This window comes from Vibrio atlanticus, assembly GCF_024347315.1.
In the GTDB taxonomy this organism is placed as follows: domain Bacteria; phylum Pseudomonadota; class Gammaproteobacteria; order Enterobacterales; family Vibrionaceae; genus Vibrio; species Vibrio atlanticus.
The window spans coordinates 1,672,476-1,730,146 of sequence record NZ_AP025460.1 but is presented as its reverse complement, the minus strand read 5'-3'; the positions used below and the strand labels follow the sequence as shown (position 1 = coordinate 1,730,146).

51 protein-coding genes (2 of these 51 cut by a window edge) are annotated in these 57,671 nt (G+C 43.5%); 22 read left to right on the top strand and 29 right to left on the bottom strand.

From position 1 onward, the window contains the following. The 9 genes from OCV30_RS07620 to OCV30_RS07580 all read right to left on the bottom strand — a co-directional run. Nucleotides 1-476, bottom strand: the 5' end (the start) of a protein-coding gene (locus OCV30_RS07620) for a sigma-54-dependent transcriptional regulator (protein ID WP_065680402.1). 1,036 nt of this gene lie to the left of the window's left edge; only the first 476 of its 1,512 coding nucleotides appear in the window; it begins with the start codon at nt 474-476; its stop codon lies off the left edge, out of view. Between the two features lie 222 nt (nt 477-698). Further along, nucleotides 699-1,103 carry an Hpt domain-containing protein gene (locus OCV30_RS07615; protein ID WP_009846763.1) on the bottom strand — a complete coding sequence of 135 codons (405 nt, stop codon included), beginning with the start codon at nt 1,101-1,103 and terminating at the stop codon, nt 699-701. Nucleotides 1,104-1,775: 672 nt separating this feature from the next. Beyond that, the gene (locus OCV30_RS07610) at nt 1,776-3,008 is read right to left on the bottom strand and encodes a quaternary amine ABC transporter ATP-binding protein (RefSeq protein ID WP_065680401.1); all 1,233 of its coding nucleotides are present in this window, start codon (nt 3,006-3,008) and stop codon (nt 1,776-1,778) included. After that, on the bottom strand, nt 3,001-3,900 hold the full coding sequence (locus OCV30_RS07605) for an ABC transporter permease (RefSeq protein ID WP_065680400.1): 900 nt from the start codon (nt 3,898-3,900) through the stop codon (nt 3,001-3,003). Before OCV30_RS07605 ends, OCV30_RS07610 begins: the two co-directional genes overlap by 8 nt. A gap of 147 nt (nt 3,901-4,047) precedes the next feature. Beyond that, nucleotides 4,048-5,040 (bottom strand): ABC transporter substrate-binding protein, encoded by a 993-nt coding sequence (locus OCV30_RS07600; protein WP_065680399.1) that lies wholly within the window; start codon nt 5,038-5,040, stop codon nt 4,048-4,050. Nucleotides 5,041-5,638: 598 nt separating this feature from the next. Beyond that, nucleotides 5,639-6,328, bottom strand: coding sequence for a P-loop NTPase family protein (locus OCV30_RS07595; protein WP_065680398.1), 690 nt, complete (start codon nt 6,326-6,328; stop codon nt 5,639-5,641). Next, on the bottom strand, nt 6,328-8,427 hold the full coding sequence (locus OCV30_RS07590; RefSeq protein ID WP_065680397.1) for an SLBB domain-containing protein: 2,100 nt from the start codon (nt 8,425-8,427) through the stop codon (nt 6,328-6,330). The genes OCV30_RS07595 and OCV30_RS07590 overlap by 1 nt, the downstream gene beginning before the upstream one ends. Continuing rightward, the gene (locus tag OCV30_RS07585) at nt 8,424-9,260 is read right to left on the bottom strand and encodes an OmpA family protein (RefSeq protein ID WP_017100333.1); all 837 of its coding nucleotides are present in this window, start codon (nt 9,258-9,260) and stop codon (nt 8,424-8,426) included. Before OCV30_RS07585 ends, OCV30_RS07590 begins: the two co-directional genes overlap by 4 nt. Before the next feature lie 62 nt (nt 9,261-9,322). Continuing rightward, nucleotides 9,323-9,652: an STAS domain-containing protein gene (locus tag OCV30_RS07580; RefSeq protein ID WP_004733793.1), complete on the bottom strand. Its 330-nt coding sequence runs from the start codon at nt 9,650-9,652 to the stop codon at nt 9,323-9,325. A 311-nt stretch (nt 9,653-9,963) separates the two neighbouring features. Here OCV30_RS07580 and OCV30_RS07575 point away from each other — a divergent pair, with 311 nt between their 5' ends. Then, nucleotides 9,964-10,806 (top strand): DNA ligase, encoded by an 843-nt coding sequence (locus OCV30_RS07575; RefSeq protein WP_065680396.1) that lies wholly within the window; start codon nt 9,964-9,966, stop codon nt 10,804-10,806. A 119-nt stretch (nt 10,807-10,925) separates the two neighbouring features. On the opposite strand, the gene OCV30_RS07570 is transcribed toward OCV30_RS07575, so the two are convergent. Then, complete coding sequence (locus OCV30_RS07570; protein ID WP_065680395.1) at nt 10,926-12,296, bottom strand: MATE family efflux transporter; 1,371 nt, start codon at nt 12,294-12,296, stop codon at nt 10,926-10,928. Nucleotides 12,297-12,447: 151 nt separating this feature from the next. On the opposite strand from OCV30_RS07570, the gene OCV30_RS07565 reads away from it, so the two are divergent. Next, the gene (locus OCV30_RS07565; protein WP_065680394.1) at nt 12,448-13,059 is read left to right on the top strand and encodes a riboflavin synthase; all 612 of its coding nucleotides are present in this window, start codon (nt 12,448-12,450) and stop codon (nt 13,057-13,059) included. Nucleotides 13,060-13,225: 166 nt separating this feature from the next. Here the strand turns inward: OCV30_RS07565 and OCV30_RS07560 are convergent, their stop codons facing one another. Continuing rightward, entirely contained in the window at nt 13,226-13,429 is a 204-nt protein-coding gene (locus OCV30_RS07560) for a CPXCG motif-containing cysteine-rich protein (RefSeq protein ID WP_012603956.1), read from the bottom strand. A gap of 115 nt (nt 13,430-13,544) precedes the next feature. Beyond that, nucleotides 13,545-14,411, bottom strand: a complete 867-nt coding sequence (locus OCV30_RS07555; protein WP_017103149.1) for a fructosamine kinase family protein — start codon at nt 14,409-14,411, stop codon at nt 13,545-13,547. A gap of 454 nt (nt 14,412-14,865) precedes the next feature. Here OCV30_RS07555 and OCV30_RS07550 point away from each other — a divergent pair, with 454 nt between their 5' ends. Further along, nucleotides 14,866-15,210: a DUF3802 family protein gene (locus OCV30_RS07550; protein ID WP_009846752.1), complete on the top strand. Its 345-nt coding sequence runs from the start codon at nt 14,866-14,868 to the stop codon at nt 15,208-15,210. A gap of 91 nt (nt 15,211-15,301) precedes the next feature. Here the strand turns inward: OCV30_RS07550 and OCV30_RS07545 are convergent, their stop codons facing one another. Further along, nucleotides 15,302-15,787 (bottom strand): C40 family peptidase, encoded by a 486-nt coding sequence (locus OCV30_RS07545; protein WP_017097841.1) that lies wholly within the window; start codon nt 15,785-15,787, stop codon nt 15,302-15,304. A gap of 104 nt (nt 15,788-15,891) precedes the next feature. Here OCV30_RS07545 and OCV30_RS07540 point away from each other — a divergent pair, with 104 nt between their 5' ends. Next, on the top strand, nt 15,892-17,937 hold the full coding sequence (locus OCV30_RS07540; RefSeq protein ID WP_065680393.1) for a methyl-accepting chemotaxis protein: 2,046 nt from the start codon (nt 15,892-15,894) through the stop codon (nt 17,935-17,937). Nucleotides 17,938-18,142: 205 nt separating this feature from the next. Here the strand turns inward: OCV30_RS07540 and OCV30_RS07535 are convergent, their stop codons facing one another. Next, the gene (locus OCV30_RS07535; protein WP_065680392.1) at nt 18,143-18,946 is read right to left on the bottom strand and encodes a sterol desaturase family protein; all 804 of its coding nucleotides are present in this window, start codon (nt 18,944-18,946) and stop codon (nt 18,143-18,145) included. A 68-nt stretch (nt 18,947-19,014) separates the two neighbouring features. On the opposite strand from OCV30_RS07535, the gene OCV30_RS07530 reads away from it, so the two are divergent. Together OCV30_RS07530 and nagK are read left to right on the top strand one after the other, a co-directional pair. Then, entirely contained in the window at nt 19,015-19,761 is a 747-nt protein-coding gene (locus tag OCV30_RS07530; protein ID WP_083994647.1) for a tRNA-uridine aminocarboxypropyltransferase, read from the top strand. Between the two features lie 163 nt (nt 19,762-19,924). Continuing rightward, nucleotides 19,925-20,833, top strand: a complete 909-nt coding sequence (nagK, locus tag OCV30_RS07525) for an N-acetylglucosamine kinase (protein ID WP_012603950.1) — start codon at nt 19,925-19,927, stop codon at nt 20,831-20,833. A gap of 186 nt (nt 20,834-21,019) precedes the next feature. Here nagK and OCV30_RS07520 read toward each other — a convergent pair whose 3' ends face one another. After that, nucleotides 21,020-21,286: a DUF2960 family protein gene (locus OCV30_RS07520; protein ID WP_004733780.1), complete on the bottom strand. Its 267-nt coding sequence runs from the start codon at nt 21,284-21,286 to the stop codon at nt 21,020-21,022. A gap of 171 nt (nt 21,287-21,457) precedes the next feature. Here OCV30_RS07520 and OCV30_RS07515 point away from each other — a divergent pair, with 171 nt between their 5' ends. Then, complete coding sequence (locus tag OCV30_RS07515) at nt 21,458-23,605, top strand: GGDEF domain-containing protein (RefSeq protein WP_065680390.1); 2,148 nt, start codon at nt 21,458-21,460, stop codon at nt 23,603-23,605. 122 nt (nt 23,606-23,727) lie between these two features. On the opposite strand, the gene OCV30_RS07510 is transcribed toward OCV30_RS07515, so the two are convergent. From OCV30_RS07510 to OCV30_RS07490, 5 genes are all read right to left on the bottom strand, one after another. After that, the gene (locus OCV30_RS07510; RefSeq protein ID WP_065680389.1) at nt 23,728-25,545 is read right to left on the bottom strand and encodes a bifunctional molybdopterin-guanine dinucleotide biosynthesis adaptor protein MobB/molybdopterin molybdotransferase MoeA; all 1,818 of its coding nucleotides are present in this window, start codon (nt 25,543-25,545) and stop codon (nt 23,728-23,730) included. Then, nucleotides 25,545-26,129 (bottom strand): molybdenum cofactor guanylyltransferase MobA, encoded by a 585-nt coding sequence (gene mobA / locus OCV30_RS07505; RefSeq protein ID WP_004733776.1) that lies wholly within the window; start codon nt 26,127-26,129, stop codon nt 25,545-25,547. Before mobA ends, OCV30_RS07510 begins: the two co-directional genes overlap by 1 nt. Then, complete coding sequence (locus OCV30_RS07500; RefSeq protein ID WP_065680388.1) at nt 26,107-26,826, bottom strand: energy-coupling factor ABC transporter ATP-binding protein; 720 nt, start codon at nt 26,824-26,826, stop codon at nt 26,107-26,109. The genes mobA and OCV30_RS07500 overlap by 23 nt, the downstream gene beginning before the upstream one ends. Nucleotides 26,827-26,836: 10 nt before the next feature. Then, the gene (locus tag OCV30_RS07495) at nt 26,837-27,535 is read right to left on the bottom strand and encodes an ABC transporter permease (protein WP_009846742.1); all 699 of its coding nucleotides are present in this window, start codon (nt 27,533-27,535) and stop codon (nt 26,837-26,839) included. A 277-nt stretch (nt 27,536-27,812) separates the two neighbouring features. Further along, nucleotides 27,813-28,619 carry an ABC transporter substrate-binding protein gene (locus tag OCV30_RS07490; RefSeq protein ID WP_009846741.1) on the bottom strand — a complete coding sequence of 269 codons (807 nt, stop codon included), beginning with the start codon at nt 28,617-28,619 and terminating at the stop codon, nt 27,813-27,815. Between the two features lie 303 nt (nt 28,620-28,922). Between OCV30_RS07490 and OCV30_RS07485 the strand changes: the two genes are divergently transcribed. Both OCV30_RS07485 and OCV30_RS07480 read left to right on the top strand, forming a co-directional pair. After that, the gene (locus OCV30_RS07485; RefSeq protein WP_065680387.1) at nt 28,923-30,386 is read left to right on the top strand and encodes a sigma-54-dependent transcriptional regulator; all 1,464 of its coding nucleotides are present in this window, start codon (nt 28,923-28,925) and stop codon (nt 30,384-30,386) included. Next, nucleotides 30,376-32,403, top strand: a complete 2,028-nt coding sequence (locus OCV30_RS07480; protein ID WP_065680386.1) for a sensor histidine kinase — start codon at nt 30,376-30,378, stop codon at nt 32,401-32,403. The genes OCV30_RS07485 and OCV30_RS07480 overlap by 11 nt, the downstream gene beginning before the upstream one ends. 131 nt (nt 32,404-32,534) lie before the next feature. Here OCV30_RS07480 and OCV30_RS07475 read toward each other — a convergent pair whose 3' ends face one another. Together OCV30_RS07475 and OCV30_RS07470 are read right to left on the bottom strand one after the other, a co-directional pair. Continuing rightward, nucleotides 32,535-33,422: a mechanosensitive ion channel family protein gene (locus OCV30_RS07475; RefSeq protein WP_065680385.1), complete on the bottom strand. Its 888-nt coding sequence runs from the start codon at nt 33,420-33,422 to the stop codon at nt 32,535-32,537. Nucleotide 33,423: 1 nt separating this feature from the next. After that, nucleotides 33,424-35,769 (bottom strand): ATP-binding protein, encoded by a 2,346-nt coding sequence (locus tag OCV30_RS07470; protein WP_065680384.1) that lies wholly within the window; start codon nt 35,767-35,769, stop codon nt 33,424-33,426. A 451-nt stretch (nt 35,770-36,220) separates the two neighbouring features. Between OCV30_RS07470 and OCV30_RS07465 the strand changes: the two genes are divergently transcribed. Then, nucleotides 36,221-37,804 carry an ABC-F family ATPase gene (locus OCV30_RS07465; RefSeq protein ID WP_009846736.1) on the top strand — a complete coding sequence of 528 codons (1,584 nt, stop codon included), beginning with the start codon at nt 36,221-36,223 and terminating at the stop codon, nt 37,802-37,804. Between the two features lie 247 nt (nt 37,805-38,051). Here OCV30_RS07465 and fdhD read toward each other — a convergent pair whose 3' ends face one another. After that, nucleotides 38,052-38,873 carry a formate dehydrogenase accessory sulfurtransferase FdhD gene (gene fdhD / locus OCV30_RS07460; protein WP_009846735.1) on the bottom strand — a complete coding sequence of 274 codons (822 nt, stop codon included), beginning with the start codon at nt 38,871-38,873 and terminating at the stop codon, nt 38,052-38,054. 372 nt (nt 38,874-39,245) lie between these two features. Between fdhD and OCV30_RS07455 the strand changes: the two genes are divergently transcribed. The 11 genes from OCV30_RS07455 to cobB all read left to right on the top strand — a co-directional run bounded on the left by OCV30_RS07455 (nt 39,246) and on the right by cobB (nt 50,903). Next, nucleotides 39,246-39,710, top strand: a complete 465-nt coding sequence (locus tag OCV30_RS07455; protein ID WP_065680383.1) for a DUF3305 domain-containing protein — start codon at nt 39,246-39,248, stop codon at nt 39,708-39,710. Further along, a complete protein-coding gene (locus OCV30_RS07450) occupies nt 39,700-40,386 on the top strand; it encodes a DUF3306 domain-containing protein (protein WP_065680382.1) in 687 nt (228 codons plus the stop codon). The genes OCV30_RS07455 and OCV30_RS07450 overlap by 11 nt, the downstream gene beginning before the upstream one ends. 303 nt (nt 40,387-40,689) lie before the next feature. Next, nucleotides 40,690-42,351 (top strand): 4Fe-4S dicluster domain-containing protein, encoded by a 1,662-nt coding sequence (locus OCV30_RS07445; RefSeq protein ID WP_065680381.1) that lies wholly within the window; start codon nt 40,690-40,692, stop codon nt 42,349-42,351. Between the two features lie 9 nt (nt 42,352-42,360). After that, nucleotides 42,361-43,029, top strand: coding sequence for a TorD/DmsD family molecular chaperone (locus OCV30_RS07440; RefSeq protein ID WP_065680380.1), 669 nt, complete (start codon nt 42,361-42,363; stop codon nt 43,027-43,029). 76 nt (nt 43,030-43,105) lie between these two features. After that, nucleotides 43,106-43,306, top strand: coding sequence for a twin-arginine translocation signal domain-containing protein (locus OCV30_RS07435; RefSeq protein ID WP_029222953.1), 201 nt, complete (start codon nt 43,106-43,108; stop codon nt 43,304-43,306). A 10-nt stretch (nt 43,307-43,316) separates the two neighbouring features. Next, complete coding sequence (locus tag OCV30_RS07430; protein ID WP_065680379.1) at nt 43,317-46,172, top strand: formate dehydrogenase subunit alpha; 2,856 nt, start codon at nt 43,317-43,319, stop codon at nt 46,170-46,172. Nucleotides 46,173-46,183: 11 nt separating this feature from the next. After that, nucleotides 46,184-46,792, top strand: a complete 609-nt coding sequence (gene fdh3B / locus OCV30_RS07425) for a formate dehydrogenase FDH3 subunit beta (RefSeq protein ID WP_065680378.1) — start codon at nt 46,184-46,186, stop codon at nt 46,790-46,792. 13 nt (nt 46,793-46,805) lie between these two features. Next, a complete protein-coding gene (locus tag OCV30_RS07420; protein WP_065680377.1) occupies nt 46,806-47,879 on the top strand; it encodes a formate dehydrogenase subunit gamma in 1,074 nt (357 codons plus the stop codon). Further along, entirely contained in the window at nt 47,863-48,279 is a 417-nt protein-coding gene (locus tag OCV30_RS07415; protein WP_010440849.1) for a hypothetical protein, read from the top strand. The genes OCV30_RS07420 and OCV30_RS07415 overlap by 17 nt, the downstream gene beginning before the upstream one ends. Nucleotides 48,280-48,690: 411 nt before the next feature. Further along, nucleotides 48,691-49,911 carry an ammonium transporter gene (locus tag OCV30_RS07410; RefSeq protein WP_065680376.1) on the top strand — a complete coding sequence of 407 codons (1,221 nt, stop codon included), beginning with the start codon at nt 48,691-48,693 and terminating at the stop codon, nt 49,909-49,911. Between the two features lie 257 nt (nt 49,912-50,168). After that, on the top strand, nt 50,169-50,903 hold the full coding sequence (cobB, locus tag OCV30_RS07405) for a Sir2 family NAD+-dependent deacetylase (protein WP_065680375.1): 735 nt from the start codon (nt 50,169-50,171) through the stop codon (nt 50,901-50,903). A gap of 131 nt (nt 50,904-51,034) precedes the next feature. Here the strand turns inward: cobB and OCV30_RS07400 are convergent, their stop codons facing one another. From OCV30_RS07400 to potA, 6 genes are all read right to left on the bottom strand, one after another. Then, the gene (locus OCV30_RS07400) at nt 51,035-51,901 is read right to left on the bottom strand and encodes a GGDEF domain-containing protein (protein ID WP_065680374.1); all 867 of its coding nucleotides are present in this window, start codon (nt 51,899-51,901) and stop codon (nt 51,035-51,037) included. A gap of 102 nt (nt 51,902-52,003) precedes the next feature. Further along, entirely contained in the window at nt 52,004-53,041 is a 1,038-nt protein-coding gene (locus tag OCV30_RS07395) for an extracellular solute-binding protein (protein ID WP_029222954.1), read from the bottom strand. Between the two features lie 227 nt (nt 53,042-53,268). Then, nucleotides 53,269-54,303, bottom strand: coding sequence for an extracellular solute-binding protein (locus OCV30_RS07390; RefSeq protein ID WP_065680373.1), 1,035 nt, complete (start codon nt 54,301-54,303; stop codon nt 53,269-53,271). A gap of 137 nt (nt 54,304-54,440) precedes the next feature. After that, nucleotides 54,441-55,211 (bottom strand): spermidine/putrescine ABC transporter permease PotC, encoded by a 771-nt coding sequence (potC, locus tag OCV30_RS07385; protein ID WP_004733706.1) that lies wholly within the window; start codon nt 55,209-55,211, stop codon nt 54,441-54,443. Further along, on the bottom strand, nt 55,211-56,068 hold the full coding sequence (potB, locus tag OCV30_RS07380) for a spermidine/putrescine ABC transporter permease PotB (protein ID WP_012603924.1): 858 nt from the start codon (nt 56,066-56,068) through the stop codon (nt 55,211-55,213). The genes potC and potB overlap by 1 nt, the downstream gene beginning before the upstream one ends. Continuing rightward, nucleotides 56,052-57,167 (bottom strand): spermidine/putrescine ABC transporter ATP-binding protein PotA, encoded by a 1,116-nt coding sequence (gene potA, locus OCV30_RS07375; protein WP_009846720.1) that lies wholly within the window; start codon nt 57,165-57,167, stop codon nt 56,052-56,054. The genes potB and potA overlap by 17 nt, the downstream gene beginning before the upstream one ends. A 329-nt stretch (nt 57,168-57,496) precedes the next feature. Between potA and OCV30_RS07370 the strand changes: the two genes are divergently transcribed. Beyond that, nucleotides 57,497-57,671: the 5' end (the start) of a DUF2189 domain-containing protein gene (locus OCV30_RS07370; protein ID WP_009846719.1), read on the top strand. The gene runs 674 nt beyond the window's last position; the window shows 175 of its 849 coding nt (coding positions 1-175); it begins with the start codon at nt 57,497-57,499; its stop codon lies off the right edge, out of view.

The following is a 57,671-nucleotide window of genomic DNA, read 5'->3' as shown; positions in this document are numbered from 1 at the left end:
ACGGAATCAATGATCTTGTAAACCGCCTGCATTGGCAGACAAGAACCGATGAAATTATGAAAGCGATCACGATCGAACTTGCTTTGCATGTTATCGACAAGGTTTTCGAGTTTCGCTCGGCGCAGGTGTAAGCGAACTGACGTTTTAAGGCGATCGGCTTGAATGGGTTTTTCTAAGAAGTCTTCCGCACCGCGTTGGATGAGATCTACCGCGATGTTTACTGAACCGTGCGCAGTTGCGATAACAACAGCTGTCGGGATTTCATTCTCACTGATCCAATCCAACACTTCTTCACCCGGCATATCCGGTAACTTTAAATCGAGAATCACGAGTTGTGGTATATGCCTTTCAATGAAGGTTTTTGCTTCAGCGCCGGTTTCGACGTGAAAAATATCGTAGGGCTCGTCTTTTACGTACTGCTTGTAGAGCACAGCAAGTGAGGTGGAGTCTTCAACTAACAATACCTTAGGGCGCATTGTATATTCCTTTTGAAACTTTATCCTAACCAATCAATAACATAGTGATATGGAACCATCAATACGAGTCTTGTGTATTTGTTATCTACCGCATGCAATCTTTTAAGGCGCGGTGTGTATAATTTCCCGCATTGCTACTCATACTGGTTCGCATCTTTATGGCGACTATATTAATAACGACTATGTTGAGTTTTTATCTGATACTTATATGAACATCCAAAGTTAACTGAAGCCTGCCTGTTTCCTGTCAAGCAAGGCTTTGATTGAACGCTCTGCGAGTTCTAGTAATTCGTCAACTTGCAGAAATGCCGCATCGTGACTCTGTTCTAAACATTGCTTCTCTAAAGCGCGAGCCAACTCACCCAAAGGGCGATTACCTAATGATAGCGCCGTGCTGCCAAGAGTGTGGACCTCGAACTCAAGTGTTTGAGCGTCGTGCTGAGCGACAGCCTCTTTTATGGCGACCAAGCGTGTTTGTGATTCTTCGACATAATGGTCGATCAAGATCGGGATAATATCCGCACTTGTATCTCGAATCATTTGCTCTAGAACGCTTTCATCAACAAGCTCGCTAACTTCTTGTGAGTTTAGATGTGCAGCTGTGTCTGACGCTAAAGTGGAATTCATCAAACTAAGTCCTTTTGTTGAGCGTAATATCCGTGAGTAAAAGGGGCTGTTGACCTTTCGTGGTTAAGTTTTGTTCTAGATAAAATCGTTTTAGGTGCGGCGAAGAGTATGTAGCCTAGTCATTCTAAGCAAATATTCTTCAACAAAGCATAAAACGATTTTAGCCGAACCCTTCGGGCAGCCCTTGTGGTTCATTTCTACTGCGTTAGAGACTTTTCATGTAGGCCAGCTACACGTCAAAGCCTCTTCCTTGTATTAATTTTCCACAAGATGCTGAAAAACACAGCTCGAAAGGTCAACAGCCCCTATTAAGTTCTAGTCATTTTCTAGAATAATTTCAACTGCTTGCCTTATAAACAAAGCAATTAATTGCCTTCTCGCCCGAATTGCCACTATGTTTGTGACAAACCTAACGAACTGATTTAAATTTGTTTTCTCTTATGAAATATAAACTTAGGCACCCATTAGCCTAGGTACTTATAAGCTTAAAGGGGAGAGTGCAGGACAAAGCGAGGCCGATACACATAAAAAAGACCACTGCAGTTACTAACAACAGTGGTCTTAGAGCAGGTTAAGTCGTTTAGGCTAATCTAAATAGCTATATAACCAAAATAGCTATAACCCAAATAGCGATAATTTAAACAGCCGCACTTTAAATAACGAAAAGTAGAACTATGAAGCTTTATCAATCTTTGGCTTTGGGTCGGCTTCTACTTCTTCCTCGCTACTTTCGGAGAAGATATCAGCAACAGCGCTTCTCTCTAGTTCACCTTTTAGGTTACCGTCCTCATCAACAACCGGAAGAGAATAGTCACAAGACATTGTGTCTGGTAGCACTTCTTCAATCACCGCATCAGGCAAAACTGCAGGGACTTCTTCGTATATCTCTTCACTGAAGTCATGCACCGATGAATCTTCAACTGCATCCTGTAGGCTCTCTTGTGTGACTAGACCTTGATAGCCTTCATCCGTTACGTGATAAGCGTAGTCATTTTTCAGCATCTTCATTTGTGCCAAAGCACCTTCAATCGTTTCAGATGTGATTCGATAGAGAGGGGGCTGCATAACGGTTTCAACGGTCAATGCACGAGCACGGTTTACGTCTTTAACGAATGCCTCTACATAGTCATCGGCTGGATTCAGCAGAATCTCATGTGGCGTACCTTGTTGTACCAACTCGCCATCTTTCAAAATCGCGATTCGGTCGCCGAGACGAAGTGCTTCATCCAAATCGTGGGTGATGAAAACAATCGTCTTATGAAGCTTCTCTTGCAGTTCAATGAGTTGATCTTGCATTTCACTTCGAATCAAAGGATCGAGCGCAGAAAACGCTTCATCCATTAATAAGATTTCAGCATTAGTACACAGAGCTCTAGAAAGGCCAACACGTTGTTGTTGACCGCCAGAAAGCTGGGCAGGGTACTGCTTGCCGTAACCTTTCAACCCCACCGTTTCTAACCACTCATTGGCTTTCGCTAAACGGTCTTCTTTTTTGATACCTTGTACTTCCAACCCGTACGCAACGTTTTCTACCACGGTGCGATGAGGCATTAAACCAAAACGCTGAAATACCATCGACATTTTATGACGACGGAACTCTTCTAATTGCTTGGTATTCAGGCTCATTACATCAATGCCTTCGACCATAATTTTACCCTGCGTTGGGTCAATTAAACGGTTGAAATGGCGAATCAGCGTCGATTTACCCGAGCCAGAAAGCCCCATGATAACGAAGATTTCGCCACGGTTAATCTCAAGGTTAATCTCTTTCAAACCAACGGTATGACCCGTGTCAGCAAGAATCTGGTCTTTGTGTTCGCCGCTCTGAACTCGGTTCATCACAGACATCGGTTTTGGTCCAAACACTTTGTATAGGCCACTAATCTCAATCAATGGTTTAGTCATGCTTGATTCCTCCTAGGTGCGCATTGGTTCTTCTTGCGTACGCCTGCGAAGCGCGGTCAAAAAGGATTGCTAGGGCAACAATGGCGAAACCATTCATCAAGCCTAATGTGAAGTATTGGTTGGTGATGGATTTAAGAACTGGTTGTCCTAGGCCTTTCACGCCAATCATGGATGCGATAACAACCATAGACAGTGCCATCATGATGGTTTGGTTGATACCCGCCATGATCGTTGGCATCGCTAACGGTAGTTGAACACCCCATAAGCGTTGCTTTTTGCTCGCACCAAAAGCGGTAGCCGCTTCCAATACTTCTTTGTCGACTAAGCGTATGCCTAGGTTGGTTAAACGAATCACAGGTGGAATCGCGTAGATAACCACGGCGATCAGCCCTGGAATCTTACCTATGCCGAGTAGCATTACCACTGGGATCAAGTAAACGAATGCCGGCATGGTTTGCATGATATCAAGCATCGGCGTAACGATAGATTGCGCTCGATTTGAGCGAGCCATCGCAATGCCAATCGGAATGCCTAAGAATATCGAAACCAAGGTACACACAGTGATGATACTGAGCGTACGCATGGTGTCTTCCCACATACCAAAATAACCAATTAGGAGCAGGGAAACGACACAACCTAAAGCCAGTTTCCAAGAACGACTCGCTGCGTAGACAAGGCTTGTACAAACAGCGAGGACTATAATCCAAGGGGTTGAGATAAGAAGTTTTTCAAACCAAACCAGGAATGAAAGAAGAGGGTCAAATAGAGATTCAATCATTTCACCGTATTCACGAGAGAATTCACGGTATGCGCCATCTAGCGTCTTTTTTATGGTTCTTAAATCAGCGCGTTCCATCTCTGGAAAGGTTGATAACCAATTGGTGTCAGCCATTTTATATCCTTATAGTTCGGAGCCACTTGTTCATACGATGAGGTAATCGCCTATGAAAAGGGCTCCGAATCATGAATAACATCAAGTATAGCGACGTTATTTCTGTTCTATTGTTGAAGCGTAATTACTTGTTGTTAAACCAAGCTTTTAGAGTTCGGCTTCAACTTTCTTAGCCACTTCTTCAGAAACCCATGGGTGCCATACTTCTGGGAATTCACTCAAGAAATGCAAACTTGCTTCTTCACCATCGGCTTGGTTGTCTTCCATCCAAGCAAGCAGCGAGTTCATTTTGTCGTTTGTGAAACCACGTTTAGTGAAGTAGTCATAAGCTTCAGGAGCACGTGACGCAAAACTCTCAGTGGTGATAGTATGAACGGGTGAAGGCGGGTACATGGTCGCTTTTGGCGATTCACAGTCTTCTTTGGTGGTACAGTTAAGGAACTCTTCCTCATTAACGCCACTGCCAAAGTCGACTTTAACCATGTCGTATTTACCTAGAACAGCGGTTGGTGCCCAGTAGTAACCAAACCAAGCTTCTTCGCGCTCATAAGCTTTTGCGATAGAGCCAGATAAGCCGGCACTCGAGCCTGGATCAACAATCGTGAAACCACTGTTTTCCAGCTCAAGAGCGTTAAACAAGTTTCCGGCGCTGATCTGACAGTTCCAGCCTGCTGGGCAACTGTAGAATGCTGATGTATCTGGGTCTTCAGGGTGCTTAAATAAGCTAGCGTTTTTACGCACGCCTTCGATGGTTGCCATCTCTGGGTATTGTTTAACGAGGTAAGCTGGAACCCAAAAACCTTCTTCGCCGCCGTTCACAAGTGATTTACCTGCATAGCGAAGACGTTTTTCTTCGACACCTTTATCTAATGCGTCTTTTAAGCTGTTGCTCCAAAGTTCAGGTGCAACATCAGGCTGGCCTTTTTCAATCATGGATGTGCCTGTTGGCATAGTGTCGCCAGGGATAAGTTCGGCATCACACCCATAACCATGTTCTAGGATGAATTGGTCGATATTGGCGATCAGTGTTGCAGAGTTCCAGTTCATATCTGCGATTGTTACGCTGCCACATTCTCCAGCGTTAGCATTACCGCTGGCTGCTGCTACTAACAAAAATACGGAGCTTAACTTGTATTTCATATTGAGTTTCCTTTCTCTTTAATAATACAACTAAGGTAACCAAGGTAAATTGATTATCTAAATTGCTCGATGGTGATCCTTTCCGTGTATTTGAACCATTTGAGCAGAAGGAGGGATGGGTGAAGTTTGAATAGATAAACGTGCAAAGTCAGTGAAGTGTGATTTGCCAATTCATCCACTGTGTTTCAACAGCCGTCGGATAACTTTGTCAAACTATTACAAATTCGTCAAAAACCACCTCTATTTATAATCTTAGGGAATAATCGTACGAATTCCATCTTTGATGCGATTTACATGGCACTTTAACCGTTTGTGTCACATTACCGATAAAGTTAGGCATGGGCGGTTGATTTTTGAAGGGTTTTAAAGGTGGTAAGACCACATTCGAAGTGTGCGAAGTGCGTTGAATGGTTTTTAAAATCGTATTTTTAACAATAATTTCGTCAAAAATGCCCAACTTGGTTTTGCAGTGTTTTGGCGTGAGTCCAATAGGCACGGTGGCTGTCAGGGATTAATGACAGCCATACAGCTGCACAAGAATACTAAGTTGCACACAAAAGCTATAGTTGTACAAAAAAGCTATCGTGGCGCAGAAAAGTTACATCGGTAGATTTAAAAACTCATTTTGGTAAAGCTTATTGGCCAAGCTATCGCGAAGTTTAGTTGGAAGAAATTTCATGCGATTGATTTGTCTTACCAACTCTTGTGCAAAGCTAGGTGTTTGTTTCATGTTCATCACACAACCCATAAGATTGATACTCTGCGCATCAAGCAGCTTTTTCGCTTGTTCTAGGTGGTGACTAGAGGTTTCACCATAGGCGACAACCATCAATGTGCTGTCACAGGCACTCGCAACAGACTGTGCGGGGATATTCCCTTTGTTAATATTGAGAAGCGGTGAGGTATCAATGATGACTCGATCGTATTTCTCTAACCATTTGTTCACCACTTTTTGTAACGTTGTCGGATCTTTATAAGCCAATTGCGTTGATGCAATTTGTGGAGCAGGGACACCGATAAACGTACGATGAGACTCGACATGTTCAATTAACTGTCCCTGTTGATTGTCTTCCAACATGTTCAAATCTTTAAAAGCAGGATTGTATAAGTTGAGGTCAACATAAAGCGTAGAATGACCAGCAAGGAGAAAACGTTCTGCTAATGCAGTTGCAATAGAGGTTACGCCGTCACCTGAATGACAGGCAGTCACGCAAATCGATTTCTGTCCGTTAAGTTCAGAAGCTAGATACAGTTGTTCTACTTCTGCTTGGATTGCTGAAATAGTCATTATAAAGCTCCTATTAAGACGATCATTGTTGTTAGACGTAATATGTCTTCTAGACCTACACGAGCTTTTTCCATAAAGCTCTCTCGGCGATCTGGGATGTAGATAGTGTCACCAGCGCGCAGTACTGGTAGGTTATAAATGTTGGCTGTTTTGCTGAATTCAACAAGGTCGAAGGTACGAGCTTGACCTTGGCAACAAGACATATTCACAATGGTAATTTTCTCTACGTAAGCGTTATCAGTAGGGCCCGCCGCCTCTGCCAATATATCTAAAATGGTCATGTTGTCGTTAAACACATAACGTCCTGGGTTGTTAATCGCGCCAAGTACACGAACGGTTTCTTCTTTCGGTGTATCTAACCAGTTTTTACCTTTCTCTGGGATATAAATAGTGTCACCTGTAGTTACATTTGGCAGTAACGATTCGTCACCGGTTTCGAAGTACAGCGATAAATTGAGTTTGCTTACTTTAGAGTAGGTTTTATCGCGGTGCGTTACACGCACGTTGTGTATATCGGCATCCTTAGTAGGCCCGTCAGCTGCAGACAAAATGTCAAGAAAGTGCATGTCTTTGGTGAAGCGGTAGCGACCCGGTGCATTCACTTGTCCAAAAATGTAGATCGAAGCATCAGAGCTTTGACGTACCCATTGAGATTTATTGTCTGACGGATCTTGTGGCAAGTCGTGGACACGGACGATAGAGCCTGCACGAATTTGTGGCATCAGATCTCGTGGCGCACCATTTCTGATGAAATCATCAAGATTAAACACAACCAACTTTCTACCCGTTACGACTTCAATTTTCGATGTGTCAGCGCGTAGCGTGGGGCCGCCGACGTGTGCCAATAATCCCATAAAGTTCATTTCATCTGACCATTCTATACGACCAGGTCGATTCACCTCACCGATCACGTTAACTGCTCTGTCTGGTGCAATCTTTAACCAAGATTTCTCGTTCATGTCGGTTTTCTCAGGAACAAAGATCGCGTCACCGGCTTTAATATTCGGTGGGTTAGAGTTAGGCAAGCCTTCAGTGTAAGCCGCTAAATCGAATTTAAGTACTCGACCATCCGCTTTGATTACGCGTATTTGACGCGACTCTGCAAATCGAGTTGGGCCGCCAGCATTGGCAAGGATATCCATGAAGGTAGCGTCTCTCTTTCCTTCAAAAGCGCCAGGGGCAGCGACTTCACCCATAACGTAAACCATGTTTGCGCCGGATTTGATCTCTTCCTCTTGCTTCGGCACAAAAATCGTTGCACCTGGGCGTAAGATTGGAAGTAGGCTTTCGTCACCAGAATCCAAATAACTCTTAAGGTTGAACAGCGTAGGCGTATTATTTGAAATTACTCGGATTTGTTCAACACTGGCATAGCGAGTTACCCCGCCTGAACGCATTAATACGTCGACAAGGTCGGTGTTCTCTTTGTAAGTGAACGAACCTGGCGCGTTTACCTCACCAAACACTTTAATCGAATTGCGAGAGTCGGCACTGTCACCTGAGTTTGCAAGCTTGGCAGCATCGAATTCTTGTTCAATATTACCTACTAATGGCGATGCCGGAACAAAAAGCGAATCCAGTGATTGCAGAGTAGGTAGTGTTGATTCATCACCAGAATCAAGGAATCGTTTGTAGTTAAACTCATTCTTGTCCGCACCTCGCTTAAGTATCAATTTGTCCAGTTGTGCGCCGGGACGTAATCCACCTGCTGCGTAAAGTGCCATTTGGATACTTGAGCCTAACGCCAGTGTGTATTCACCGGGTTGTTCTACATAACCTTGCACGTAGATGATAATTTGCTGCTCTTTTACATATACCGAAGCGTTTGAAAGATCTTTATAAGCGGTAGCCAGTGACTCTAAAACGACTTTGTTAAGTTGTTCACTGTTATAACCCGCAACAAATACGGCGCCCACTTCAGGAAGGGTAATGCGGCCACGTTTATCCACTTGGAACCCTTTGTTCAACGTACTTTCACCGGGTACGTTAACTTGGATAAGGTCACCGACTTGAACCGCGTCTGAAAACTCTTCGTTAGCATTCGCAACATACGTAAAGCTTAACGATAGGGTGATGATAAAAGCGATCAATAATTTCATAATCCACCTCCCATTTTCTCAGCGTTCTTAGGGGAGATAACTTCGATACTCACTCTGCGGTTGGTTAAACGCGTACCGTCAGATTCGCCTTCAAAAAGAGGAACCGTTTCACCAACAGACACTGCTTTGATTCGCTGAGCACCTAAGCCAAAAATAGTTAGGTAGCGTTCGACTTGTTTAGCTCGTCCAAGTGCCAAGTCATCGTTATATTCTTCGGTACCCGTGGCATCGGCATGACCCGTAACAACAAGGTCTAGAGATTTATGTTCTTTCAGAAGCGTTGTTGCCTCGGCAAGTCGTCCCATGTATTTGGGATTGACTTCAGTAGAGTTTTCCGCGAATTGGTTGTCAACATTAAGCAGGTCGTACAACTGCTCGATAACCGACAATTGCATTCTAAATTGGTTTTCATTTTTTGGTGGTTCACACCGTGCTTGTGACGTCACATAGTCCAGTTGGACTTCAAGTTCGTTTAAACGTTTTCTTTGAATGACTAAGTCGTTTGCCGCATCTAGAAGCAGGCCACCTTGTAGTTCGCGAGCGATACGATTTTGCTTCTCTATCGCTTGCACAACAGCAGCGGGGAAGCACCAACGGGCGCCTTCTTGAATCAAGGCATCAAGATGTAATTTAGCCAGTTGCCAATCAAAACGTAATCCGTGTTCAGGACCAAGAGGCTCGTCTGGCATGACAGGAGAAAAGTCGGAATTTTGGTAATTAATAGAGTCATAACTTTCAGCCAAGCCGCCAGTGCCTTGTTCAGGGTAGCTAGTACAGCCACCTAGAACTAAAGCAGACAGAGAAAGGGCTATGTAGCTTTTCAGTATTTTCATGCCAACGTCCTATGTTTTTACTTTTTATTATTATGTTTTGTTACTTCTAGCTTAGTGGATCTTCATGAATTTGTAGGATTTTTTGAATTTACTGGGATAGCGTGGCCAATACGTAACAAGTTCATAATTTCAAGAGGCTGACCAGTCACATTTTCAAGTCGCATGTTGCGTTCGCGTTCAGTTAGGCGTTTGAACATGTAAACAATTGCGCCAACACCAGATGAATCTAAAAACTCAACTTGGCTAAAATCGACTTCGATTTCAGGGTGGCCGTCATTTGAGATTACATCGTCAATATCAGTCTGAGCATCACGGCTACCTGCTGCATCTAAATCACCGAAGATAGAAAGAGTCAGTGTCGTTGTATTTAAATCAATCTTACGTAGTTCCATAGCGATATCTCCTTTTAAGTATGTATGAACAACTGCACTGAATGTGCCAACTTTTATATTTATATTTTTCAACAACTTAAATCGACTGCTAATCTCTATCTCATATTGAGAAAGTTGGTTTCTCAATATGAGAGCTAAAAACGGCGGAACATTTGAGACCCATAAGTCATTAATTATATGAATGAAATTAAAAGTTAAATAAGGTTGATGTGTGGGTCGCATCTTCTAGCAAAGGTTGTCTAGCTACGTGTCAGAACGCTTAGGATTAAAGGCGTTTGTTGACCACTACAGATATCAATACGGAGCAGATGATGAGATTAACTAAATTGGCGATAGCAACTCTATGGGCGTGTTCGCTTTCTTCTCATTCATCCTATTTACCGCCTGATCATCTGGTGCTCGCAAACACATACCAACAAGGCATTGATGTTTCTGAATACTGGAAGAGTGAAAAGCTTGATGGGATTCGTGCTCTTTGGGACGGACAACACCTTTATACTCGAAATGGGAATCGCATTTACTCACCGAAGTGGTTTACAAAAAACTTACCTAAGGTACACCTCGAAGGGGAGCTCTGGGCAGGAAGAGGCAAGTTCCACTTAGTCCAATCTACCGTCCTCGATCACACACCTAGTGATGCTGCGTGGCGCCAAATAGACTTGATGCTGTTTGATATGCCAGGGGCTACTGGCGATTATCAAAAGCGCTATTACAACATATTGCATTGGGTAAGTATGATTGGAGAACCTCATGTCAGCTACATCGAACATCTACCTATTCAAAATGAAGAAGCTCTGTTTTATCAATTGGACAATGTCGATGAACGTAATGGCGAAGGTTTGATGCTCAGAAAGATCACCAGTCGTTATCAAGCAGGTCGAAGCAATGACCTGTTAAAACTAAAAAGGCATCACGATGCCGAAGCCACAGTTATTGGCTACAAAGGCGGGACAGGGAAGTATAAAGGGATGATGGGTTCGATTTTGGTTCACACGGAAGAAGGGGTTGAGTTTTATATCGGAAGCGGGTTCAGTGATCAAATGAGACTTGCGCCGCCTGAGATCGGCAGCCGTATTACCTTTCGCTACAATGGCTTTACTCAAAATGGAAAACCCAAGTTTGCGCGCTTCGTTAGAGAAAAGAGTGAGTATTAATACCAATCAGATTGTTCAGTACAATATAGTCATAAACACACAGTAAACGAAAAAGAGCTCTGAAAATCAGAGCTCTTTTTGTATGTAATAACGGAGATACCGGTTTAGCGAGTACGAATCTAACGAGAGCTAAATTCTAACTGCACATCGTCGTCTTGTTTGTGCATCCAGTGCAGACGCATACCTAGCATAATAGCTGCTGACGTTAGACCGACAATGAACCCAACCCAGAAACCGTGCGCGCCCATAGGCTCAACAAGCCAATCTTTCATTCCTAAAATGTAGCCAATAGGAAGACCAAGCAACCAGTAAGCAACGAAAGTAATGTTGAAGATCGAACGCATGTCTTTGTATCCACGCAAAGCCCCTGCAGCGATAACTTGGATTGCGTCAGTACATTGATAAACTGCAGCGAACAATAGTAATTGCATTGCAACAGTAATTACCGCCGTATTCTCTGTGTACAGTACCGAAACTTGCTCTCTGAATAGTACCGTCAATGTAGCTGTCATTAAGGCTGTGACTAAACCAACAATGATTCCCACGTGTGTCGCGATTTTCGCACCTTCCGTGTTGTTTTCACCCAACTTATGACCAACACGAATACTCACGGCGGCACCGATACTCATTGGTATCATAAATATCAGTGACGAGAAGTTAATTGCAACCTGGTGTGCGGCGACAACCAAAGACCCAAGAGGGGCAACCAACAGAGAAACAACAGCGAATAGCGTCACCTCAAAGAAGATAGCAGCGGCAACTGGAAAACCTAGTTTAAACAAACGAATTTGTGCTTTGAGCTGAGGCTTGTGGAACGTACCGAAGATATTGATTTTAGCCAAACGCTTTGATGTTAAAACGTAAGCGAACAGCAGAGCAAACATCACCCAATATACGATAGCCGTTGCAACGCCACAGCCAACACCACCCAGAGCGGGAGCGCCAAGCTTTCCGTATACGAACATCCAGTTAAGCGGGATGTTTAATAGCAAGCCAATAAAACCAATCACCATTGCAGGCTTAGTTAAAGACATACCATCTGTAAAGCTTCTCAAAGTTTGGAACAACAAAAATGCAGGAACCGCAAACATCACCGCATTCATATAACCGATGGTTTTTTCTGCCATGAGTTGTTCTATGTCCATCCACTCCAATATCAGTTGTGTCTGAAAAAGTACGCCAATGATTGGAAGGGAGATGACAAGCGCTAAAAACGCACCTTGTTGAATCTCAAATGGAATTTTTACTTGTCTACCAGAACCATGAAGTTGTGCAACGACAGGAACCAACGCCATCAATAGACCCACACCAAATAAGATTGATGGTAGCCAGATACTTGCTGCAATCGAAACCGCCGCCATATCGATAGCACTTACACCACCGGCCATTACGGTATCAACAAAACCCATTCCAGTTTGTGCAACAGATGCGATCAATACTGGGGTCGCAAGTTTGATTAGATTCGAGGATTCTTCTTTGTAACGATGCACAAACAACTCCAAATAAGAGGGAAAATTAGAATAATAGTGTAGGAAAGGACATTCTGAAGGAATCAGAGGCAATGATCTTAAGCTTCCACTGGACGAATCATAAAGAAATGTCACAATAACTGCTATGAAAAACTGTTACTAAAGGAATCTTATGTTTACAGGTATCGTTCAAGGCATGGCAACACTGGTTGTTATAAATAAAAAAGAGTTGTTTCAGACTCATACCATTGAGCTAAGCGACGAAATGGTTGAGGGATTAGCGATTGGTGCCTCAGTAGCTCATAACGGTTGTTGCTTAACGGTAACGGAAATTTCGGGCAATCAGATTGCTTTTGATTTAATGCAAGCCACATTGCGATTGACGAACTTGGGCCAACTGAATGTTGGTGATAAAGTGAATGTTGAGCGAGCAGCAAAATTTGGTGATGAAATTGGCGGGCATAGTATGTCTGGCCACATTACGTTGATGGCGAACTTAGTGGATGTGATCAAGACTGAAAACAACCGCACGCTTTGGTTTGAGTTGCCACAAGAATCAATGAAGTATGTATTGAGCAAGGGTTATATTGGCGTTGATGGTTGTTCATTAACGATAGGTGAAGTGGAAGAGAACCGTTTCTCTGTACACTTAATTCCTGAAACGCTAAATCGCACTTTGTTTGGCAGCCGCGAAATAGGCGACCAAGTAAATATTGAGTTTGATCCTCAAACACAAGCGATTGTTGATACTGTTGAGCGCGTGCTAGCAAACCAGAAGTCGTAGTAGCGGTTCATCAATAACACGCGCCCCAAAAGCGTTGACTAAGTAAAAATCGAAGATGTTAAAAAAGAGCACATTAAGTGCTCTTTTTCTATTTTCTATTTTTCTATTTTTCTAGGCGAGCCTAAAAATCGAGGTGTAGCTCTAGCTCGACAAGAGAGTAATTGTGTTAGAAGACTTGTTCGTCGTCTGCATCAATTGAAAGATGGATTCTGTCTCTCAATTCATCAACCTGCATGTCCAGATGAATAGCATTGCAACATGCAGGGCAATCGTCATAAAAATCTTGGCTCCCATTAGAAGCATCCAGCGTTATGCTAATTGCATGACCACAATGGGGGCAAGAAACATGTTTCTCTGTGTATTTATGCATCGCTAATTCTCCTCACTGTAACTGCACCAATCGTAGTAGCTTGTATAGATCGTAATAAATAGTGATATCGAATGTTGCAACTTAGATCGTTCGCAGTAGCTAGCTGTGATTGGTGTTAAACGGCCTGTATCTTCTGAATACACGCCTCAGTTTGTGCTAAATACTCGCCGCCAAATTGATTGCAGTGGTTGAGAAGATGGTACAAATTATAAATGTCTTTCCGTTCAGTATAGCCAACGTCGAGTGGATTGACGCTCTGGTAACCTTCATAAAACTCTTTTGAAAACCCTTCAAACAGTTCAGTTAGCGCTAAATCACATTCATGATCGCCCCAATAACAAGCGGGATCGTAACAGATTGGCCCAAAGGCTGAGTTAGCAACATTACCGTTCCAAAGGTCGCCATGAAGCAAAGAAGGGCGAGGGTTGTGGCCTGCAAGACGCATATTCACGACATCAACAATGTCATCGATATCGCCGAATTCGATGCCTTTTTCTTTTAACAATTGCAGTTGGAAGCCTATGCGTTGCTCAGAGAAAAAACGCCCCCATTTCTTATGCCAAGGGTTGGGTTGAAGGGTGCTACCAATATAATTGTCTTGGTCACAACCAAACTCTTTCTGTTCACCCCATTGATGCAATTGAGCAAGTTGAACGCCAAAGTCATAGCTATTATTGCTTGTTTCAAGCGGCTTGGTCGGCAAGTAATTAAGGATAATGAACGAGCATTCTTTGGTTTTACCAATCAGTACCAACTCAGGAACATAAACGGTAGAAGTCTCTCTTAACAAGCGTAAATTCTCAGCTTCAATTTCAAACTTAGGTAAAAATTCTCGCTGGTTCACTTTTACAAAGTAACGTTCGTTACCATCGCTAATCATATAGCAATCGTTAATGTCGCCACCAGAAACCTTGGTACGTTCAGTTATCTGGAAGTTAAATAGAAGAGTATCTGAAAGTTGTTGAGAAATGGCCTGCCACATAGGAAATCCTCAAAGACTGAAGGTTAGAAATACTGTTTGTTTAATAGCAATAGTTTAGGATAAATCTGAGCAATTTATAGACGCACTCGTCAATGTTCTTGGCTCTTCTTCAACTAATGTAGAATCAATTGGCTGATTTGTGAACTCGAACTGATTCAAGCCCTTTGAAATCAAAACAGAAATTGAGAACGATGTAAGGAAATAGTTTGGAACTAATCTCACGGCATGATGATTTTCATACAATAGAATCGCAGAAATAGGTTGAGATTATTTTTCACTATATTTTAGGTGTGTTTGGTGAAGTTAGGGTGTTTTGATTGAAATTTAAGCTTAAATGCTAACTCGGATCACTTTAATACAGTTTTTAGTAATAAAGAGATGACAAACAGACTCATATACATAGTATTAGGTAGGTACATATTAATCTGCTCTTGAGCTTAAACGGAGATTTATTGTGGTTGTAGAAACCGATGGCTATTTGGCTTTGATCGAACACTTATCATTTAACCTAGATGTCTTTACTAATAGTAATGGTGATACAGGAAATGAAAGTGTCGAAGACATCATCACTGACATGATATCAACAAACATCATGGCTATTTTCGAGCAAAACCCTGAGTTACATTCAAGCGTTCGTTTTCAACTATTGAAAGAAGCGGATTCAGTGGTGGCTGATTTAGGTGAAGTGTTAGCTGGTGTATGGTCAAAAAAAGCGACTAACGAACAAATTGTATTCTTAGATGAATACATCGCATTAGTGAAGAATCTGTTTGATACTGCGGTCGCTCAATACGACTAATTAGCTTCTAGTACATTTACTAGGCTAAACAGCGATAGGCGTTTAAATAGTACCTTCAAAGCAACTGTGTTATCAGTTAATCTTTTAATCACTATAAACGCCTAAAATGCCAAAACTTAGAGGCCCAATAAGGGTTATCCAATCTCGATATAATGACACCTTTCGATGTCGAAGCATGTAGGAATTGATTGTTTCCTAAATATACACCGACGTGTCGTACCGTCATCGATGTTTTGAAAAACACCAAGTCACCACTTATTGCCTGTCCATATGCTATTTCCTTTCCCTTTTTAACTTGATCTTTTGTGGTTCTCGGTAAGGCTTGCTGGGTCGCAGTTTGCACTGCGATTTGAACGAAAGCAGAGCAATCTACGCCTCTAAATGAAGTCCCTCCGAAATGATATGGCACACCTTTCCACTGTTCATACACACTCATATACGCATTGGTCGTTGATTGCTCTAACTTTGACAGAGGCTTGTGTGCGGTTTGACTAAGCTGAGAAGGGGATGGCGTCGAGCTACAAGCAGCCAATGTTGCTAAAGTTATTGTAACTACAGCCATTTTTCTGAATTTCATATGTAACTCTTCTGACAAAAAACTGAAATATAAACGTCATCAAGGACTTCTAGTATACGAACTAACTTAAGGATATCTTTTTTCGTAGTCAAACTGGATTTCACATGCCCGACACAAATTTATCAATAAAACCTTCACGTTATACATTCTCGCTCATTCAAACCGTCACCGCTGTATTTATTTCCATTCTTTTGCTCGTCATCTTTTTATCTTTGGTCAGTCTCCGAGGCGTCGATCGGGTCGGGGGCCATTTTGAAGCACTTTCGGAACAAGCATTACCTCTTGCATTAAACAACGCCGAATTAACACAAAGCGTGTTAGAGCAGGTAAAACTTCTTACTTATAGCACCCAATCAACCGACCTCAATACGCTTAACACAACAGGCAACTCGATCGACGTGTTAGTTGCCGAAAGTAACCAAACGCTAGAAGAACTCCTCTTCATATCCCAATCTTTTCCTGACGCGATTTCCGTTGAACAAAAACAAAACTTAACCGAGAACATGGCGACCTTACAATTGATGACTAGCCAAGTCTTGTCGTCTCAAATTGAAATTCAGAATAAGCAAAACCTCATCGATGGCCAAGTCACTGAGTTTCGCTATGGTGTGAGTTCCATCGGACCTGAAATGAACCGTATCAGTTCTTTCCTTGTTCAGAACAACCCAGAGGCTTCCGATGCGGCTAACCGATTCACAGCGAGTGCTTCTGCAATGGCGAACACCTTCCTAATGTTGATGATGCAATCAGACTTAGAAAAAGCGCAAGACGAATACAGAGAGCTTCGAAATCGAATTGCAGGCATTAACCTAGCGTATGATGACTTTTCTGAATGGCATCCAGACATCGTAGAGTTCGCAAGCTTAACAGCGCCTTATGAGATGGTTAAATCTGGCTTTGCAGATAACGGTGTATTAAGACAAATCCTGCAAAAGCTAGAACTTGTTGAGCAACAAGAAGCCGACTTAGCAAAAGTCATCCATCTGGCCAACACTGTCATAGGGACCTTAAATCAACTATCGAACACCGCTTCTATTTTAATTGATGAAAGCGAGTTTGTGGTCAATCAGACAATTGCGACGATAGACAAAGTACTATTTATTAGTGGATTAGTGATAACGGCCATCATTTCTATTTCATGGTTGGTGTTACGTCGCTGGGTGAACAAAGGACTCAGAAACATTACTCAACAAATGAGCTTACTCGCGGAACACGATTTTTCAAAACAGAGTCAATTAGTTGGCCCATTGGAATTGCAAGTTATCGCATCAAAACTTAATTCTGTTGTCGACTCAACCGCTGATTCGGTGCGTTTGGTAACACGAAACTGTGAAACGCTTTATCAAACAGCGGAAGTCAGTCACGATGCCGCAGAGCAAACTAACTCAAGCTTACACGACCAAAATGAATCACTTCAAAACATGATTACCACCATTACAGAACTTGAAGCATCTATTGGTGAAATTGCACGTATTTCTAACGCCTCGAATGATGATGCCCAGCTTGCTGAAAATGAGTCAGTGACAGGGAGTCAAGTTGTTGGACTTAACCAGCAGCGACTGCATGCACTAGAACACTCTCTAAGCCTGAATCAAGAATCGATGGCCGACTTAGACGGGCGTGTTAAACAGATTCGCGAAATGGTCGACATGATCAGTGGCATTGCTGACAACACTAACTTACTCGCATTGAATGCAGCAATAGAAGCAGCGCGAGCAGGAGATCAAGGCCGAGGCTTTGCAGTGGTTGCCGATGAAGTCAGAAAACTTGCCAGCGATACTTCTCAGCAAACCACTAATATACGAAATATGATGAATGAATTGGTGGCAGCCGCTGATCGCTCACGGGCGTCTGTAACAGAGTCGAGAAACGAAATGGCGAATGCACTGGAAACCAGTGACGATGTGAAACAAGCGTTTGAAAAAATCGAGGTAGCGGTTAGCCAGATTAAAGGACGTGTTGAACAAATCATGGTGGCGACTGAGCAACAGGCACGTGCAACGGTGGATGTGACACATTCGATCACTCGTGTTTCTGAACAAGGCGAGAATACTAAGTTACAGCTTGAATCCATGATCGAGAGTTCAGAGCAAGTCGGAGAGATAGCAGGGCACCAACAAGCTATGCTTCATAAATACGTACTGAAATAAACGAGCGTGCTGAGTTAAGCCTGACAGCATAATAGTTGAAGCACTAACTACGCTTAAATTCCTATTGATACAGAAACGCCCTAAAGTTTTCACAGAATCTAAGGGCGTTTTGCTTTGGTATTAAGCTTGGTTTGTTATGGAGACGGGTTTGTTATTAAGATAGGTTTGATCTCAATTTAAACTTGAGACTCAACTGAATTCGAACCTAGTCTTTCGTTGTCGGGAATCGTGCAAATGGCTGACGTAGCATTAAGTCTAACCGTTGCTCTTTACCATCTTGAATCTCTGGAACGCCAATCTGAACGTTATCATGGCCAAGCTTAGGTTGAGCGCGATAGGTTTTGAACCAAATGTCCCACACCGATAAGAAAAAACCAAAGTTTGAGTGCGTTTCCTTAGCAATGACCGAGTGATGAACGCGGTGCATGTCTGGTGTCACAATCACTTTTCTCAATCGCTTATCAATCCACAGTGGCAGACGCGCATTGCTGTGGTTAAACATCGCACTGGCGTTAAGAACAATTTCAAAGATGACAACAGCGATGACAGGTACACCAAGCGCGATCACTAAACTCACTTTAATCAGCATTGAAATAATCATCTCAATTGGATGAAAACGAGTTCCGGTTGTGACATCAATATCTAGATCCGCATGATGAACTCGGTGTAACTTCCATAGCCATGAAACACGGTGAAACACCAAGTGCTGCAGGTAAATAGCACAATCTAACAGTAAAACACAGATGAGAATGGTGAGTTCTTTAGGAAGTGACAGGGTATTGAATAGACCCCATTGGCTTTCTTGTGCGATAACCGCCGCTTGAAATGCTGCGATTGGAATTAGAGTGGCTAATAGAAAGCTGTTCAAAGCAACCAACGCAAAGTTATTACCCCAACGAAACCATTTGCTTTGAGTCAGTGTTTTCCGGGGAAAGCGGTACTCCCAAAGCGCACACAATCCAAAAACGACGATAAAGCAAACAAGGCGGAGCAGGGATGGGTCTTGCATGGGTATTCCTTCTATCATTCTAAGGACACTGTAAGTACAATCGTGCCACTTTTCTAGATTTATCGTTATTGTCCATGAGAATCCACGCTTTTCACCGTTTATATCAACATCGTTTATCCATTGCTACTAAGCCATTTAATGCGCGCGGGTGTAAAGTAGTGCGATGTGAGTTCTGTAAAATAAAACAAGACAGCTGTATCTGCGAGCATCAACCTAACATTGATACGAACGTCGCGACTATGTTGATCTTGTCAGACAACGAAATATTGAAACCAAGTAATACAGGTCGATTGATTCTCGATACAGTAAAAGACAGTTACGCTTACTTATGGCATCGCACAGAGCCGAATCAGGAAATGTTGGATGTCTTAAAAGATGACAACTATCAACCTGTCGTAGTGTTCCCCGAAGACTATACAGATGACAAATCGCGCGTGGTTCAAAACCTGCCACAAATGCGTGACCCAAACAAAACACTATTGCTGATCTTTATTGATGGTAGCTGGCGCGAGGCACGTCGAATTTTTCGTCGCTCAGAATATCTGCAAGATTTACCTGTGTTATCGATTGAGCCTGAATCGGTTTCTCAATACATGATGCGCAAGTCAGACAATGAACAACATCTTTCGACAGCAGAAGTGGCGAGCTTGGTTTTGAAACAGGCTGGTGAAGAGCAGGGTGCCAAGACTTTACAGCTATGGTTTGAGACATTTCGGGAAAGTTATATGTTAAGTAAGACACGTTATAAGTCGGATCCAACCAAACCGAGCCTGAATGCTTTCATAGAGCATACTAAAAGTGAGAAGTCACTCTAACCTTTAACCGCTTTGTGCTGACTTGTTGTTCAAACAAACTCAAACACGGGATAAGTTTGTCATCTATCACGGTTTGTAGGGGGAGTGTTATGGATAATGCTCTTTAGTTGTTTATTTACAAAAAATTATTTGCCCTAATTTAGGGAAAAATTGGAGAGATTTCATGTATTACGGCTTCGATGTTGGCGGCACAAAGATTGAGTTTGGTGCGTTCAATGAAAAACTTGAGCGAGTAGCGACAGAACGCGTACCAACGCCCACTGAAGATTATCAACTGCTACTTGATACAATTGCCGGTTTGGTAAAGAAGTACGACAACGAATTTTCTTGCGAAGGCAAAATTGGTCTTGGTCTTCCTGGAATGGAAGATGCTGACGACGGCACAATGCTGGTTGTTAACGTACCAGCTTCAACGGGGAAACCACTACGCAAAGACCTAGAAGCGCTTATTGGTCGTAGTGTGAAAATTGAAAATGATGCAAACTGTTTTGCGCTTTCAGAAGCGTGGGATGATGAACTTAAAGACGAACCATCAGTAGCAGGCCTAATTCTAGGTACTGGCTTCGGTGGCGGTTTAGTTTATGAAGGTAAAGTGTTCTCTGGTCGTAATCACGTTGCTGGTGAATTAGGTCACATGCGCCTTCCTCTAGATGCATGGTTCCACCTTGGCGACAACGCACCTCTACTGGGTTGTGGTTGTGGCAAGAAAGGTTGTTTAGACAGTTACTTATCGGGTCGCGGCTTCGAACTGATTTACGAGCACTACTTCGGTGAGAAGAAGAAAGCGATCGAGATCATTCAAGCATACAACGAAGGCGAATCAAAAGCCGCTGAGCACGTAGATCGCTTCATGGAGCTATTGGCTATCTGTTTTGCAAACCTGTTTACGGGTCTTGACCCACACGTAGTTGCACTGGGTGGCGGTCTTTCAAACTTCGAACTTATCTACGAAGAGATGCCAAAGCGTATCCCTAAATACCTACTGTCTGTAGCGAAATGTCCAAAGATCATCAAAGCGAAGCACGGTGACTCAGGCGGCGTTCGTGGTGCTGCATTCCTTAACATTAAGTAATCGTGACTTAAGTTAAGCTGGCTAAGGTTAGATAGTTAAAGAGTACAAATAAAAATGCCGCAATCTCGAAAGAGGTTGCGGCATCTTTTATTGTTCAGTGTTTTCGTTTCTTCAGCTCTTAGCTCTAATTACAAACGAAAAGCTAGAAGCTACAAAGCTACATATCAAGAAAAAGAGCCAAAGGGCTTACTTCTTCTTTTTACCAACACCAAGGTTGTCTTTTTGCTTCAATGTAAGCTTAGTAAAACCAAGCTTACGGAAATAGTTGTCTTGGTAGTTACGAACCGCTTTAGTATCAGAAATGAACTCAAGCTGTTGCTCAGTTTTTAGATACTCAGTGATGTCGATACCTTCAGCGGCTGCAACAGCTTCTTGGATCGTGCGGTGTTCTTGTTTCGAAAACAATAACTCTTTGTCTTCATCTTTATAAGTGTACAGAATGGTACGAGCCATGGTGCTCTCCAATATAATTATTACTTTGCGCGCACTCTACATAAAAACAGTACGCCACTCAAGATAATGATAGGAAATTACCACTTATTAGCCTCATGAATGGAATGTGTAATAAGCATTTTGTGGTATACTATTCGTTATTTTTTAATCTGGCTGACTTAAACGGAACTTATGAGCAATACGCTTTACCCAAAGATCATGGGAATTATAACGCGAATCCAGAACTACCCTGGAATCAAAGGATTAAAAGAAGTCGAAGACAGAATAACGAGTCTATGCGAAGCTAATAATCAACCGATCCCGGATTCAATCGCGCTTTTCCTTAAAGGTTTCACAAGCTATCGCCACGATAACCTTTCTGACGCTGCTGAGCATTATAAAGCCTGCCTAAACGTCATTGCTCCTGAAGAAATTCAACTATATGTATTTGTCATCGGGTTACTTGCGTCTACCCATAACATTCGTGGTGATTATCAATCAGCGTATGCTTGTTACTCAGAGACACTAGAAAACTTACACCTAGTTGATGACAATTTTAAGTCACTTATATTCTGTAATCTAAGTGACTTGCACTTAAGCTTAGAAAAATACGAACAAGCGAAGCAATATGCTCGTAAAGCCATTATTTCATCTCAAAATGCGAATCGCCTGTTAGATTGTGCTGTCAGCCATTTAAACCTAGCCTATAGCTGTGCACATACAAATGAGTTTGAGCAAGCGGTTAGCGCCATTATGGAAGCGAAAAGAATAGGCACCTCGCTTTCTAGTCACAGGACGATAGCTCTTTGTCATAGTTACCTAGGGCAAACCATGCTCTTGTGGGGAGGCTTCGATGATAGTGATGTATTAGATGCATTTTATCAGGCAGAAGAGCACTTCAAAAAATCGAGAGATGAGCATAATCGAAAAGAAAATTTGGTTTACTGGTTTCAATTCTTAGAAGGCATTGGAGAGCGAGAACAAGCAAAAGTAGGGTGCGCTTTTCTCGAACAGAATTTTGATCTAAAGAGTAGTTACCGTTCTTATGCTATCTATGCCCAAACTAAGGCGAAGCTCTTTCGAGATGAAGAGGATTGGTCTGGTTTAGCGGCACTTCAAACTCAGCATGTGGATCTTTTAGAAAAACACATGAGAAGTTATGAGCGCGAACAGAGCGAACGTATTCTAGAAGGGGTAGGTACCATTCAGAGTAAGAAGAAAAATGACGTTCTGACTCAAATGCAAAAATATATGGGTGCGCTCACTGATATTGGTCAATTCATAGCAACCGCTGCAGATTTAGAAAGCGTACTGCCTGAGATACTCCATAAGATAAATATGATTCTACCAACATCTGAGTTTGGGATTGCTATGTATGACGATAAATCAGACATACTCGACTACCGCTATTTTGTTGATACTCAAGGATTAATACCGAACCTAAAAGTAGTTTGCCAAGAGAACCAAACCATTGGTACGTATGTAATTCGCAAGCGAGCTACCGTTCATTTTAATAGCGCGACAGATGCGGCTCTAGAACCCTATATCGGTAAAACCACACAAGACGATAATTTCGTTACGTTTCGTGGCGAGCTTGATACTAACTCAATGATTCTAACGCCAATCATTCTTAATGAAAAATTAATCGGCTTTCTGTCAGTTCAGCATCATCTACCAAACCAATATCAGGAACACCACTGTCAGCTTATAGAACATTTAGCTAGCTTTATTGCCGTGTCGCTAGAAAATCAAAAGCAACGACAGCGTTTAGAAAGTGCGAATCAAACACTCGAAATCTTGAGTACTACTGACCCACTAACAGGTCTAGCTAATAGATATCAATTAGATAACATCACGCCAGTCTTAATACATAACGCTTACTACCAAAAACAATCTCTAGCGGTCCTTATGATCGATGTTGACGAGTATAAAGCTTATAACGATTTTCATGGGCATTTAGAGGGCGACGAAGCGCTTCGTATTATCAGTCGCTTACTTAAAAAAACATTCACAACCAAGAATGACTACCTTTTCAGATATGGCGGTGATGAGTTCATGGCGATTTGCTTCGGACAGAGTAGTAGTGATATTGAAAATAAGGTTGTCACTCTGCGAAAGATGTTAAATGAAGTCAAATTAGCAAACCCTAAAGCTCTCTATGCGGAACAATTAACACTCTCTATTGGTGGGGTTAACGTCGACTTAGCCAGTGACAATGTGGATCGAAACTTTAAAATGATTTGTGATATTGCAGACAAACAGCTCTATCAAATCAAAGAAAATGGCCGTAACAACTATAATTTGGTCGATTGCAGATTACTTAAAGTCGAGCTTGTTTAGTTCAACTCTGTATACAACCCCCCATAAAAAGAAAGCCCCTGATATCCAATATCAGGGGCTTCATCTATTTAGAGTATGTATTACTCTGAATTCGCTAGCTTAAAGCTAACAATCTTGTTTATTTACACACGACCTTGCAAAGGAATGATCGTCACCGTTTCACCGGCTTTTACAGTGTCTACCGCTGGTGAAATTTCGATTAGACAGTTTGCTTCGCTCATTGAACGTAGAATACCTGAACCTTGCTTACCGGTTGTTTTTACTTCAAGCACGCCTGATTCGTTCATTGAGAACACGCCACGGCTGAACTCAGTACGACCTTGACGAGAACGTAATTGCTCAGTCGCTATCGCGTTCGCTTTCACTGGTGTCCAGTTAGTTTGACCTTGTAGCTTGCGGATTGCAGGTTCTACAAAGTTAATGAACGACACCATCACGGCTACTGGGTTGCCAGGTAAACCGAAGAAAGGTTTGTCTTCAATTTTGCCGTAAGCAAGAGGGCGACCTGGACGCATGTTGATACGCCAGAAGTTAATCTCACCCAACTTATCTAACGCGAGTTTGATGTAGTCAGCATCACCAACAGACACGCCACCAGAAGTCAGAACCATATCGGTCTCTAACGACGCAGCATGAAGTACATCCATCATCTTTTGTTCGTCATCTTCGATAATGCCGTAATCAACGATGTCGCAACCTAGCTTTTGAAGCATGCCGATGATAGTGAAACGGTTCGAGTCGTAGATAGAGTTTGGCTTTTGCTCAACGCCCGGTGCCTGAACTTCATCACCCGTTGAGAACACACCCACCTTCACTTTACGCAGAACAGGGCAGGTACCGAAACCTAACGACGCCATCATACCCATTTCTGGTGCTTCGATGCGTGTGCCACGTGTAAAGACAGGTTGGCCAATTTCTAAATCTTCACCGGCCATACGGACATTTTGTCCAACTGAGATTTTCGCATCTGGGAAGCTAACTTTATCGCCATCTTGCACGGCTTGCTCACGCATCACAACAACATCAACGCCATCTGGCATTGGTGCACCCGTCATGATCTTAACAGCTTCACCTTGTTGAACGGTTTTGTCGTAGCTGTGACCAGCCATAACTTCAGCAACAATGTTGTAGCTATCCAATTCAAGATCTTCACTACGAATCGCGTAGCCATCCATTGCAGAATTAGTATTCTGTGGGACGTTGATTGGCGAGATCACATCTTCGGCCAGCACACGACCGTAGCCTTGCAGTAATTCAACACTCTCTGTGAGATCAAGCGCGTCAATGCTATCAACAATCTTTTGTTGGCCCTGAGTTACGGTTAAACCTGCAGGAGAAAACGAATCACAACACACCGCGGGCGCTGCGTCTTTTGAAGATGAGCATGACGCTGCTTTGCCTGTTGTAGAGGAAAGGTCAAAGGACTGCGCGTAATCGATGATGAAATCACGAATCGCTTCTAAGTCGTTGATCGCCATTTGAGGTAAGTCAGATTCAACGTGGTTATCAGCAGCAATAGCAATGATGTTGTCATCGTTTTGGTACAACCAAGGTTTACCCACTTCATCACGGTGAAGCTCGATTTTAGGGAAAGCAATGTTCTTACAGCCTTCAACCAAAATCAGATCAAGTGTGTTGGTATCAAAGCGAGTCAACAGGTAATCAAAATCGGCTTCTGCTTCTGGAGTCTCAGTCATCATCACGTGACGGTTACGCGAAGCTATCAGCATTTGATTTGCGCCCGCTTTGCGTAAACGGTAGCTGTCTTTGCCCGGCTTATCGACATCAAAATCGTGGTGAGCATGTTTTAGCACACCAACTTTTAAACCCGACTCTGTCAATAAAGGAAGCAGAGCTTCTAATACGGTTGTTTTGCCTGTGCCACTGTAAGCAGCAAACCCCAATAGAGGAAGGTTAGGGCGTTGTTTAGAATCTTTCATTATTGAAGCGTTCCGAATTGGGTGAGTTCTTCTGGCGTGTTGAGATTAACAAAGCAGTTAGGAGAATCGCTAAAATCAACGTATTCCGTGACACACTCTTTGTACAGCAAGATAATTTTACGATCACCACGTTCCAAAAACGCTTCTAACTTTGGTAGAACACGTTTGTGGAATAGGGTGAATACTGGTTGCTTAAATTCGCCATCATGCGCGACAAGAATGTCGCTGTCTTCTTTTACTGCAGAACAAAAACGTTCAACAAGGTCATCACTAATCTGTGGGCTGTCGCAAGGGACAAAGCCGACCCAATCTGTGCTCGCGTTTTTAAGGCCAGCATGAATGCCGCCCAATGGGCCTGGATAGTCAGGGAAAGAATCGGAAACAACCGGTGCAAATGCTTGGTAACTGTCTAAGTTACGGTTGGCATTGATGGTAATGCTGACATCTTGTTGTGACAGCTTGTTAATAACGTATTGAATAAGCGGAGAACCGTTGAGCTCAACGAGTCCTTTATCTTTTCCGCCCATGCGGCTGGCTTGTCCGCCAGCCAAAATAACCCAACTAGTTTGCGTTGGAAGCAGCATAAATATTCTCTTGTGCTTTGTTCTTTTTAATAACTTGCAGAAGCGGTGATTCGCTCAAAGTGTTGTCCTTGATCCACCACTGCTTCTTACACAAATCGGTTAACGCGTTAGTTTGGTGACTTGTAATGACTAAACTCGCGCCTCTCTGAAGAAGATCTTCGGCCATAATCACCAATCTTTCAATAGATTCTTTGTCTAAAGAAGCACTTGGTTCATCCATAAGCAAGATTGAAGGCTTAAGAATCCAAGCACGGGCCATTGCTACGCGTTGGCGCTCACCACCAGACAACACAGAAATGTGCTCATCTGCCAAGGTTTCTAAACCTACCATTCTTAATGCACTAATTATTTGAGCTCGCTTATCTTTTTGACTCTCTTTATTAAAGCGAATGCCATAAGCGACATTTTGGTACACCGAGCCATCAAAAAGGTAAGGGGTTTGGTGGAGATAGATGATGTCTTTAAATTTTAACCGAGGAAACAGGCTATGTTGCCAGCTTTGTGTCGGAGACTGAATACGGCCAGAGCTCGGCTTGATCAATCCTGATAAGATTTTAAGTAAGGTCGTTTTGCCAACACCATTGTCCCCTTTGAGATAAATGGCATCGTTGGGGCCGATCGACAATTCGGGGATGTGGAACAAAACACGCTCTTTGTAGCGCATTGAAATTTGCTGCGTTGTTATTTTTATACTCATGACAGCGTTCCTAAGTTCTTAAATAGCCTTTTCCTCTCACACTGGAAAGGAAAAAATTAAGGGCTAATGCCAATGCTAATAACACCATACCGAGGGCGACGCCTTGAGCGAATGCGCCTTTGTGGCTTTCCATGGCGATAGCTGTTGGGATGTTTCTTGTCATCCCCATAATGTTGCCACCCACCATCATTGAACAACCTACTTCTGTGACGATACGAGAGAAGGCAGCAATGGTGGCAGCCAATAGAGGGAAACGAGTTTCCCAAATCAAGGTACACGCGACTCGTGTTGTTGATACGCCAAGAGTGCGCGCTGTTTCTACTGCTCGGCGGTCACTGGCCTGCAGAGCGCCATGCATCATCGCAACTAGGATAGGGAAACAGATCAGCATCTGACCTAGAATCATCGCCTTTTGCGTGAACAGTAATTGCCAGTCACCTAAAGGACCAGAACGAGAGAGCATCATGTACATCAACAAGCCAATTACCACGGTCGGTATCGCTTGTAAGGTGTTGATCACCGAAAGCAGAGCCCATTTACCGGGGAATTCGGTGTAAGCCAGTAAGAAAGCCATAAGGATTGCAGGAACAATCACTAATGAGATGGCGGACAAAGATACGCTGAAGGATACCGCGACGATTTGCCACAATTCGTGGTCAAAACTCACCAGTAGATTCATTGCATCAATCGTTGTTTGCCATAGGGTCATGAAGTATCTCGTTTGAATCGATAATAGGCTTTTATCGGTAGTGTCTGATGTTAATCATAGCTGACACAAACTATTTGAGCCTGTATTGGTCAGCGATTGTTTCTAAGCGTGAATGCCTTAAAAGCAAGGCGGTTTTTAAACGTGATTATTTAGGTGGTCTCGTTGACTGTTTAGTTAAGCGTAGCGCTAGTTGGTTAGGGTTAAACCTTCAACGCTACGCTTTACTCACAACCCACGACTCATTTCTTACAACAAGCTATTCTGCACTTGCAACCAACTATTCTGCGTTTGCAACAAACAGCTGTTTGCCGTGCAGTTTAAAGTCGTTGATCAGTTTCTGGCCTTTAGGGTTAACCAACCAATCACTGAATACTTTCGCTGCTTGGTAATTGATGCTTGGGTAGCGTTCTGGGTTAACAAGAATCACTTGGTAAGGGTTAAATAGGTTCTTGTCGCCTTGGAACAACACTTTAAGGTCAAGTTTGTTTTGGTAAGCCAACCAAGTACCACGGTCTGTCATGGTGTAGCCTTGCATTTCAGACGCCATGTTCAGAGTTGGGCCCATTCCTTGACCAACGCTGCGATAGCCGCCAAAGTTTGGCTCCATCTTAGTTTGTGCCCAAATACCCATCTCTTTCTTATGAGTACCAGAGTCGTCCCCACGAGAAACAAACGTCACGTTGTTGTTCGCGATTGCTTTGAACACATCAGCTACTGCTTTTTGAGATTCAATCTTCGCAGGGTCGCTTTGTGGGCCAACGATAACAAAATCGTTGTACATCAGCTTACGAGGTAAAACGCCGTAACCTTTTTCAACGAAGTTCGCTTCAGCTTTTGGTGCGTGAGTCATTACCAAATCAACGTCACCGTTTTCACCCATGCGAAGTGATTTACCCGTACCCGCAGCGAGAACATCAACCTTAATACCAGAATCCTTTTCGAACTCAGGCAATAAGTAGTCCAGTAAGCCTGAGTGGTAGGTACTTGTGGTTGTCGCCAATTTGATATGAGTGGTGTCTTCCGCGCTGCTAGCCGTGTAACTGACGATAGATAGAGCTGCAATAGTTAGGGGAATTGCTTTCATTATTATTATGTCCATTCTGTTATAAATGAATGACATGCCTCTATTTTTAAAGGGCTCAAAGAAGGGCATGTGCATAAGACGCTAATTGTTGTAATTAGGAATCTACACCTAATAAGCAAGCTTAATGCCAATAAATAGTGCATCAAATCTCATTAAATTGCTGTTATATCGAACAAAACTGCGTCATTTAGGCTAACAAAATGCATTAAAATATGAGCTAGGACAAAATGTCGCACATTGTCCCTGTCGCACAAAAGGTTAATTGGTACACTCTGTCCCAACTTTCCCCATCGGCTAATCATTATGTCTTTACCTAGTTCACCTGCATCGAACCTAAACCCAAACACATTGACTCAATATCAAGCGTTTTCCGTCTTGGTCGTGGACGATGAAGTAGGGATGCAGGCTATTCTAAAGAAGGCTCTGGGTAAGTTCTTTGGCAAGGTATCGAGTGCAGGATCCGTTGAAGATGCTGAAATACTGCGTTCGAGCGAACATTTTGATCTCATTGTTCTTGATATCAACCTGCCAGGACGCTCTGGTATTGAGTGGGAAGAAGCGTTTAACGACAACGACAAACGTGCCGATGTTATTTTCATGACTGGCTATGCTGATCTAGAGATGACCATATCCGCGCTTAAGCTTGGCGCTTCAGACTTCATTCTTAAACCTTTCAACTTAGAACAAATGATACAAGCTGTACTACGTTGTATGGATAAGCGCCTTGATCAAAGAATGCAATACGCATTGAAGCGTGATGTTAGCCGTCATATCAAGACCGAGTTAATCGGTAACTCAGATAAAACCAAACAGCTTAAATTGCTGATCAGTCAATTTGCACCCTCTCGAGCATCCGTTCTTATAGAAGGTGAGTCAGGTACAGGTAAAGAGCTAGTTGCACGTGGTGTACATGAAGCCAGCAAACGCGCTGGGCCATTTGTGCCAATCAACTGTGGCGCAATCGCCCCAGAACTTCTAGAAAGTGAACTATTCGGGCATACCTCTGGCGCATTTACCGGCGCGAAGAAAAACCGTGAAGGTCTATTCAGAGTCGCAAGTGGTGGTACCTTGTTCCTTGATGAAATTGGTGAAATGCCACTACCAATGCAAGCAGCGCTGTTACGTGTGTTAGAGCAACGCACTATTCGTCCAGTCGGTAGCGAGAAAGAAATTGCCGTTGACGTACGAGTAGTGGCGGCGACTAACCGAAACCTTCAACAAGAGGTCGAAAAAGGGCACTTCCGTCGCGATCTATTCTACCGACTCAATGTGCTTAAAATCGATGTTGTGCCATTGAGAGAGCGTCCATCCGATCTAATAGAGCTTGTTCCGTATTTCACTCGTCTTTTAGCAAGTGAACTTAGTGTACCGGTCCCAAACTGGGCGCATGAAGATATCTTGGCGATGAATGAATACGAATGGCCGGGAAATATTCGCGAACTCAAAAACCTAGTCGAAAGGTGCATTCTTTTAGACAAGCCACCAGCGCACTATTGGCGCGAAATTAATGGCGATCCTGCGCCCACCAGCATTTCAGTGACGGTGTCACATGGAGCAGAAATACCAAACTTGAATAACGTAGACGCTGCAGAAGGTTACCCAAACACTTGGACACTCAAAGAAGTAGAAAAATCTCATATCGAGCAACTAGTGAGTTTTCATGATGGTAATAAATCCGCAGCTGCAAGAGACCTCGGCGTTGCACGGAAAACGCTAGAGCGTAAATATAAAGATTGGAACACAGAAGGCTCTGAATATGCCGATTAGACGTCATTGGTGGTCAAAGTGGACGTTTCGGTTCAAAACCATGGTGCGTTATCGTCTGTTATTTTTGACGTCAGCGCCGATCATCTTAACTTTATGCGCTCTGGTTGCGATCACTTTGTATTGGTCTGTTCATTATACGTGGCAGGGGGCTTTGATCGATGTTGATGAGCGTTTGGACGTTGCCGACAACAGTATTCATCTAATTCAAAACCAACAGGCCTATAACGTTCAAGCATTCGCTGAGTCTTACAACTTTCGAGTTAAACTTAAGAGTGATATTTCAAAGGAAGAGCTCACTCGTTGGGTTTCTGAAAAAAAATCTCGCTATGAGCTCGACTTTTTGCGCTGGAGAAGTGTTGAGAGCATGGGGAAAAAGCGTGAATACCTCGATCTGACACGCAAAGAATCGTTCTTTAGTGTATTGAGCCAAAATGAACTCAACGATTTAGACCAAAACCTTGCAAGACAAGCCGAAGTCCCAATGCTCAATAATCAAAACGTCGAAACTCGGGGTTTAGTTAGCCGCACTGTTGTGTCAATTCGAGACAAGAATGATCACGTTATTGGTTTTCTTGATGGCGGGATCCTACTTAACAACAGCACACAGTTAGTTGATCAGATCAGCAACTTGATCTATCCACAACGTGATGGTTTTAATCGCCGCATTGGTACGGTTACCGTATTCCTTGATGATCTGCGTGTCAGCACTAATGTGCCATTAAGCAGTGAAGACAGTGCAGGGCGCGCAATTGGTACTCGCGTTTCTCATGAGGTTCATTCAAAAGTATTGAATCAAGGGCAAAAGTGGTTAGACCGAGCATATGTTTACGACGCTTGGTACATCACCGCTTATCAACCAATCCACGACCAGTTTGATAACGTTATTGGCATGCTTTATACCGGCTATCTAATCTGGCCACTCGTAGAGACGTATCTGACTAACCTTGGTGAAATCAGCATCACCATCATATTACTGCTGTTAGCTTCAGGTTTGATCGTACACCGTGGTGCACGCGATCTTTTCAACCCAATTGAACGCATCCATAAAGTTGTAAAGCTAGTCCAAATGGGCCAAGACAAGCGAATCGGTACGTTGGGTTTGGATGATCAACACGAACTTACGTTGCTTGCGAAACAGTTCGACAAAATGTTAGATCTGCTCCACGAGCGTAATCAAGAGATTCAACAAGCTGCGTCTGAACTCGAATGTAAGGTTCATTCTCGTACCGCCAGTTTGAAAGAGAAAACGGAAGAACTCGAACTGCACATCCAGCTTCTCAACCAAGCTAGAGATAAGCTGGTGGTCAACGAGAAATTAGCCGCATTAGGTGAGTTAACCGCAGGTATTGCCCATGAGATTAATAACCCAACGGCGGTGATTCTTGGCAATGTTGAACTAATGAAGTTTGAACTCGGCGATGAAGTGGGCCGTGTAGACGAAGAAGTCCACGCGATCATGGAGCAGATCGACCGAATCCGAAACATCACACGAAGCTTACTTCAATACAGCCGACACGGTGGTGTACAAGACGAAATTACTTGGCAACATATCAATCCAATTGTCGATGAAAGTATTACACTCGTAAAAACAGGCGCAAAAAAGAAAGGCATTGTGTATGTCTCGCAATTGAATGCTAAAACCTCAGTCGAAGTGAACCGAAATCAATTGCTGCAAATTCTAGTAAACCTGCAAATGAACGCGATTCACGCGATGGACGGACAGGGCACATTGACTATCTCGAGTGAAGATTGGGTTGAAAATGGAGTATCTCATGGGGCTATTGTTCATGTTGAAGATGAAGGTTGTGGTATTAAGGAAGAACAACTGAAACGTATATTCTCGCCTTTCTATACCACCAAAAGAGACGGCACAGGCTTAGGTTTGTCCGTTTCTCAAAGTATTTTGAGCCAAACTGGCGGCGAAATACGAGTTGAATCCGAAGTAGGTAAAGGAAGTCGCTTTAGTATCTATCTTCAGCAAAAAGCCACACCGCAGTTATTAGTGTCTAACCTTTAGTCGTTCATAACGCGAATAGAAAAACACCTCCGCACTTAAGATAAGTTCGGAGGTGTTTTTATTTATAGCCCGTTATTTCAAACAATTACAAGCCATGTCGAACAATTACAAGCGTCTAAAATATGAAAAGCCTAATGCGCTGCCACTGAAATCTTCGGTGGGTTGATGTTGTGCTTCTTAAACTCTTTCATCACACGCAGGGTAATGTCGGTTTCAAACAATTTCTCATACGCGGTGTCCACCACATAAGCCTTACACGTCAACTGTATCGCTAGGTAGTGGTCGGTAATCGTCTGTTTAACCAGAACCGTTACAGGCTTTGGCAAGTGTATGTAACGACTTGAAGACGCGGCTTCTTGAATCAGGTCGCGGGCTAGGGTGATGTCTTCATTCATACCGACGTAAAACGGAATCACCACTTGCATGTCCAATGCGCCATAGTTACCACTGGTGGTCACTTCATTTAAGAACTTGTTGTTCGGGATCGTGATAATGTCGTCGTTCAGGGTTCTCATTCGAACAGAACGCAAACCAATGGTAATGATGTCGCCATAGTTACCTTCAAACGTGACGCGGTCACCAACTTGAAAGGGTCTATCAATCATTACCGTGATGCCCGCGATAAATGAAGCTGCCAAGTCTTTAAGCGCAAAGCCGACTGACACGGCGAGGGTACCACCAATCAAAGCCAGTATTTGGTCGTTGATTCGAAAGCTCATCATGAACACGATAAGACCGGTGCTCACGTAGATAAAGAACTGAGTAAACGACTGCAGTTTTTGTAGCAGCATTCGATATTGCACGAATTGGCTACCAAAACTGGTCACCATTGAGTTGATAAACTTAAGCAGCAACCACATCGCAGCAATAACGATCATGGAGAAAAACACACCGCTCCATCGCACTAGGCTCGCTATCTTTGAGATGTTTTCTACATTGGCTAACTCTTCCGTCGCAAAGGTCGGGAAACTGACAGCACTTGCCAAGCCAACAAATAGTAGGACAAATAACTTCTTCATTTTACTTCACCAGTAGATGTTGACGATCAAGAACGTTAGTAATGTGGCGGAACCAGTGCTCGGAAATTCGAGCCTTTTCTTCATGCCAACCAATATAACCACGGCTTTCAAAGTAACGCAGAATCCCCGTTATCTCTGCCGTGCTCAGCTGTGTACATTCAGACAACACTTCTGGAGAAGCGATTTCCAGTTGTACGATAGAACGAAGTACAGCCAACATAGGTTTCGGCATATTCTCTAGTTCCTGCGCTTCAGGGACATGGAATAAACGCACTACCGCTTGATCTGTTTCTTTGTTTCGGTTCAAAGAGAGTCGGAAGAAACGCAGCGCAACGGTAGGGTTGCCATCAGAGTAGTGCCACAAAATTCGATAGAAACCTTGGCGTGCACGTTCTTCTTCACTCATATCATCTTGGTCCCATTGCTTAGGAACCACTAAGCCATCAAAAGACAACGGCTTCTCTAGCTCCGTATTGATACGGCTATTTAGAAGTTCACCCACTTGTTTCTCTGTCCAACGCGGAAGGAAGCACACCAAATCAAACAGCAGACGCTCACCACGCGCTCTATCCACAAATCGCCAACTTGATTTGGCGATCGATATCACGACACGGTGGTTCTTTTTAGAACGACGCAGAAGGTTGGTCAAACGAATCAAATCAGACAGGCCACCGACCATTGGTTTCACCAGTCGTTGAGCGTTATCTATCGCGATAAGGTAAGTGGTATTGCTCTTACGAAGGTGCGCTAATATTTGAATTTCAGTTGCTTCTTCTTCTAAGCCAATGCTCACGGCTAAATGCGCTAAGAGCTCTTGGTAACCCGCGTAAGGGCAGCTTACATATACGGGCTCAGCGTTAGATACTTTGTGCAGCAAGGTATAAAGCAGCGTTGTCGCGCCCACACCACGCTCACCTGAAACAATACAGATAGCCGGGCTGTCTGACATCAAGTAGCGAGACAGTTGCTTAACCTCGTCACCGGCATAGTCAATTAACGTACTGTCTATATTACCTGGCAGAATGTATTCATAGGTTTGATCGCCTTTGATTCGAACCAAGTTTTGCTGATTCTTATCGAGATCTGACTGCTTAGCTACTTCGATTCTAAACAGATACGCCAAAGCTTGGCTAAACAGCGTGTAATTAGACAGCAAGGCCATGATGCGGTGTTGGAAACTGTACACGCTCAACCATACGATGCCAATTGCCGTTGCTATTATATTAAGTAGGAAGGTTTCCTTACGGTTTACCGCCCAATTCACCCATACCGGACGATCGGAGATGTGTTGCAACGTATCGAAGACTTTCGCGCGCCATAATTTAAGCACTGAAATGGTAACCAGTACAAACCAGAAAAACAGAACGCTATATATCCAACTATAAATCGTGCCTTTGCCTAGCGTGATGCTCGATATCTGAAGGGTCACACCCGCAACAATGAAGCTCCATACATAACGGCGAATAGTCGATAGGCGCAGCGCAATCACTTCTTGATTGGATGTGCGACCCAAACGATACGCAAATTCCAAAATAAAGCTGATGGCAATCGAACCACCTAGAATCCACCAGGTGAAGATCTCAAGGAAAATCAGGTGTTGTAGGCTAGGGATGCTGGAAAGCACTCTTAGTGAAAGCGTAATCGCGATTAACCAAGCAATCGCACGATCAGCGCGGCTGATATACCAAACCACACGCACTAAGAAAGGAGGGTTCGTTTTCGCTTCAAGAAAATTAATTCTGAACAACTCAATCAAACGAGTGCTGTTGGCAAGCCACCACGCTAAACCAAAGTAGATGAACAACACTTTTAATGATGCACCAATCACAGGTACTGGCGAAATAAAGATGTCTTTAACGAGCGCTTTAAAGCTACGAATTTGGAAGTAAACAAGATACTCAATGTTGAGCTTGGTTAATTCCCACTCTTGTTTAAATTGAGTTACGCCGTAAGGGCCAAAGCCCGTTAGGCGCTCTTTATTAGCGGAGTTCGTCTGCTCTAATAGGTGTTGCTTGCTTACATTCAAGCTATTCAAAGTGACGTAGCTGGTTTGAACGGCAAACCATTGTTCGGCGTCGTTGTTCGCTCTGTAGGCTTTTATCTGTTTCTCGAAGGTTTTGATTTCCTGCTTTTGAACTTGTAGCACTTCAGCGAGCAATATATTGACTTGGCGTCTGTCCGACGGCTCCATAAAGAGGGGATCGGGTAACGAATCAATTCGATCATCGAGATCAACAGCAGAATCGGATACCTGCGGCTGAGATTGTAAGTCATATTCCAAGTTGGCATGACTAGGCCATGAGAGAATGGCTAAAGTGAGGAGTAAGAAGCGCGATAGTGAACGCATAAAAGTCTCTTAGAATTATGAGGTTAGGATTACTATAGTTAGATAATCTTACTTTGTGAAATCCAACCCCGTATCGGGGGCGAGTACTTTATTCCTGTTTCGATCGATTTTGTCATGAAATTGTCAGGGATTAGGCTAGTCTTGGCTATGTCTGTGCCTGCTTTGATCGGGTTGGTTTTACTGTAACTAATCAGCATACGATATATTCAATGTTCGGCATGATTTGGGACGTTATATCTCTCCCATTTTAGGGCGCCGTTTGATATTTTGTTTTCCCTGAAAATCAGCGGCTTTTCGTCGATAAATAGAAAATCAAAAGTGTGAGTCAGCTCAAACTATGATTTGGTTGGGTTATCACTCACTTAATAGCGGGTAATTGCAATCAAGACTTGCAGTTAAAGCCCCGAACAAGTAACGTTGCGGCGTTTTTCACATTAAAAAGGTAACGGCATTGATCTCCACAGCAAATATCACCCAACAATTCGGCGCTAAGCCACTTTTCGAAAATATTTCAGTTAAGTTCGGCGAAGGCAACCGCTACGGTTTAATCGGCGCGAATGGCTGTGGTAAATCGACGTTCATGAAGATCCTATCTGGTGAACTTGAGCCAAGTGCTGGTAACGTAAGCTACGATCCAAACGAGCGCGTAGCTAAACTAAACCAAGACCAATTTGCTTACGAAGAATTCACGGTAATCGACACGGTTATCATGGGTCACAAAGAGCTTTGGGCTATTAAGCAAGAGCGTGACCGCATTTACTCTTTGCCTGAAATGAGCGAAGAAGACGGCATGAAGGTAGCTGATCTTGAAGTTCAGTTCGCTGAAATGGACGGTTACATGGCAGAAGCGAAAGCGGGTGAGCTTCTTCTTGCGGTAGGTATTGAAGAATCTATGCACTTCGGTCTAATGAGCGAAGTAGCACCAGGTTGGAAACTTCGTGTTCTATTGTCTCAAGTACTGTTTGCAGACCCGCATATCATGCTTCTTGACGAACCAACGAACAACCTGGACATGGACACCATCAAGTGGTTGGAAGATACGCTAAACCAACGTAACTGCACAATGATCATCATTTCGCACGACCGTCACTTCCTAAACTCTGTTTGTACACACATGGCTGACCTTGATTACGGCGAACTTCGTCTATTCCCTGGTAACTACGATGAGTACATGACAGCTGCGACTCAAGCTCGTGAGCGTCTACTGTCTGACAACGCTAAGAAGAAAGCACAAATTGCTGAACTTCAAACGTTCGTATCTCGTTTCTCTGCTAACGCATCTAAAGCGAAGCAAGCAACGTCTCGTGCTAAGCAGATCGATAAGATTCAACTAGACGAAGTTAAAGCATCTAGCCGTCAAAACCCATTCATCCGTTTCGAACAGTCTAAAGAGCTATTCCGTAATGCACTTGTGGTTGAAAACCTATCTCAAGGTTTTGAAGAAGACCTATACAACAAGTTCGACGGTATTTTTGAAGTAGGTGAGCGTGTTGCTATCATCGGTGAGAACGGTGTGGGTAAAACAACGCTACTTAACACACTAGCTGGCGCTCTTGAGCCACGTACTGGTGAGTACAAGTGGTCTGAAAACTCAAACATCGGTTACTACGCTCAAGATCACGCACATGATTTCGAGACAGACATGAACCTGTTTGATTGGATGAGCCAATGGCGCCAAGAAGGCGAAGACGAGCAAGTTGTTCGTGGCTTCCTAGGTCGTATGCTATTTGGTCAAGACGACATTAAGAAATCTGTAAAGGTTATCTCTGGTGGTGAACAAGGTCGTATGCTTCTTGGTAAGATCATGATGCACAAGCCAAACATCCTGCTTATGGATGAACCAACGAACCACATGGATATGGAATCTATCGAAGCGCTTAACTTGGCTCTTGAGAACTACAAAGGCACATTGTTCTTCGTATCTCACGACCGTGTATTCGTAGACTCGCTTGCAACTCGTATCCTTGAAATCAAAGATGGCAAGATCAACGATTTCCGCGGTACTTACGCTGAGTTCTTGAAAGCACGCGGCTAAGCTTTAAGTTAGCCTACTTTTCAACTCAATGCGTTGGAAATTAAGCTATAAGCTATAAACCGAAAATTAAAAATTGAAAACGCCGTCATACTGAAAAGCATGACGGCGTTTTTGTATCTTGTGTCTAGCTAAGTTTCTATGTAACTATCCTTGATGGGTCACTAACTCTTTACATCAGAACTTTACAATTAGAAGCGGTTAGTGAATCACCAATCGAACTTACGCTTTTTTCCGACTGCTGATCTGATTATTCACCTTTTACATCGAATTCAATCTTCTCTGCGCCAGTGAACACTTGGAAACGCAGGCCTTTCGCGCGAGCAATGGTTGTGATACCAAATTGCTGAGCCAAATCTAAACCCATTTGCGTTACGCCTGAACGTGATAACAGAACAGGAATACCCATCTGCGCCACTTTGATGACCATTTCAGAAGTCAGGCGGCCAGTAGTGTAAAAAATCTTATCTTCACCTGACTCTTTGTTAAGCCACATCTCACCAGCCAACGTATCTACCGCATTGTGACGGCCAACATCTTCAACAAACGATAGAACCTTGTCGTCTTTGCAAACTGCGCAACCATGTACCGCGCCAGCTTTCTTGTAGGTGTCGTTGTAATGAGTCAGCGCTTCTAAAGCCGTGTAAATTTCAGATTGCTTAATCTTGGTCTGAGGCACTTGGTAATCTTCCAACTGCTTCATCACGTTACCAAACATAGTGCCCTGACCACAGCCAGAGGTCACTGTCTTCTTCTTAAGCGCTTGCTCAAGCTGGCTCGTATCTTCATTGGTAATAACCGCTGCAGAGCTGGTTTCCCAATCGATGATGATAGATTCAACCGCTTCAGGGTCAGAAAGGAAGCTTTGGTTCTTCAAATACCCCAAGACTAAGGATTCAGGGCGTGAGCCGAGCGTCATCAGGGTTACGATCTCTTTCCAGTTCAACATGACGGTAAGAGGGCGTTCACAAGCGATCTGTTTGGTTAGCTTCTCACCATATTCATCAAACACTTCAACTTCGATTGTTTGAAGTGGGTTTTCACTAGTTTTTATTATGTTTGGTTTTACCACAGTCACGTCCTACTTAATGAGATAGCGATTTTAAGAGATAAGAAGTTAACAAGAGGGTCTAACGCCGATCTTGTTCATCGATTCTTTAACTCATGCTTAAAGCAAATCTTATTCCAAAATAACGGGTATTCAGGAAAACATGAAGCATTCGATTAAAATAGCGCAAAATATGAGAGTTCACCGAGTGGAGTTGTCTGAATTTACGTGTATCGACTACCGTTATAGATACGACTTAATAACGAAAGCCATCATGTAAGATGGTAAAAGTTAACATGTATTGGCGTGTTTATTGCTTTATAGCGCTTATATGATTGAGCTAAGTACAAAATGTCCTAAGCACATTCAGACCAAAGAAAATCAATTGGGTGAAGTATGTCTGAGATAAAAGAATTCAAAGAACAATATGAAAAAACAGAAGCAGCTTGGCCAATAGGTGTCCAAAGAATAGAGAAAGAGATCAAGACAGGTATCTGGGTAACCACTCAATGGGAATTGATGGGGTTTGAACTGTCACCAGAAGATGACGCCCAAGACGTTTGTTTACTTCAACTACATAAAGATGAACGTACAGACTATCGATTCAACCTAAGCTCTCAGCAACCTAAGCTTTTCTTAGTAATGGATAATGTCGATTCTGATGTTAAGCCCGTCATTCAGTTACTTACTGCCTCACAAACCGTTGCAGGGCAATACATGGACGGTGACAACCAAGTGCTTTCCTACGACATTCCTTTGCCCGTACAGGCTTGGATGGAAGCGTTCATCGGTCGTCATGGCGAGTTATTAGAAACAAGACGTAAGAAACGCAAAGGCGCGGGAAGATCAAATGGCAACTAACTTCTTTAGCCGTTGGTCTCAACGAAAGCTTGATGAATCCATTGACGAACCTTTGGAAGTAGAGCAAACACTGGAAGCACCAGAACTTACTTCTTCTGATTCTTCACCTTCTGAGATTTCGCCGGCTGAGCTTTCGTCTGAAATGGAAGCAGCAGCGCCTCAGTCTTTAGAGAGTGAAGCTTCAGAAACCAATGAAGACGTTCATGTTGCTGACGTTCAAGATCCCGCACCAGAAGCCACTGAAGATTTGTCTGTTGCCCAATTATTGGTATCAGAAGCCTCTGAAAGCGTAAAAAAAGCGGCATTGCGTAAACTATTCCTCTCAGAAGAGTTCAACATTCGTGATGGTTTAGATGATTACGACGACGATTACAGCAATTTGAAGTCTCTGTCTGAAGGAGTTGCAGAAACTCTTCGCGATTGGGTAAAAGACAAGACAGAAGAAGACACAGTAAACGAACCTGAACAAGCCGCTGATAATGAAGAAGAAACTTTGATTGATGAGGTTGATGACTCTATTAATGAAGCTGAAGAGACCGAGTCAGAACTCAGTGAAAGTGACGAAATTGCGGGTGAAGAAAAAGAACTGTATAAAAACACAGTGTCGGATGATAAAGCTACAATGTCAGACGAAGCTGACCTAAAAGAGGTGGGACAAAATATACCACACAAATAATAGGTACATTTTGACTAAACACTCAATGAACCGCTTGCGACAAAATGTCCCAAGCGGTTTTTTTATACGTACAATAAACGCCACAAAGCATTAAAGCACTGATATATAAGGATTATTAAACTGGCATGGCATTTGCTAAATAACGTTCATTATCAACTTTTTTTGTAGATAGACGAGTTCATGGTCTAACGAATGGCACACTAGCTAAAGAGTTAGTTGTTAACGGATTACTCAGCAAGTTCTCTATCGCTTACTACAATGAAGGTTGAACAGATTATCCATGTCCATAGATGGAACTGAGCAATGCTTAAACAATTATTAGAACAAGCAACTTCAAATAACGCTAAAGCAAGACTGTATGCATTTGAAAATACAGTAGAGTTAACAAATCTGATTCCACCTACTGTTAGCTACGAAAGCGGCGGTAATACACTTGTTATTGGTCCAACTGCGATCATAGAAAGTGCTGCGGCGCAATTACCTCAATTAACGAGCTTAACCTTATTGTCAACAGACGGCGAAAAGGGCACAAACCCAGAACTGTACTTCGCAAATTCGGTTCAAGTATCCGGTTTCCTTGGCACGTTTGAAGTCGTGATTGACAGTAAAGGCACATCAAGCAACTTGGCAAAAGTGGCTATTAATCACGATTGTTTCGATGTGGTTTTAGACCTGTGTCTGAATAGTTGCATGACTGAAGAAGTACCTGTTCCTGGGTATTACCCAGTAGGGCGCGGTTATCCAAAACTGGCTGAAGCGTTAGAAGAGATTCCAACGCTAATGGGTACTTTTGATAAGCCTAAGTTTTTCCGTCTAGACACCGACCTTTGTGCACACAGTTCTCGTGGCGTAAAAGGCTGTGAGCGTTGTGTTGATGCTTGTCCTGCTGGCGCACTATCAAGTGAAGGCTCAGATAAGAAAGGTCACAAGATCGAGATTAACCCTTATCTATGTCAAGGCGTGGGAACTTGTGCAACGAGCTGTCCTACAGAAGCGATTACCTATGCGCTTCCAAATCCTGACGATACCCAAAAATTCATTGAACGTACGCTAGCTAACTATGAACATGCGGGCGGTCTGGACCCAATCGTACTTATCTGTAGCTCACGTCATGAAACTTACAACGTGATGGCTCTTAAAGCGCTACCAGATAACGTGATTCCAATCGTTGTTGAAGAATTGCCTTCTATTGGTATTGATACTTGGTTTGCAGCGTTAGTGAATGGCGCAACTCAGGTTCTGTTTGCTGCTTCTCGCTTTATGCCAGAAACCATCATTCGTGTCCTAAATAACGAAGTAGGGATCGCTCAAGAGTTACTAGACCAAATCGGTGTTCCAAAAGAAACCATCGATATCCTGTATTTAGAATCTCTACGTGAAGGGCCTCCAACACTGTGTGTTGATTCGTTCGATCTTGCACTTGGCGATCTTCAAGGCAATAAACGTCAACGCCTATTCACAGCACTTGATGCGATGTCTTCATCTCGTATTCCGGTTGAAAACATTGTTGAGCTCCCTTCGAATGCGCCATACGGCACGGTTTCGTGTGAAAACAAAGATTGTACTTTGTGTATGAGCTGTGTGGCTGTGTGTCCAACGCGTGCTCTGCATACCGATGGTGCCTCTCCATCACTTAAGTTTGTAGAGCAAGACTGTATTCAATGTGGTCTGTGTGAAAAGGCATGTCCTGAGAATGTTCTTACTCTGACTCCTCGTATGAATTGGGTGAAAGAAGAGCGTCAACAAGCGGTTGTGATTCATGAAGAGAAAGCTGCGGAATGTTTACGTTGTCATAAACCATTCGCACCGCAGTCTATGATTGACATGTTACAAAATAAGTTACGCGGTCACTCTCATTTCTCAGATGAGACAGCAATTAATCGTATTGCGATGTGTGAAGACTGCCGTGTGGTAGACATGTTCGATTCAATGGCTCAAGACCCATTGAAACAATTGAAATACTAGGAGTTGGCCTTGGATACTAATTTGGATCAGGCACAAGAGCCTGAGCTCGCAAAAGAATTAAAGCAAGAACAGACACTAAGAACAGAAATCTATCTGGTTCTTTCTGCATTGTTTCGTAGCGCACCTTCTGAAGAGGTAATCGACTTTCTAAAGACGCTAGACATTGAAGCGTCTGAGAGTGCGATGCAAAAGGCTTGGATTGCGATTCAACAAGCGGCAACCGAATCAAACCGCGAAGCACTAGAAGATGAATATCAGAATCTTTTCATTGGCATTGGCCGCGGAGAGATTGTTCCATTTGGATCTTGGCACAGAACAGGATCGATGATGGAAAAACCATTAGCTGAGATTCGTCATGACCTAGAGCTTTTAGGCATTGAACGTGATGATCAAGTGAAAGAACCAGAAGATCATATTGCTGCATTGTGTGAAGTAATGGCGATGCTAATCGGCGAAGAAGAAGCGCTTCAACAAGCCGTTTTCAATAAGCATCTTGGTCCTTGGTTTAACTCTTTTACGCATCAGCTTGAAAGTGCAGAAAGTGCGAACTTCTACAAATCAGCAGCACAGCTATGTGAAGCATTCTTAACGTTGGAGCAGGTTCGTTTCAGCGTGAATACAAAAAGCAGTAAACACAAATTAAAGATTGATGTGAAAAACGTCACTGATTACGAGTAATCGAGCAGTACGCGATTATATCGATAGAGGGGCATGAAGCCTCCAAAAAGATCTACCGCAAGGTAAGGAAGCAATGATGAAAGATAACAAAGAAATAGATACAAGCCGTAGAGACTTACTCAAAGGTTTAACGACTGCAGCCGTTGCTGGTGCCGTTGTCGCTGGTACAACGAAAGTGGCAACTGCTTCAGAAACGGTTGAAATGCCGAAAGAAGACGTGAAGAAGACGGGCTATCGTGAAACGCAACATATTCGCGATTACTACGACACACTTTAGGAGATAACGGATGAAACTTGTCAAACGCTCCGATAGTGTGAGCAAAGAAACCAATCAGCTAGGCGTGTCTAGACGTGCCTTCATGAAAAACACTTCATTGGCTGCTGGTGGCGCAGTAGTAGGCGCAAGTCTATTCGCACCGGGCATGATGAAGAAAGCACAGGCTAAATCTGTCGATCCAGAAGCGAAAACAGAAGTGAAACGTACAATCTGTTCTCACTGTTCTGTGGGTTGTGGTATCTACGCTGAAGTTCAAAATGGCGTATGGACAGGTCAAGAACCTGCATTCGATCACCCATTCAACGCTGGTGGACACTGCGCGAAAGGTGCAGCACTGCGTGAGCACGGCCACGGTGAACGTCGTCTTAAGTACCCAATGAAATTGGAAGGCGGAAAGTGGAAGAAGCTTTCTTGGGAACAAGCGATTGAAGAGATCGGTAACAAGGCGCTAGAACTTCGTAAAGAGTCTGGCCCTGATTCGGTTTACTTCCTAGGTAGTGCAAAACACAGTAACGAGCAAGCTTACGCATTCCGTAAAATGGCGTCGCTTTGGGGCACGAACAACGTTGACCACCAAGCGCGCATTTGTCACTCAACCACAGTAGCCGGTGTTGCAAACACTTGGGGTTACGGTGCGATGACAAACTCGTTCAATGACATGCACAACTGTAAATCGATGCTGTTCATTGGTTCAAACCCTGCAGAAGCTCACCCTGTAGCAATGCAGCACATCCTAATCGCGAAAGAGAAGAACAACTGTAAGATCGTTGTGGCGGATCCTCGTCGTACGCGTACTGCTGCGAAATCTGATCACTATGTTTCTCTACGCCCGGGGTCAGACGTTGCGTTTATCTGGGGTGTGCTATGGCATGTCTTTGCTAATAAGTGGGAAGACAAAGAATTCATCCGCCAACGTGTATTTGGCATGGACGAGATCCGTGAAGAAGTCGCGAAGTGGAGCCCAGCAGAAGTTGAACGCGTGACAGGCGTAAGCGAAGAAGACGTTTACCACACAGCAAAACTGCTTTCTGAGAACCGTCCAGGTTGTATCGTTTGGTGTATGGGTGGTACTCAACACACGACGGGTAACAACAACACACGAGCTTACTGTGTACTTGAGCTTGCGCTAGGTAACATCGGTAAATCAGGCGGCGGTGCAAACATCTTTCGTGGTCACGATAATGTACAAGGCGCAACTGACCTTGGCGTACTGTCTGACACACTTCCAGGTTACTACGGCTTGTCTGAAGGTTCTTGGCGCCACTGGTCTAAAGTTTGGGACATCGACTTTGACTGGGTGAAAGGACGTTTCGACGACAACGCATACGGCGGTCAAAAACCAATGAACAGTGCAGGTATTCCTGTATCTCGTTGGGTTGATGGCGTACTTGAAGACAAAGACAAGATCCGTCAGCGCGAAAACATCCGTGCCATGTTCTACTGGGGTCACGCGGTGAACTCTCAGACTCGTGGTCCAGAGATGAAGAAGGCGATGCAGAAGCTGGATATGATGGTTATCGTTGACCCATACCCAACAGTTGCAGCAGTAATGAACGATCGCACAGATGGCGTTTACTTGCTTCCAGCAACCACTCAATTTGAAACTTACGGCAGCGTAACGGCATCAAACCGTTCTCTACAGTGGCGCGACAAGGTTGTTGAGCCTCTGTTCGAATCTAAGCCTGATCACGAAATCATGTACCTTCTTTCTAAGAAGCTTGGTTTCTCTGATCAACTGTTCAAAAACATCCGTGTTGAGAACAACCAACCATTGATTGAAGACATCACTCGTGAATTCAACAAAGGTATGTGGACGATCGGCTATACAGGTCAAAGCCCAGAACGTTTGAAAGAACACCAACAAAACTGGCACACGTTCCACAAAACAACGCTTGCTGCAGAAGGCGGCCCAGCGAATGGCGAGACTTACGGTCTTCCTTGGCCATGCTGGGGCAACCCAGAGATGAAACACCCAGGTACGCATATCCTTTACGATACGTCTAAACCAGTAGCAGAGGGCGGCGGTAACTTCCGTACTCGTTTCGGTGTCGAATTTGAAGGTCAAAGTCTATTGGCTGAAGACAGCTACTCAAAAGGCAGCGAAATCAAAGACGGTTACCCAGAATTCAGTGACAAACTGCTGAAACAACTGGGTTGGTGGGACGATCTAACCGCAGAAGAGAAAGCTTCAGCGGAAGGTAAGAACTGGAAGACTGACGTTTCTGGTGGTATCCAGCGTGTGGCTATCAAACATGGTTGTATCCCGTTTGGTAATGCGAAAGCGCGTGCGATTGTTTGGACATTCCCAGACCGCGTACCACTGCACCGTGAACCACTTTACACGCCACGTCGTGATCTTGTTGCAGACTACCCAACATGGGATGACAAGGAAGCAATCTTCCGTGTTCCTACGTTGTACAAATCAATTCAAGACCAAGACAAGTCTGCTGAATACCCAATAATTCTGACTTCTGGTCGTCTGGTTGAATACGAAGGTGGTGGTGAAGAAACCCGTTCTAACCCTTGGCTAGCAGAACTACAACAAGAGATGTTTGTTGAAGTGAACCCGAAAGACGCAAACGACATTGGCTTTAAAGATGGTGATGATGTTTGGGTTGAAGGTGCTGAGAAAGGCCGCATCAAGGTGAAAGCGATGGTTACTCGTCGTGTTAAACCGGGTTTAGCGTTCTTGCCGTTCCACTTCGGTGGTAAGTTTGAAGGTGAAGACTTACGTTCTAAATACCCAGAAGGCTCTGATCCTTACGTTATTGGCGAAGCTGCCAATACAGCAACCACATATGGTTACGACCCTGTCACGTTGATGCAGGAAACGAAAGTAACCCTTTGTAATATTCGTAAAGCGTAAGGAGTCTTAAAATGGCTAGAATGAAATTTCTTTGTGACACCAAACGTTGTATCGAATGTAACGGTTGTGTCACTGCATGTAAGAACGAAAATGATGACGCTCTGGAATGGGGTATTCAACGTCGCCGCGTTGTGACACTGAACGATGGCGAACCGGGTGAAAACTCTATCTCAGTCGCATGTATGCACTGTACTGATGCCCCTTGTATGGCAGTTTGCCCAGCAGACTGTTTTGAACATACAGAAGACGGCATCGTACTTCACAATAAAGATCTATGTATCGGTTGTGGTTACTGCTTGTTTGCTTGTCCATTTGGCGCACCTCAATTCCCTAAACAGGAAGCCTTTGGTGAGCGCGGTAAAATGGACAAATGTACCTTCTGTGCTGGCGGCCCTGAAACAGAACCAGGTTCTGCGGAAGAACGTCAGAAGTACGGTGCGAACCGTATTGCTGAAGGCAAGCTACCAATGTGTGCTTCGCTTTGTTCGACAAAAGCGCTGCTTGCAGGTGATGCTGAGCAAGTCTCTGATATCTTCCGTCAGCGTGTTGTAGAACGTGGTGCGAAAGGTGCTGGTTGGACAGACGGCAACGACCTTTCTTACGATGCGATGAAGAGCTAGTTAGGAGAGACATATGCTTACAATGTTTAAGCGTCTCTTCCTTGTTGTGCTGCCGATGTTGGCAGCACTAACAATGCTGTCTCCTTTGAGCCATGCATCTGAGACGAACTCATCACAAACTCAATCGAGCTCTGCTGAAAGAGAAATCACACAACTTGCTGGCGCTGATTTTTGGCGACAAGTAAGAAACGGTGAGGAAGGTTACACCACATCTCAATCGGCTGAGCACGGTGTGTTAATCAGTACGCCCGGTCAAACGTGGTACATATTGAAAGAGAAGTGGATGTCACCAGCCGGTGCCGTCGCTATCTTTGGCAGTATTGCTTTCGTGACTTTGATGTACGTTGTGATTGGCCCATTAATGCTGAGTGCGCCAAGAACTGGCCGTAAGATCAAACGTTGGTCTCGACTGGATCGTGCGTTGCACTGGAGCATGGCGTTTACTTTCTTAACGCTCGCGTTCAGTGGTTTGATGTTGGTTTACGGCAAGCACTTTTTGAAGCCGTACATTCCAACTGACCTTTGGGGCTTTATCGTTCTATTGGCGAAGCAATACCACAACTACATCGGCCCGATTTTCTATGTGCTGTTGATGGCTGTTCTTATTAAGTGGTGGCGCAAGTCGACCTTCAAAATGGTCGATATCCAGTGGTTCATGAAACTGGGTGGTATGGTAGGGAAACATAAAGGTTCTCATCCATCGGCAGAGTTTTCGAACGCGGGTGAAAAAGCGCTATTTTGGCTGCTTATCATTATGGGTAGTGTCGCAGCGATCAGTGGCTTGGTGTTAGATTTCCCAATCTTTGGCCAAACACGACGTGATATGGAGCTTTCGAACTTAGTTCACATGCTTGCTGCTCTGATCCTTATTTGTGGTTTTGTGTTCCACATCTATATTGGCTTGTTCGGTATGGAAGGCGCACTAGAAGGTATGGTAACAGGCGAAGTCGATGAAACCTGGGCTAAAGAACACCATGACCTTTGGTACAAAGAAGTGATGGAACAAGAGAAAAACGGCGTTGAACAAAGCGCTAACGTAGCAACAGAGAAAATGGAAGGGGTGAATAAGAATGAACAAACCTCATAAGGGTATTTGGGTTGCTTACATCCTAAGCTGCTTTACACCATTTACTTGTCTTCTCTCTGGTGTGATTGCCATTATCTACGCGGGCTATCGTTTAGATAAAGGCGAAGACGGCGAAGTAGTGGATACCCATTACTACGGCTTGATTCGCTCGTTCTTCTTGAACCTGACGTTTTTTGTTGTGCTTATCGTTACGGTTGCGACCTCTAACGGCGTGTTGATCGGTGTGAACGATTACTGGTATCAAAACCATATTATCGATGACATCGCTTACTACATTCCATATGTGGGCATGTTATTTGGTGGTGTGGCGATTGTGGTGTGGTTTATTCGTATGTATCAAGGCATGCAGCGTTTAAGTCAAAACCTACCGCAAAACCCGACAACAGGTCCAAACCTTTAAGCGTTTATATGTAAGCCGTTCGGGTTACCAAACTCGATAATAGCTCCTTTACGATGAGTTAACTGTAATCAGCGAAAGACCTTAAAAGCCCTGTGATTCATTTCACTGGGCTTTTTGTCGTTTGGGCGCTAGGTAACTGATCTAATGCCTTATATTGACCGCATCAATATGGTGCAACTCCCTCAATTGGTGCAATCAGTTATCGAATATTTCCTCTCTCTGAGAACCAATAAAGTGCACTTTAGAAATTAACCATTAAAAATCATAAACTTAAAAACCAACCCTGTTGCACGTTTTTTGCGTAACCAAGTTGGAACACATCTTGCGTTTACTGTTGAGTCTTTAATTAATTACGACATCAATTCGCACGGTTCTAGTGCAATTGAGACAAAGCTAAGGGAGAGAGCTTTAATGAGTCAAACGGTCAACCAAGTTCATAGCGCAGTACAGAGCTTGACGCAGAGTTCGGATACTCTATTTTTATTATTAGGCGCGATCATGGTCTTCTTAATGCACGCAGGTTTTGCATTTTTGGAAGTCGGTACAGTTAGAAAGAAGAACCAAGTTAATGCGTTGGTCAAGATCCTCTCGGACTTTGGAGTCTCCGCCATTGCTTACTTCTTTATTGGTTACTGGGTCGCTTACGGCGCGCACTTTTTTGCCGACGCAGAAACGCTATCGCAAGGGAATGGATACGAGCTGGTTAAGTTTTTCTTCCTAATGACCTTTGCTGCAGCGATTCCAGCGATCGTTTCTGGTGGTATCGCAGAGCGCGCACGTTTCTATCCAATACTCATCGCAACACTTTTCACCGTTGGTTTCATCTACCCATTTTTTGAAGGCATCATCTGGAACGGTAATTTTGGTTTCCAAGATTGGCTTGAGGCGCAATTCGGTTATGGCTTCCATGACTTCGCGGGCTCTGTTGTCGTTCATGGTGTTGGCGGCTGGATTGCATTGGTCGCGGTTTACTTCCTTGGCATGCGCAAAGGCCGTGTCCGCGCCGGCAAACACACTAACTTCGCACCATCAAACATCCCTTTCTTAGCACTAGGTTCTTGGATCTTATGTGTGGGTTGGTTTGGCTTCAACGTGATGTCAGCTCAAGCTATCAATGGTATCAGCGGTCTCGTGGCGATGAACTCACTCATGGCAATGGTCGGCGGTATTCTTGCGGCTCTAATTGCAGGTAAAAATGACCCAGGCTTCATTCACAATGGACCTTTAGCTGGTCTCGTCGCTATTTGTGCAGGCTCAGATTTAATGCACCCATTAGGTGCTTTGGTGACTGGCGGCGTTGCAGGCGCATTGTTCGTTTACTTGTTCACTTACATGCAGAACAAAACACAGATAGATGATGTGCTAGGTGTGTGGCCTCTGCACGGTGTATGTGGTGCATGGGGTGGCATTGCAGCGGGTATCTTCGGTCAGCAAACATTCTGGGGGCTAGGAGGCGTAAGCTTTACCGCTCAGGTGATTGGGACGCTAGCGGGCATTACGGTAGCTTTAATCGGTGCATTGGTTGTCTACGGTGTGTTGAGCAAAGTAACGGGTCTGAGGTTAAGTGAAGAAGACGAATTTAACGGCGCGGATCTTTCAATCCATAAGATCTCGTCTATCAACGAAGACTAACGTCGTTCGTTTTGATGGGGTAAAGCTACATCTAGTAGACATCAGTTAACAAATCTAAGCGGCTTCGGTCGCTTTTTTATTTCTGTGAAAAGCAAAACAGAGAGTTTGAGTAAGAACGGCAACAACTATCAAGCGAGTTATGTCACAAATAGCCAATGAATTCAGTTGGCTAAGACTATGGTCTAATCCCTAAAACTATTGTTGGAATTTGAACAGTGCTAAGCTGTTACCAAGTGACATATTGAAAAGGACGTTATATGCATTTCCCATATCGAAATATCGTAATTCTTACTGGCGCCGGTATCTCTGCGGAGTCGGGGATACAAACATTCCGAGCACAAGACGGATTATGGGAAAACCATAAAATCGAGGATGTTGCGACACCTGAAGGTTTTGCAAAAGATCCTGACCTTGTACAAGCGTTTTACAACAAGCGTCGTCATGGATTACAGAGTGAAAGTATCTTTCCAAATTCAGCCCACAAGGCGCTAGGAGAGCTTGAAGATAAGCTCGACGGTAAAGTAACCATCATCACTCAGAACATCGACAATCTGCATGAGCGCGGTGGTAGCAGCAATATCATCCACATGCACGGTGAGCTTCTTAAGGCACGTTGTAGCGAGTCAAACCAAGTTCTAGAGCACAAAGACGACATCCATACTGGTGAATTGTGCCATTGTTGCCAGATACCAGCTCAAATGCGTCCTCATATTGTGTGGTTTGGCGAAATGCCTTTGAGAATGGGTGACATCTATTCTGCACTCGAAGAAGCAGACCTGTTTATCTCTATCGGGACATCAGGCGTGGTTTATCCTGCTGCAGGGTTTGTACATGATGCTAAAATGCATGGAGCACATACGATCGAGATAAACCTCGAACCCAGTGCGGTTGAAAGTGAGTTTGAAGAGAAACGTTACGGTAAGGCGAGTATCGAAGTACCTAAGCTTGTCGGTGAGCTATTGCTGTCAGAGAAGGGGTCTCTAACGGCCTGACCCTTGTGCCAATAAATTGATTGACCCGCTTAAGGTTGGAACTTGAGAGCTCGTTATCAGCAACAGTTATCATTTATCATTTATCATTTATCATTTATCAGTGGCAAACTGACATTTATTCAGATGAGGCTCTAGTCATCAGTTTGCCTTGTTGTCTCTATATTCAGGTAATTTGTTTCTAGATTAGGACAAGACGTGCACCAAGAGTTTTGAACAGGTCGTTGAGCTTTTTTCATTTCGTACATCGCTTTATCGGATTCAACCAATGCCTGTTTAAAATTATCTCGGCTGGTCACTTCGATACCGTAAGAAAAACTGATGTTCTCACCATGCAGTAAGTTATTGACTTGGCTGACAAACTCACCACCACGACCGAGTTGAGCCGTTGCAACAAACTCATCACCACCCACTCTAAACACCATTTCATCTTCCAAAGCAGTTTGCCTCAGAGCCTGAGAGAAACGAACAATCATTAAATCTCCAACTTTGTGGCCTTTAAGGTCGTTTGTCTCTTTTAGTCCATCTAAGTCGAAGTAAATGAGCTCAAACTCTGCAAGTTTGATCGCGTCAAACTTCTTGCGATTATACAAACCAGTAAGCTCGTCGCGTTTACCTTGGTCTTTGATCTTGCCAGTTAATTCAGTAATACCGTAAGCAATCAATAAAAATGCTATTTGTAGCAACCCGTCTTCCAAGAAGGTATCTATTAGTTCATTTTGGTCAGCCCACTCATCAAGATGTTTAAGCTCGGTTGATACGTCATAAAACAGGTTAAAAATGAGTAATAGAGCGCCGTAGCGAAGAGCTTTGTGGGGACGAATGGCGTGACGCGCAACATAATAGATGTACATAGTGATCACGAGGGTATTTGTTTCGAAAAACAAATCATAATTTGAATCAATATGAATAAATGAACTCAGGCCAAGCATCAACAGTGACGCTAACAGCATAAAAGTCACAACTAACAGGATAGGGTTTGCTTGCATATGTAATCGCACTTCGTATTGTTTGCTTAATCCTATATAAATTTTGAATAAAAATAAAGCGGCTTACGCCGCTTTATTTAACTTACTAGCAACAATTAAACTTTTGCTAACAAATTAGTTGTCTACTTTAAGTTTTTGAAAGTACTCGTCATAAATGACGCTCGCTTCGCCAACTTCGTCTTGCCAAACACCATTATCCATCACTGATTGTGGCGGGAAAACGTTCTTATCTTCAGAAAATTCTTTCGGAAGAAGAGGGTAAGCTGTTTTAACTGGTGTTGGGTAACCGATCTCTAGAGCAATTTTCGCTGCGTTTTCAGGGCGAAGAAGGAAGTCGATCATCTTATGTGCCGCTTCAGTGTTCTTAGCACCTGCTGGAATCGCTAGGCTATCCATCCAGAAGATAGCACCTTTCTCTGGCCAGATAATGTCAATCGTTGCGCCTTCTTGACGTGCCATGTAAGCAGAGCCATTCCAAAGCATACCAAGAGACACTTCACCCGCTAGGTAAGGGTTTGCTGGGAAATCTGAGTTAAATACCAATACGTTTGGCATCAGCTTACGAAGTTCTTCGTACGCTTCTTTGATTTCTTCAGGATTAGTCGTGTTTGGAGAGTAACCCAGTTTAGACAGTGCGATATGGAAAACTTCACGAGAGTCATCCATCATCATCAGTTGACCTTCCCACTGTGTATCCCACAGATCGCCCCAGTTTTTAACTGAAGACTTGTCTAGCATATCTGAGTTGATACCAATACCCGTTGCGCCCCAGATGTATGGGATCGAGTAGTTGTTGTTTGGGTCAAATGGCTTATCTAAGTAATTTGGATCCAAATCTGCAAAGTGGCTTAGCTTAGTTTTATCAAGCTCTTGAAGCATGCCTTCTTTACGCATCTTAGAAACGAAGTAAGTAGAAGGAACGACCAAGTCGTAACCCGTACCTTGAGTTTTTAACTTAGCGTACATGCTTTCGTTAGACTCATAAGTTGAGTAATAGACTTTAATGCCAGTCTCTTCGGTGAAGTCTTCTAGTACTTCATTTGGAATATATTCAGACCAGTTGTAAAAATACAGTTCTTGGTCAGCTGCGAAAGAGGGTGTAGAAAGTAAAGTAGCAGCACACAATGCGCCGGTATACAGTGTTTTTTTCATTACTGTTCCGTTCATTTGTTTGATTTGGAGCTGGGTATTGAACCCAAAGTAAATGGATTTCTAAAAATCGCGCTAAATTATAGCAGTGATATAACAAAATAGGCAGCCTAAGCTGCCTATTCATTGATATTCTTATTTTTAATTTGTTGATTACCTAACTTGGCCTATTAAGTAAACCAGTTACTTATTAGCCTCTGTTGACCGGAGCAATTAGATAACAGACTCGCTTACTGACCGGCTTTAAGCTTCATGAAGTAATCTTCGTACTTCACTGTCTTATCGCCAACCGCAGCTTGCCATTCCACACGGTCAAGGTCTTCTTGAGATGGGAACAGCGCAGGGCTGTCTTTGAACTTCTCGTTAGACGCTTTGACAGCCGTTAGGTAGCCTGTGTCACGAGAGATTTGCTCTGCGATTTCTGGGCGAAGTAGGAAGTCGATCATCTTATGAGCTGCTTCTACATTTACTGCGCCAGAACTGATAGCGAAGTTATCAACCCAACCGATGCCGCCTTCTTTAGGGAAAACCAGTTTAATCGGCAGACCTTCATTTTGCGCTGCAGCAGCAGAACCGTTCCAAAGCATACCAAGACCCACTTCACCAGACATGTATGGCGCGCCAGGGTTATCTGAGTTAAACACAAGAACGTTTGGCATCAGCTTTTGTAGTTCAGCGTAAGCTTCGTCGATCTCTTTCTCGTTGGTTGTGTTACCTGAGTAACCTAGCTTACGCAGTGCGATGTGGAACACTTCACGCGTGTCGTCCATCATCATCAGCTGACCTTCAAGCTCTGGCTTCCATAGATCAGCCCAGCTTTGGAAATCTTCTGGATCGTACATGTCTGTGTTAACAGCTAGGCCAGTGATCGCCACTACGTGTGGAATAGAGTAGTCATTGTTCGGATCATATGGCTTATCTAGGTAGTTTGTATCTAGATTCGCAAAATTGTTCAGCTTGGTTTTGTCGATCTTTTGAAGCATGCCTTCGTCGCGCATTTTAGACACGAAGTAGGTTGAAGGAACCACAAGGTCGTAACCTTTATTGTACGTTTTCAATTTTGCGTACAAAGTTTCATTCGACTCGTAAGTCGAGTAAATCACTTTGATGCCAGTCTCATCCGTGAACTGTTCTAAGATCTCACTGTTGATGTAAGGTCCCCAGTTCATGAATACCAATTCTTTGTTATCTTTTGCAAACGATGGTGCAGATAACATTGAAAGCGCACATGCACTACCAGCTAATAGAGTAGCCCATTTTTTCATTGACGTTAGCTCCAAACTAAACGTTGCCCGAAGGCACTAGATAGAAAAACAGAATGGCAATTTACCATTCTGTTTATGAATAACACTTTTGTTAAACTTGAATCTTATCAAGTCTGTCTCAGTTAAGAGTAGGAGACTTACTTAATTTTCTCTCTCGCTAACAACTGAGAAATAATCACCAGTATTAACGACACCACTAACATCACTGTTGCTAGGGCATTGACCTCTGGAGATATACCGACTTTAACCATCGAGTAAATCTTCAGTGGTAATATTTCGTAGGTTGGCCCTGTAACAAAAGAGCTGATGATCACGTCGTCCAAAGACAGAGTGAAGCTCAATAACCAACCCGCAGCAACCGCTGGCTTAGCAAGAGGCAGGATGATCTGTTTTAGAATCGTCCATTCACTTGCACCTAAGTCTTTTGCGGCTTCTAGCATCTTCACATCAAAGCCATTCAAGCGGCTGTAAACCGTGACAACAACGAACGGTAAACAGAAAGTAATGTGCGCTGCAAGTAGGGTAAAGAACCCAAGTTGCACACCCATAACCAAGAATAGCGCAAGAAGCGAAATCGCCATTACGATATCTGGTGACATCATCACGATGAACAACATGCCATTGACTATACCTTTACCTTTAAATTGGTAACGGAATAAGGCTACTGCTGTCAGGCTGCCAACAATCGTTGCGGCAGTTGCTGAGAACACCGCGACGTTGATCGAGTGCCACGCAGCCTGCATTAGGCTATCGTTGTTAATCAGCGCGTCATACCACTTGGTGGTAAAGCCACCCCATTTCATACCAAACTTATTGGCATTAAAAGAGTTGGCAATTAATACGATAATAGGTAGGTATAGAAAAGCGTATACCAACGCCATAAAGCTGAACTTAACTGTGCGACCCATTAGTCTAGCTCCACTTTCTTATTCAATAACTTACCTGCACGGTAGTAGGCATAAAGCATCACAGCCATTGCCACGGTCAGTGCAATACTCGTCGCAGCGCCAAACGGCCAGTCCCGAGCATTGAGTACTTGGCTCTTAATCACGTTACCAATCAGCAGGTTCTTTGCTCCGCCTAATAGGTCAGAGATGTAGAACATACCTAATGCAGGTAATAACACCAATAAACAACCGCCGACAATACCTGGCATAGTCAGTGGTAACACGACTTTCAATAGCGTTTGCAGTTTGTTCGCACCTAAATCTTTAGCCGCTTCTAAATAAGTGTCGTCTAGCTTTTCGATTGCTGAGTACAACGGCAAAATCATGAACGGGAGTAGGATATACACTAAACCGATCATTACTGCCGTTTCTGAATACATAATACGAAGTGGCTTATCGATAATGTCTAACGCCAACAAGCCTTTGTTCAACACACCTTGAGTACCCAGAACCACTTTTAATCCGTAAGTACGAATCAGTGAGTTAGTCCAAAATGGCACAATCACTAAAAACAACATGATTGGACGCCATTTCGCAGGCATTTTTGCCACGATGTAGGCGAACGGGTAACCAATAATTAAACAAAGCAGGGTAGCAACGATTGCCATATAGAAAGAGTGCATCAGCACTTTAAAATACAGCGGATCAGCCAAACGCACATAGTTATCGAGAGTAAAAGTCATCTCAATCAAGTTAGCTTCATCACGAGTTAAGAAACTAGTACCGATGATCATGATGTTTGGAATCATCACGAACAGCACTAACCAACCTGTGATTAAAGCAACAATTGCGTTTTGTAAATTAAACTTCTTGCTCATCTTCTAATACCACTTCCCAGCTCTCAACCCAAGTTACTGCAACTTTTTGGCCCAGTGAGTGATCAACATCAGGGTCATCTTCGTTGAAGAATTCGCTAACCATGACACGCATACCCGATTCAAGTTCTACGACTGAATCTAATGTCATGCCTTTATAGGTTCGCTCGACAATGTGGCCAACAATACCGCGTTGCTCAGACTCTTTGATTTCTTCGATACGAAGATCTTCAGGGCGAAGCAATACTTGCAGTTTTTGACCCGGTGTTACGTCTTTATCGTGATAGATAATGGACTCTTCACCTTCGATTGTCGCAACAATGCGCTTTTCATCTTGACGAGATTTCGCTGTCGCTTCGAATACGTTAATTTCACCAATGAAACGCGCTACGAATAGGTTCTTAGGCTCTTCGTAGATCTCTCTTGGTGTTCCGTCTTGTTCAATCACGCCATCACGCATAACAATAATGCGGTCGGACATAGAGAGTGCTTCTTCTTGGTCATGCGTTACAAAAATGAACGTGATACCAAGTTGGCGTTGCAGTTGTTTGAGCTCGATTTGCATCTGCTTACGTAGTTTGTAATCCAGAGCAGATAGAGATTCATCCAACAAGAGAACTTTAGGCTTATTAACGACAGCACGAGCGATTGCGATACGTTGCTGTTGGCCGCCAGATAGCTGGTGTGGCTTTCGTTGTGCCATTTGCTCTAAGCGCACCATTTTCAAAGCATCCATTACACGAGGTTCAATCTCGCTGCTTGGAACTTTCTGCATGCGTAAGCCAAATGCCACATTATCGAAAACGGTCATATGCGGGAATAGGGCATAGCTTTGGAAAACAGTGTTTACATGCCTTTGTTCAGCAGGAACTTGGGTTACGTTCTGTCCAGCTAATAGTATTTCACCACTATCCGCTGTTTCAAAACCCGCAATCATTCTTAGCACGGTTGTTTTACCACAACCTGATGGGCCTAAAATCGTGAGAAACTCACCATGATTTACGTTTAAATCCAGATTGCCGATGACTTCCTTACCATCGAAACTTTTACTGATGCCAGTTAGCTGTACTACTGGCTTCCCTACTGATTTTTTAGCGTTCAACGTCTGTTTTTCTCCACCTTGGTTCTATTTGAGACCTGTTGCTATACACCTCTAAGGCGCGCATCATAATCACCAAAAACGTGAATTCAAAGCATTTTTTATCTTTCGAAGACAAAAAAATTCGCAGGTAAAAGTAAACATCCTTTACCATACTGTTATTTGTTGGGTTCACATCCTAACAAGTGTCTAATTATTAACCATTAAGACGTAAAAGCAAGCCTTGTTACAGATTCATATTTTAGTTTGCATCCGACATATGGGTATAATGAAGGTAATTTTTTATCAATAAGTTAGGTGCCTTCGTTTAGTTGGCGCACCTAGGTATCAATATGAACAACGACATCGAAAAAGATTTTAATTTGGGCGGTAGTATCGACCGTGCACTTTCCGGCGATTATGAGCTCAAAGCAACGGCTGTATTCCAAGAGGCTTGGAAACATACGATAAGTCACTTTCTTTCGTTTTCCCCTGCGATTGTTGCGCTGATGTTCGTACAATTGGCTA

Excerpts from the sequence above, each read along its gene's own strand:
- OCV30_RS07435 (WP_029222953.1), top strand. The coding sequence starts at position 43,106 with ATGAAAGATAACAAAGAAATAGATACAAGCCGTAGAGACTTACTCAAA.
- fdh3B (WP_065680378.1), top strand. The coding sequence starts at position 46,184 with ATGGCTAGAATGAAATTTCTTTGTGACACCAAACGTTGTATCGAATGT.
- OCV30_RS07580 (WP_004733793.1), bottom strand. The coding sequence starts at position 9,652 with ATGGAACTACGTAAGATTGATTTAAATACAACGACACTGACTCTTTCT.
- nagK (WP_012603950.1), top strand. The coding sequence starts at position 19,925 with ATGTATTACGGCTTCGATGTTGGCGGCACAAAGATTGAGTTTGGTGCG.
- OCV30_RS07520 (WP_004733780.1), bottom strand. The coding sequence starts at position 21,286 with ATGGCTCGTACCATTCTGTACACTTATAAAGATGAAGACAAAGAGTTA.
- OCV30_RS07560 (WP_012603956.1), bottom strand. The coding sequence starts at position 13,429 with ATGCATAAATACACAGAGAAACATGTTTCTTGCCCCCATTGTGGTCAT.
- OCV30_RS07565 (WP_065680394.1), top strand. The coding sequence starts at position 12,448 with ATGTTTACAGGTATCGTTCAAGGCATGGCAACACTGGTTGTTATAAAT.
- OCV30_RS07470 (WP_065680384.1), bottom strand. The coding sequence starts at position 35,769 with ATGCGTTCACTATCGCGCTTCTTACTCCTCACTTTAGCCATTCTCTCA.
- OCV30_RS07415 (WP_010440849.1), top strand. The coding sequence starts at position 47,863 with ATGAACAAACCTCATAAGGGTATTTGGGTTGCTTACATCCTAAGCTGC.
- OCV30_RS07490 (WP_009846741.1), bottom strand. The coding sequence starts at position 28,619 with ATGAAAGCAATTCCCCTAACTATTGCAGCTCTATCTATCGTCAGTTAC.
- cobB (WP_065680375.1), top strand. The coding sequence starts at position 50,169 with ATGCATTTCCCATATCGAAATATCGTAATTCTTACTGGCGCCGGTATC.
- OCV30_RS07485 (WP_065680387.1), top strand. The coding sequence starts at position 28,923 with ATGTCTTTACCTAGTTCACCTGCATCGAACCTAAACCCAAACACATTG.
- mobA (WP_004733776.1), bottom strand. The coding sequence starts at position 26,129 with ATGCTGCTTCCAACGCAAACTAGTTGGGTTATTTTGGCTGGCGGACAA.
- OCV30_RS07610 (WP_065680401.1), bottom strand. The coding sequence starts at position 3,008 with ATGACTAAACCATTGATTGAGATTAGTGGCCTATACAAAGTGTTTGGA.
- OCV30_RS07450 (WP_065680382.1), top strand. The coding sequence starts at position 39,700 with ATGGCAACTAACTTCTTTAGCCGTTGGTCTCAACGAAAGCTTGATGAA.
- OCV30_RS07390 (WP_065680373.1), bottom strand. The coding sequence starts at position 54,303 with ATGAAAAAATGGGCTACTCTATTAGCTGGTAGTGCATGTGCGCTTTCA.
- OCV30_RS07535 (WP_065680392.1), bottom strand. The coding sequence starts at position 18,946 with ATGCAAGACCCATCCCTGCTCCGCCTTGTTTGCTTTATCGTCGTTTTT.
- potB (WP_012603924.1), bottom strand. The coding sequence starts at position 56,068 with ATGAGCAAGAAGTTTAATTTACAAAACGCAATTGTTGCTTTAATCACA.
- OCV30_RS07500 (WP_065680388.1), bottom strand. The coding sequence starts at position 26,826 with ATGAGTATAAAAATAACAACGCAGCAAATTTCAATGCGCTACAAAGAG.
- OCV30_RS07540 (WP_065680393.1), top strand. The coding sequence starts at position 15,892 with ATGCCCGACACAAATTTATCAATAAAACCTTCACGTTATACATTCTCG.
- OCV30_RS07395 (WP_029222954.1), bottom strand. The coding sequence starts at position 53,041 with ATGAAAAAAACACTGTATACCGGCGCATTGTGTGCTGCTACTTTACTT.
- OCV30_RS07445 (WP_065680381.1), top strand. The coding sequence starts at position 40,690 with ATGCTTAAACAATTATTAGAACAAGCAACTTCAAATAACGCTAAAGCA.
- potC (WP_004733706.1), bottom strand. The coding sequence starts at position 55,211 with ATGGGTCGCACAGTTAAGTTCAGCTTTATGGCGTTGGTATACGCTTTT.
- OCV30_RS07480 (WP_065680386.1), top strand. The coding sequence starts at position 30,376 with ATGCCGATTAGACGTCATTGGTGGTCAAAGTGGACGTTTCGGTTCAAA.
- OCV30_RS07420 (WP_065680377.1), top strand. The coding sequence starts at position 46,806 with ATGCTTACAATGTTTAAGCGTCTCTTCCTTGTTGTGCTGCCGATGTTG.
- OCV30_RS07510 (WP_065680389.1), bottom strand. The coding sequence starts at position 25,545 with ATGAAAGATTCTAAACAACGCCCTAACCTTCCTCTATTGGGGTTTGCT.
- OCV30_RS07595 (WP_065680398.1), bottom strand. The coding sequence starts at position 6,328 with ATGACTATTTCAGCAATCCAAGCAGAAGTAGAACAACTGTATCTAGCT.
- OCV30_RS07555 (WP_017103149.1), bottom strand. The coding sequence starts at position 14,411 with ATGTGGCAGGCCATTTCTCAACAACTTTCAGATACTCTTCTATTTAAC.
- OCV30_RS07575 (WP_065680396.1), top strand. The coding sequence starts at position 9,964 with ATGAGATTAACTAAATTGGCGATAGCAACTCTATGGGCGTGTTCGCTT.
- OCV30_RS07585 (WP_017100333.1), bottom strand. The coding sequence starts at position 9,260 with ATGAAAATACTGAAAAGCTACATAGCCCTTTCTCTGTCTGCTTTAGTT.
- OCV30_RS07410 (WP_065680376.1), top strand. The coding sequence starts at position 48,691 with ATGAGTCAAACGGTCAACCAAGTTCATAGCGCAGTACAGAGCTTGACG.
- OCV30_RS07615 (WP_009846763.1), bottom strand. The coding sequence starts at position 1,103 with ATGAATTCCACTTTAGCGTCAGACACAGCTGCACATCTAAACTCACAA.
- OCV30_RS07495 (WP_009846742.1), bottom strand. The coding sequence starts at position 27,535 with ATGACCCTATGGCAAACAACGATTGATGCAATGAATCTACTGGTGAGT.
- OCV30_RS07590 (WP_065680397.1), bottom strand. The coding sequence starts at position 8,427 with ATGAAATTATTGATCGCTTTTATCATCACCCTATCGTTAAGCTTTACG.
- OCV30_RS07545 (WP_017097841.1), bottom strand. The coding sequence starts at position 15,787 with ATGAAATTCAGAAAAATGGCTGTAGTTACAATAACTTTAGCAACATTG.
- OCV30_RS07475 (WP_065680385.1), bottom strand. The coding sequence starts at position 33,422 with ATGAAGAAGTTATTTGTCCTACTATTTGTTGGCTTGGCAAGTGCTGTC.
- OCV30_RS07455 (WP_065680383.1), top strand. The coding sequence starts at position 39,246 with ATGTCTGAGATAAAAGAATTCAAAGAACAATATGAAAAAACAGAAGCA.
- OCV30_RS07515 (WP_065680390.1), top strand. The coding sequence starts at position 21,458 with ATGAGCAATACGCTTTACCCAAAGATCATGGGAATTATAACGCGAATC.
- OCV30_RS07605 (WP_065680400.1), bottom strand. The coding sequence starts at position 3,900 with ATGGCTGACACCAATTGGTTATCAACCTTTCCAGAGATGGAACGCGCT.
- OCV30_RS07430 (WP_065680379.1), top strand. The coding sequence starts at position 43,317 with ATGAAACTTGTCAAACGCTCCGATAGTGTGAGCAAAGAAACCAATCAG.
- OCV30_RS07600 (WP_065680399.1), bottom strand. The coding sequence starts at position 5,040 with ATGAAATACAAGTTAAGCTCCGTATTTTTGTTAGTAGCAGCAGCCAGC.